Annotated in this window: 56 protein-coding genes and 1 riboswitch (1 of these 57 only partly in view); of the genes, 27 read left to right on the plus strand and 29 right to left on the minus strand. The window is 54.4% G+C overall.

Annotation, left to right across the window (positions count from 1 at the left end; all coding sequences use genetic code 11):
- Positions 1-61 carry the beginning of a degradosome RNA helicase CshA gene (locus tag SK3146_RS09845; RefSeq protein WP_249864907.1) on the minus strand. 1,511 nt of this gene lie to the left of the window's left edge, so the window shows 61 of its 1,572 coding nt (coding positions 1-61); it begins with the start codon at positions 59-61; its stop codon lies off the left edge, out of view.
- Positions 62-337: 276 nt separating this feature from the next.
- Between SK3146_RS09845 and SK3146_RS09850 the strand changes: the two genes are divergently transcribed.
- From SK3146_RS09850 to tatA, 5 genes are all read left to right on the plus strand, one after another.
- Complete coding sequence (locus SK3146_RS09850; RefSeq protein ID WP_249864908.1) at positions 338-871, plus strand: DUF4178 domain-containing protein; 534 nt, start codon at positions 338-340, stop codon at positions 869-871.
- Positions 872-941: 70 nt separating this feature from the next.
- The gene (locus SK3146_RS09855; protein WP_249864909.1) at positions 942-1,817 is read left to right on the plus strand and encodes a DUF4247 domain-containing protein; all 876 of its coding nucleotides are present in this window, start codon (positions 942-944) and stop codon (positions 1,815-1,817) included.
- Positions 1,818-1,953: 136 nt separating this feature from the next.
- Positions 1,954-2,778 (plus strand): YitT family protein, encoded by an 825-nt coding sequence (locus tag SK3146_RS09860; RefSeq protein WP_249864910.1) that lies wholly within the window; start codon positions 1,954-1,956, stop codon positions 2,776-2,778.
- A 148-nt stretch (positions 2,779-2,926) separates the two neighbouring features.
- A complete protein-coding gene (locus SK3146_RS09865) occupies positions 2,927-3,121 on the plus strand; it encodes a hypothetical protein (protein WP_249864911.1) in 195 nt (64 codons plus the stop codon).
- A 122-nt stretch (positions 3,122-3,243) separates the two neighbouring features.
- Positions 3,244-3,489, plus strand: coding sequence for a twin-arginine translocase TatA/TatE family subunit (gene tatA, locus SK3146_RS09870; RefSeq protein WP_249864912.1), 246 nt, complete (start codon positions 3,244-3,246; stop codon positions 3,487-3,489).
- Positions 3,490-3,752: 263 nt separating this feature from the next.
- Here the strand turns inward: tatA and SK3146_RS09875 are convergent, their stop codons facing one another.
- Positions 3,753-4,931 carry an MFS transporter gene (locus SK3146_RS09875; protein WP_249864913.1) on the minus strand — a complete coding sequence of 393 codons (1,179 nt, stop codon included), beginning with the start codon at positions 4,929-4,931 and terminating at the stop codon, positions 3,753-3,755.
- A 134-nt stretch (positions 4,932-5,065) separates the two neighbouring features.
- Here SK3146_RS09875 and SK3146_RS09880 point away from each other — a divergent pair, with 134 nt between their 5' ends.
- The gene (locus SK3146_RS09880) at positions 5,066-6,229 is read left to right on the plus strand and encodes a putative glycoside hydrolase (protein ID WP_249864914.1); all 1,164 of its coding nucleotides are present in this window, start codon (positions 5,066-5,068) and stop codon (positions 6,227-6,229) included.
- 125 nt (positions 6,230-6,354) lie between these two features.
- Here SK3146_RS09880 and SK3146_RS09885 read toward each other — a convergent pair whose 3' ends face one another.
- The 3 genes from SK3146_RS09885 to SK3146_RS09895 all read right to left on the minus strand — a co-directional run bounded on the left by SK3146_RS09885 (position 6,355) and on the right by SK3146_RS09895 (position 7,924).
- Entirely contained in the window at positions 6,355-7,029 is a 675-nt protein-coding gene (locus SK3146_RS09885; RefSeq protein ID WP_249864915.1) for a uracil-DNA glycosylase, read from the minus strand.
- A gap of 29 nt (positions 7,030-7,058) precedes the next feature.
- Positions 7,059-7,592: an NADPH-dependent FMN reductase gene (locus SK3146_RS09890; protein ID WP_249864916.1), complete on the minus strand. Its 534-nt coding sequence runs from the start codon at positions 7,590-7,592 to the stop codon at positions 7,059-7,061.
- A gap of 119 nt (positions 7,593-7,711) precedes the next feature.
- On the minus strand, positions 7,712-7,924 hold the full coding sequence (locus tag SK3146_RS09895) for a DUF3906 family protein (protein WP_249864917.1): 213 nt from the start codon (positions 7,922-7,924) through the stop codon (positions 7,712-7,714).
- A gap of 151 nt (positions 7,925-8,075) precedes the next feature.
- On the opposite strand from SK3146_RS09895, the gene SK3146_RS09900 reads away from it, so the two are divergent.
- The gene (locus tag SK3146_RS09900) at positions 8,076-8,516 is read left to right on the plus strand and encodes a peroxiredoxin (protein ID WP_249864918.1); all 441 of its coding nucleotides are present in this window, start codon (positions 8,076-8,078) and stop codon (positions 8,514-8,516) included.
- Between the two features lie 186 nt (positions 8,517-8,702).
- Here the strand turns inward: SK3146_RS09900 and pfkA are convergent, their stop codons facing one another.
- From pfkA to SK3146_RS09920, 4 genes are all read right to left on the minus strand, one after another.
- Positions 8,703-9,668 carry a 6-phosphofructokinase gene (gene pfkA, locus SK3146_RS09905; RefSeq protein ID WP_249864919.1) on the minus strand — a complete coding sequence of 322 codons (966 nt, stop codon included), beginning with the start codon at positions 9,666-9,668 and terminating at the stop codon, positions 8,703-8,705.
- A gap of 44 nt (positions 9,669-9,712) precedes the next feature.
- Complete coding sequence (locus SK3146_RS09910; protein WP_249866252.1) at positions 9,713-10,738, minus strand: tetraprenyl-beta-curcumene synthase family protein; 1,026 nt, start codon at positions 10,736-10,738, stop codon at positions 9,713-9,715.
- A 43-nt stretch (positions 10,739-10,781) separates the two neighbouring features.
- Positions 10,782-11,372: a hypothetical protein gene (locus tag SK3146_RS09915; protein WP_249864920.1), complete on the minus strand. Its 591-nt coding sequence runs from the start codon at positions 11,370-11,372 to the stop codon at positions 10,782-10,784.
- A 148-nt stretch (positions 11,373-11,520) separates the two neighbouring features.
- Positions 11,521-11,838 (minus strand): hypothetical protein, encoded by a 318-nt coding sequence (locus SK3146_RS09920; RefSeq protein ID WP_249864921.1) that lies wholly within the window; start codon positions 11,836-11,838, stop codon positions 11,521-11,523.
- 173 nt (positions 11,839-12,011) lie between these two features.
- On the opposite strand from SK3146_RS09920, the gene SK3146_RS09925 reads away from it, so the two are divergent.
- The 5 genes from SK3146_RS09925 to SK3146_RS09945 all read left to right on the plus strand — a co-directional run bounded on the left by SK3146_RS09925 (position 12,012) and on the right by SK3146_RS09945 (position 18,123).
- Positions 12,012-13,343, plus strand: coding sequence for a multi antimicrobial extrusion protein MatE (locus SK3146_RS09925; protein WP_249864922.1), 1,332 nt, complete (start codon positions 12,012-12,014; stop codon positions 13,341-13,343).
- Between the two features lie 19 nt (positions 13,344-13,362).
- Entirely contained in the window at positions 13,363-14,529 is a 1,167-nt protein-coding gene (locus tag SK3146_RS09930; protein WP_249864923.1) for an MFS transporter, read from the plus strand.
- A 375-nt stretch (positions 14,530-14,904) separates the two neighbouring features.
- Positions 14,905-15,597 (plus strand): ABC transporter ATP-binding protein, encoded by a 693-nt coding sequence (locus SK3146_RS09935; protein ID WP_249864924.1) that lies wholly within the window; start codon positions 14,905-14,907, stop codon positions 15,595-15,597.
- Positions 15,594-17,000, plus strand: coding sequence for an ABC transporter permease (locus tag SK3146_RS09940; protein ID WP_249864925.1), 1,407 nt, complete (start codon positions 15,594-15,596; stop codon positions 16,998-17,000). Before SK3146_RS09935 ends, SK3146_RS09940 begins: the two co-directional genes overlap by 4 nt.
- Before the next feature lie 13 nt (positions 17,001-17,013).
- Complete coding sequence (locus SK3146_RS09945) at positions 17,014-18,123, plus strand: efflux RND transporter periplasmic adaptor subunit (RefSeq protein ID WP_249864926.1); 1,110 nt, start codon at positions 17,014-17,016, stop codon at positions 18,121-18,123.
- A gap of 88 nt (positions 18,124-18,211) precedes the next feature.
- On the opposite strand, the gene SK3146_RS09950 is transcribed toward SK3146_RS09945, so the two are convergent.
- From SK3146_RS09950 to SK3146_RS09970, 5 genes are all read right to left on the minus strand, one after another.
- The gene (locus tag SK3146_RS09950) at positions 18,212-18,886 is read right to left on the minus strand and encodes an ABC transporter permease (protein WP_434006868.1); all 675 of its coding nucleotides are present in this window, start codon (positions 18,884-18,886) and stop codon (positions 18,212-18,214) included.
- Between the two features lie 71 nt (positions 18,887-18,957).
- Positions 18,958-19,848 (minus strand): glycine betaine ABC transporter substrate-binding protein, encoded by an 891-nt coding sequence (locus tag SK3146_RS09955; protein WP_249864927.1) that lies wholly within the window; start codon positions 19,846-19,848, stop codon positions 18,958-18,960.
- A 39-nt stretch (positions 19,849-19,887) separates the two neighbouring features.
- Entirely contained in the window at positions 19,888-20,571 is a 684-nt protein-coding gene (locus SK3146_RS09960) for an ABC transporter permease (RefSeq protein ID WP_249864928.1), read from the minus strand.
- On the minus strand, positions 20,558-21,718 hold the full coding sequence (locus SK3146_RS09965) for a betaine/proline/choline family ABC transporter ATP-binding protein (RefSeq protein WP_249864929.1): 1,161 nt from the start codon (positions 21,716-21,718) through the stop codon (positions 20,558-20,560). Before SK3146_RS09965 ends, SK3146_RS09960 begins: the two co-directional genes overlap by 14 nt.
- Positions 21,719-21,820: 102 nt before the next feature.
- Positions 21,821-22,681: a tyrosine-type recombinase/integrase gene (locus SK3146_RS09970; RefSeq protein ID WP_249864930.1), complete on the minus strand. Its 861-nt coding sequence runs from the start codon at positions 22,679-22,681 to the stop codon at positions 21,821-21,823.
- Between the two features lie 486 nt (positions 22,682-23,167).
- Between SK3146_RS09970 and SK3146_RS09975 the strand changes: the two genes are divergently transcribed.
- The gene (locus SK3146_RS09975; RefSeq protein WP_249866254.1) at positions 23,168-23,815 is read left to right on the plus strand and encodes a nitroreductase family protein; all 648 of its coding nucleotides are present in this window, start codon (positions 23,168-23,170) and stop codon (positions 23,813-23,815) included.
- Positions 23,816-23,897: 82 nt separating this feature from the next.
- Here the strand turns inward: SK3146_RS09975 and SK3146_RS09980 are convergent, their stop codons facing one another.
- The 3 genes from SK3146_RS09980 to SK3146_RS09990 form a co-directional block, all read right to left on the minus strand.
- Complete coding sequence (locus SK3146_RS09980) at positions 23,898-24,638, minus strand: YebC/PmpR family DNA-binding transcriptional regulator (RefSeq protein WP_249864931.1); 741 nt, start codon at positions 24,636-24,638, stop codon at positions 23,898-23,900.
- Between the two features lie 311 nt (positions 24,639-24,949).
- Complete coding sequence (locus tag SK3146_RS09985; protein ID WP_079908601.1) at positions 24,950-25,147, minus strand: cold shock domain-containing protein; 198 nt, start codon at positions 25,145-25,147, stop codon at positions 24,950-24,952.
- A gap of 109 nt (positions 25,148-25,256) precedes the next feature.
- A complete protein-coding gene (locus tag SK3146_RS09990; RefSeq protein WP_249864932.1) occupies positions 25,257-25,958 on the minus strand; it encodes a methyltransferase domain-containing protein in 702 nt (233 codons plus the stop codon).
- Between the two features lie 280 nt (positions 25,959-26,238).
- Between SK3146_RS09990 and SK3146_RS09995 the strand changes: the two genes are divergently transcribed.
- The 7 genes from SK3146_RS09995 (at position 26,239) to SK3146_RS10025 (ending at position 33,903) form a co-directional block, all read left to right on the plus strand.
- Positions 26,239-27,519, plus strand: a complete 1,281-nt coding sequence (locus SK3146_RS09995; RefSeq protein ID WP_249860577.1) for an IS110 family RNA-guided transposase — start codon at positions 26,239-26,241, stop codon at positions 27,517-27,519.
- Positions 27,520-28,239: 720 nt separating this feature from the next.
- Positions 28,240-28,473, plus strand: a complete 234-nt coding sequence (locus SK3146_RS10000; RefSeq protein ID WP_249864933.1) for a hypothetical protein — start codon at positions 28,240-28,242, stop codon at positions 28,471-28,473.
- 272 nt (positions 28,474-28,745) lie between these two features.
- Positions 28,746-29,546, plus strand: a complete 801-nt coding sequence (locus SK3146_RS10005; protein WP_249864934.1) for a YjbE family putative metal transport protein — start codon at positions 28,746-28,748, stop codon at positions 29,544-29,546.
- A 195-nt stretch (positions 29,547-29,741) separates the two neighbouring features.
- The gene (locus SK3146_RS10010; protein WP_249864935.1) at positions 29,742-29,930 is read left to right on the plus strand and encodes a hypothetical protein; all 189 of its coding nucleotides are present in this window, start codon (positions 29,742-29,744) and stop codon (positions 29,928-29,930) included.
- 269 nt (positions 29,931-30,199) lie between these two features.
- Positions 30,200-31,990, plus strand: coding sequence for an oligoendopeptidase F (gene pepF, locus SK3146_RS10015; RefSeq protein WP_249864936.1), 1,791 nt, complete (start codon positions 30,200-30,202; stop codon positions 31,988-31,990).
- 130 nt (positions 31,991-32,120) lie between these two features.
- Positions 32,121-32,471 carry a LapA family protein gene (locus tag SK3146_RS10020; protein ID WP_249864937.1) on the plus strand — a complete coding sequence of 117 codons (351 nt, stop codon included), beginning with the start codon at positions 32,121-32,123 and terminating at the stop codon, positions 32,469-32,471.
- 127 nt (positions 32,472-32,598) lie between these two features.
- A complete protein-coding gene (locus SK3146_RS10025; protein ID WP_249864938.1) occupies positions 32,599-33,903 on the plus strand; it encodes a sensor domain-containing diguanylate cyclase in 1,305 nt (434 codons plus the stop codon).
- A gap of 310 nt (positions 33,904-34,213) precedes the next feature.
- Here SK3146_RS10025 and SK3146_RS10030 read toward each other — a convergent pair whose 3' ends face one another.
- The 4 genes from SK3146_RS10030 to SK3146_RS10045 form a co-directional block, all read right to left on the minus strand.
- The gene (locus SK3146_RS10030) at positions 34,214-35,050 is read right to left on the minus strand and encodes a DUF92 domain-containing protein (RefSeq protein WP_249864939.1); all 837 of its coding nucleotides are present in this window, start codon (positions 35,048-35,050) and stop codon (positions 34,214-34,216) included.
- A gap of 72 nt (positions 35,051-35,122) precedes the next feature.
- Complete coding sequence (locus SK3146_RS10035; RefSeq protein ID WP_249864940.1) at positions 35,123-37,084, minus strand: ATP-dependent DNA helicase; 1,962 nt, start codon at positions 37,082-37,084, stop codon at positions 35,123-35,125.
- A 160-nt stretch (positions 37,085-37,244) separates the two neighbouring features.
- Positions 37,245-37,871, minus strand: a complete 627-nt coding sequence (locus tag SK3146_RS10040) for a fumarylacetoacetate hydrolase family protein (protein WP_249864941.1) — start codon at positions 37,869-37,871, stop codon at positions 37,245-37,247.
- Positions 37,872-37,956: 85 nt separating this feature from the next.
- Positions 37,957-38,772 carry an AraC family transcriptional regulator gene (locus SK3146_RS10045; protein ID WP_249864942.1) on the minus strand — a complete coding sequence of 272 codons (816 nt, stop codon included), beginning with the start codon at positions 38,770-38,772 and terminating at the stop codon, positions 37,957-37,959.
- Positions 38,773-38,965: 193 nt separating this feature from the next.
- Here SK3146_RS10045 and SK3146_RS10050 point away from each other — a divergent pair, with 193 nt between their 5' ends.
- The gene (locus tag SK3146_RS10050; RefSeq protein ID WP_249864943.1) at positions 38,966-40,693 is read left to right on the plus strand and encodes a glycoside hydrolase family 2 protein; all 1,728 of its coding nucleotides are present in this window, start codon (positions 38,966-38,968) and stop codon (positions 40,691-40,693) included.
- A 210-nt stretch (positions 40,694-40,903) separates the two neighbouring features.
- Here the strand turns inward: SK3146_RS10050 and SK3146_RS10055 are convergent, their stop codons facing one another.
- The gene (locus SK3146_RS10055; RefSeq protein ID WP_249864944.1) at positions 40,904-42,352 is read right to left on the minus strand and encodes a CapA family protein; all 1,449 of its coding nucleotides are present in this window, start codon (positions 42,350-42,352) and stop codon (positions 40,904-40,906) included.
- Positions 42,353-42,785: 433 nt separating this feature from the next.
- Here SK3146_RS10055 and SK3146_RS10060 point away from each other — a divergent pair, with 433 nt between their 5' ends.
- From SK3146_RS10060 to SK3146_RS10070, 3 genes are all read left to right on the plus strand, one after another.
- Entirely contained in the window at positions 42,786-43,547 is a 762-nt protein-coding gene (locus tag SK3146_RS10060; RefSeq protein WP_249864945.1) for a metallophosphoesterase family protein, read from the plus strand.
- A gap of 144 nt (positions 43,548-43,691) precedes the next feature.
- Entirely contained in the window at positions 43,692-44,915 is a 1,224-nt protein-coding gene (locus SK3146_RS10065; RefSeq protein WP_249864946.1) for an MFS transporter, read from the plus strand.
- Positions 44,916-44,941: 26 nt separating this feature from the next.
- A complete protein-coding gene (locus tag SK3146_RS10070; RefSeq protein WP_249864947.1) occupies positions 44,942-45,130 on the plus strand; it encodes a hypothetical protein in 189 nt (62 codons plus the stop codon).
- Positions 45,131-45,241: 111 nt separating this feature from the next.
- Here SK3146_RS10070 and SK3146_RS10075 read toward each other — a convergent pair whose 3' ends face one another.
- Positions 45,242-45,877: an O-methyltransferase gene (locus SK3146_RS10075; RefSeq protein WP_249864948.1), complete on the minus strand. Its 636-nt coding sequence runs from the start codon at positions 45,875-45,877 to the stop codon at positions 45,242-45,244.
- A gap of 165 nt (positions 45,878-46,042) precedes the next feature.
- Here SK3146_RS10075 and SK3146_RS10080 point away from each other — a divergent pair, with 165 nt between their 5' ends.
- On the plus strand, positions 46,043-47,212 hold the full coding sequence (locus SK3146_RS10080; protein ID WP_249864949.1) for a THUMP domain-containing class I SAM-dependent RNA methyltransferase: 1,170 nt from the start codon (positions 46,043-46,045) through the stop codon (positions 47,210-47,212).
- Between the two features lie 708 nt (positions 47,213-47,920).
- Here SK3146_RS10080 and SK3146_RS10085 read toward each other — a convergent pair.
- Complete coding sequence (locus tag SK3146_RS10085) at positions 47,921-49,201, minus strand: IS110 family RNA-guided transposase (protein ID WP_249860577.1); 1,281 nt, start codon at positions 49,199-49,201, stop codon at positions 47,921-47,923.
- Positions 49,202-49,977: 776 nt separating this feature from the next.
- Positions 49,978-51,264 (minus strand): adenylosuccinate synthase, encoded by a 1,287-nt coding sequence (locus SK3146_RS10090; protein ID WP_249864950.1) that lies wholly within the window; start codon positions 51,262-51,264, stop codon positions 49,978-49,980.
- A gap of 186 nt (positions 51,265-51,450) precedes the next feature.
- Between SK3146_RS10090 and SK3146_RS10095 the strand changes: the two genes are divergently transcribed.
- Positions 51,451-52,335 (plus strand): LysR family transcriptional regulator, encoded by an 885-nt coding sequence (locus tag SK3146_RS10095; protein WP_249864951.1) that lies wholly within the window; start codon positions 51,451-51,453, stop codon positions 52,333-52,335.
- Between the two features lie 443 nt (positions 52,336-52,778).
- Here the strand turns inward: SK3146_RS10095 and SK3146_RS10100 are convergent, their stop codons facing one another.
- From SK3146_RS10100 to SK3146_RS10110, 3 genes are all read right to left on the minus strand, one after another.
- Entirely contained in the window at positions 52,779-53,591 is an 813-nt protein-coding gene (locus SK3146_RS10100; RefSeq protein WP_249864952.1) for a DUF2935 domain-containing protein, read from the minus strand.
- 205 nt (positions 53,592-53,796) lie between these two features.
- The gene (locus SK3146_RS10105; protein ID WP_249864953.1) at positions 53,797-54,096 is read right to left on the minus strand and encodes a hypothetical protein; all 300 of its coding nucleotides are present in this window, start codon (positions 54,094-54,096) and stop codon (positions 53,797-53,799) included.
- A 104-nt stretch (positions 54,097-54,200) separates the two neighbouring features.
- Positions 54,201-54,291, minus strand: a riboswitch (cyclic di-GMP riboswitch).
- 425 nt (positions 54,292-54,716) lie between these two features.
- A complete protein-coding gene (locus SK3146_RS10110) occupies positions 54,717-56,204 on the minus strand; it encodes an esterase-like activity of phytase family protein (RefSeq protein WP_249864954.1) in 1,488 nt (495 codons plus the stop codon).
- Between the two features lie 224 nt (positions 56,205-56,428).
- Here SK3146_RS10110 and SK3146_RS10115 point away from each other — a divergent pair, with 224 nt between their 5' ends.
- Complete coding sequence (locus tag SK3146_RS10115; RefSeq protein ID WP_249864955.1) at positions 56,429-57,232, plus strand: VOC family protein; 804 nt, start codon at positions 56,429-56,431, stop codon at positions 57,230-57,232.
- Positions 57,233-57,415: 183 nt separating this feature from the next.
- Here the strand turns inward: SK3146_RS10115 and SK3146_RS10120 are convergent, their stop codons facing one another.
- A complete protein-coding gene (locus SK3146_RS10120) occupies positions 57,416-57,649 on the minus strand; it encodes a YuzB family protein (RefSeq protein WP_249864956.1) in 234 nt (77 codons plus the stop codon).
- Positions 57,650-57,671 lie beyond the last annotated feature (22 nt).

Below are 57,671 nucleotides of genomic sequence, written 5' to 3' on the forward strand. Positions count from 1 at the left end.
CCATCTCCGTGATAGCTCGCAGTACTTTTGGCTCTAAGCCGAATTCGTTGAAAGTTTTCAAATGATTTCAATCTCCTTTTAAATTAGGGGTTTATTTGTATTTACCCTTAAGTGCGACTCCTATATCCTTTTATTGTATCTGCAAAATGCGTCCGAAGCATTCGTATTTAAATACGCAAGGCCGTACTTAAGAATATCTTTAGTATTATACCACAAACGGAAATGATATTCCAGAAATTTCAGCAGTGAAACCTTCACTTCCGCTTTATCGTATATAATATGTATAATATGAATGAAAAGATTACGCTCCGAACATATATGCAAAGGAGAATTTGCCATGTCGATTTGGAAAAGAGTCGGTTCCATTATTAAAAGCAACAAGGAAGAGGCGCCCGTCAAGGCGACCAATCCGATCGAAGATACCCAGGTAGGCGATATCGTTAACGTCGATTTGGAAGAATACGTCGTCTCCGGCAAGCTCATTTATTTCGACAGAGGCTTCCCGCCGCACCGGTTCGCCTATTACTTGCAGAACGGCAGCTCGATCTCCTGCCTGCTTGTCGAGAAAGGCCGCACCTACGAATGCTTCCTATGCCATTTTGTCGAAGGCGCGCTGGACAGTCCGCATGACGTTCCGACCGAGCTCGACGTAGACGGCGAATTGACCTATAATCTGGAAAATCACCGCAGCGACCTGGTCCGCGCCGAAGGCAACACCGATTTCCGCGGCAATGACGACGTCATGATCTGGCGCTATTTCGGACCCGAAGGCCGCTACTTCTTCCTGCAATGGCAGGACGGCAAATTCGTTGCGATGGAGGGCGAGAAGACGCCGGCAGGGCAAATCAAGTTTATGAAAGGCAGCCGCTGATCCGGCGGCAGCTTCGTCTCTTAACAAGAAGCGAGCGCAAGCTTGCAATTCATATGGAGGTGATTGAGCGATGAGAACAACGCTTATCGGTTTCTTCTCCCGGCTGAGCGCCCGCTTGAAGCGGAAGTTCGAAACGCCGATGGAAGCACAGCCCGCCGAGTCCGGCAGCTTGCCATCGCCCCGATATTCTTATCCGGTGAAGAAGCGCTCGATGCAGCTGCTCTCCGTTATGCTCGTCGTAGCGCTGATCGCAGGCTGCGGCAACGCCAGCAATTATGTCAAAGATCATTATTCGTTAATCGACGTTCAAGGCCAAGGGAAAAATACGGCAAAAATTTATTCGGTCGAAGGCAAAGACGTGCCTGCGGTTGCCAAGGAATTGGCCTCGCAGGAGAAGCCGAAGGAAACGAGCAAGGAATCGCAGGATCAAATGTTCCTTGTGTACGACAATAAAATCATCAACGTTCAGAAAGATCCGGACAATGCCGGCAATACGCTGGTTGAGCTCGATACCGTGGAGTATGCCAAAGAGCATTACGATTCTTCGTTCTTGGAAGGCTACGTAGCCGCGTCGCTGCTGCAGTCGCTGTTCGGCGGCGGATGGTTTAACGGCAGCCGGGGCAGCTCGGATTACAAGGGGTACACGACCAGCAAGCGGTACGACGATTACGGCAAATACCAGGCGGCCCCATCTGCTTCCGGTTCCGGATCGACGAGCTCCCCTTCCACCACGGACCGCAAGGGAAGCTTCAGCACCGGCAGCAAGTCGACGCCGTCCACGGGCTCTACGTCCAATAGCGGCAGCTCGGGCAGTTCCAGCAGCTCAAGCAGCTCTAGCTCGATACGCAAAAACGACGGTTCGACTCCGACTTACAAGACGCCGAGTTCAAGCTCCAAATCGAAGCCGAGCACAAGCTCCCGCTCCGGTTCGTTCAAGCGGAAATAAACGGCGATTCGCCTCCCAAGCATTGCTCCCCTAACGGGGGGCAATGCTTTTTCAGTTATTTATTTGACTGAAATCGGACGATAATCCTCATACTGTTACTAAAATGATCCCGTACTTTTGATGGAGGAATCGTCCGATGGTCTATCAATGGGTCCGCTCCGTTATTATCGTTATTCTCGGGTCCGCTCTCGTTTCAGTCAGCTTCAATATGTTCTTAATTCCCCATCAGCTGTTAAGCGGAGGGTTATCCGGCATTTCGATGATTATCGGCTATTTTACCGGCTGGAATATCGCGTTGCTTTACTTTATCTTCAACCTGCCCGTCATCGTATGGGGCTTGATGCTAATCGGGCGCAAATTCATCGTCCTGAGCGTGGTTTCCGTCATCATGACGACATGGTTTATGGACATATTCCCGCATCGCCCCCTCGCCCAGAACGAGATTTTGGCGGCCGTCACCGGCGGCGTATTGATCGGCATCGGCACCGGTATCAGCATGCGGGCCGGAGGCTCTACCGGCGGATTTGACATTATCGGCTCGATCATTACCCAGAAACGCGACTTTCCGCTCGGGACCGCGCTGTTCGTGTTGAACGGCATCGTCATCGTTGCCCTCGGCTACTATAAGGACAATTGGGATCTTGCTCTCTTCTCGATGCTGTCCATTTTTATTACCGGCAAAGTTCTCGATACGATCCATACCCGCCATCTGAAAGTGACGGTATTCATCGTGACGCGGCATACCGAGGCGCTGCTTGAAGAGCTGCTCAAAATCCAGCGCGGCGTCACCGTCCTCTCGACGGAAGGCGCCTATACGAAGCATCCGCAAAAAATGCTGATGACGGTAACGACCCGCTACGAGCTGGAAGAGCTGCGGCATCTGATCCTCCGCACGGCGCCGGACGCCTTCGTCAACATCGTGGAAACGATAGGCATTATGGGCCAATTCCGCCGCGGATAATTGCGGCGAATCCGCAAAATATCCCATATGTTTTTTTATAAAATATGTTATAATGGTGGGAGTAATTTCATTTCATATCCTCATGCTTTACCTGTGTTACTCACGTAAGTCATGCCTGATCTTCTCTAACAGATGACGAGGAAGGGTGATGCTTGTGGAAACAGTAAAGTTATCGACGATTGTTATGAGATTGACTCCCGAGTTGTATCCTTTTCTTAAGCGGTCCGAACTCGACTTTGAGATTGTGCTGCGCAACGGGCTTGAAGCGTTGGAAGCGGAGGATGCGATGGAAATTATTCAATACAGCATTTCCGAAAACCAAAAAGACGCCTTGCTCCACTAGGGCGTCTTTATTTTTTGTGCCGATGCGGAAAAAATTTGTGGTTTCGTAATAATTTTTTGTTATTTTTGTTTTAATTAATGGTATGATAGACATAATACTAGAAAACGGAGGTGGAACCCTAAATGGGCGCCTTATCACCATGGCATATTATCCTGATCGCTCTCGTCGCTTTACTGCTGTTCGGACCGAACAAGCTGCCTGAGCTCGGACGCGGTTTCGGTAAAATGTTCCGCGAATTTAAAGACGCTACGACCGGCAACGGCTCCTCTGGCTCGAATGACGAACCTCCGGTTCAAAAGAAAGAATTGGTTTCTGCGGAAGCTCAGCCTTCCCAGCATGACAACGTAAACCAAAATGCACCGAAGTAGCCTGCGGCCTTCTCCGGTGCTTCATCGTGTATGAGAACCATCCGACGTCAAAGTCCGGATGGTTTTTTTTGACATTTTCGCAATAGCTTTAGAAGCCTGGTGAAAAAAGAGCGGAGGGGCCATTTGAATCTGGAAAAGCGTGAGCGTTCGCCTTTGAAAACGGATTCTCTCCACAGAAAAACGAAAAAACAATCCAGAGAATCCGTTTTCAACAACGATTGGAGGATCAAATGGACGCCGCGGCGGACTTTTTCACCACCCTTTTAGAGCACCGCGCCGCTTTTGGGCACTTGCTGCTTCTTGCCGCGCATATACGCATGCGTGCCGAACAGAAGAACCGCCGCTGCGGCCGTCATGACCGCTCCGAAATGGTACATTGCCTGCCCGCCCCAAGCATCCTTTATCACTCCTCCTACGAAGCCTCCCGTAATCCCGGCCAGCCCGAGGAATACCGCCGACAGCATCGCTTGCCCCGTAGAGCGCATCGATTCGGGAACCAAGCGGACGGCATACTGCACGGCAACGATCCAGAACACCGCAAAGGTCACCGAGTGCATAAGCTGCAGCGCTATCAGCGCGGCCGGATCGGAGACCCATCCGTACAGCAGCCAGCGCACCGTATACAGCACCGCTACGATACCGAGCAGCGCCAATTCATGGAAACGATGCAAGTATCTGCTGAGCAAAGCAAAGGTCGGAATTTCCCCCATCGCCGCGAGAGCCCAGGCCCAGCCTGCCATGGAATCGCTTGCACCGAGATCCTTCAAGTACAGCACGAACAGCCCGTCGTTCATCCGGTGAGGAACGGTGAGCACAAACACGAGAAATAAGAACCATAAAAAAGGACCGTTTTTGAGAACACTAGTAACAGCGGAAAAGGAAATACGCTGGCCGCTTCCCTTATCGTCCTTCAAAAATAACAAGAGCGCAAACGGCAGCACCCAGACGGACCAATACAGCCAAGGGATATGCTCTATGCCTCCGAGCAGCTTTAGCGCCAAACCCGCCGTCATCGCCATCAAAGTAAAGCCGATCGACCCCCACATGCGCACGGACCCGTAGGCGATCCCAGCTCGAAGCGTCGTCTTGATCGTTATACTGTCCAGAAGCGGTGCGGAGGACAGCATGAAAAAGTAAATGAGCAGCATAAAGAGGAACGACCACGCGTAGCCGTCGGCGGCGAATATCCCTGCGCTGGATGCCACCGTGAGCGCCCACAGCCCTCCGATAATTAGCTTGAGCGTGTTGTAGCGGTCGCTTAAATATCCCCATAGGGGCTGGGCGAATATGGCGACGAACGGCCCGAACATCATCAAGAGGCCGATCTGCGAAGAGGAGTAGCCTTTGAGGCCGAAGTAAATCGGCAAGAAGGGCATAAGAACCGCGGTTGTGGCGTAGTAGGAGAAGGTGAGCCCGCGAAGCGTCCAAATCTGTTTGTTCATAGCACCGGTCCTTTTTTTGGCATAATGACAGACTGCACCGAAAATTCAACAAAATGCGCCAAAGTTCTCTATTAACCTATCGACTCTTTTATTATAATGAAAGATATGATTCTGGCAAGGAGAGATGCGGCAACATGGAACTTTTATTAGCTTCGCTTCTGATGGTGGCTAGCCAGGTCGGAGGAGACCACCCGGACGTCAGCTTCGACCAGCTCGTTCAGGCGTCTCTCGACTCGAAAAACGCGGTCGTTCAGCAAGCCGCCGGCGACTACTTGAGACCCGCGGACAAACAAGACCCGCAGAAGGACGCTCCCAAAGTGAAAGGCGTCTATGTGACCGCCAATAGCGCAGGCGGCTCCCGCCTGAATACGCTGCTGCAGCTGATGGACGAGACGGAGCTGAATTCCATGGTCATCGACGTGAAGGACGATTGGGGCTATATCACCTACGATACCGGCAACCCGGAGCTCGCGGCCATGGACACGACGCAAAAAATCATCCGCGACATGCCCAAGCTCATCGGCACGCTGCAGGAGCATCAGGTGTATCCGATCGCGCGAATCGTCGTCTTCAAGGACACGGTGCTGGCCAAGAAGCATCCCGAGCTTTCCTTCCTTAACCCGGACGGAAGCCTCTGGGGCAACGGCAAAGCGACGCCGGACAGCTTCGTTAACCCGTATAAAAAAGAAGTGTGGGACTACAATGTAGCGATCGCCAAGGAAGCCGCCAAAGCCGGCTTCAAGGAAATTCAGTTCGACTACGTGCGCTTTCCGGAAGGCTTCGAGAAACGGGCGGATATTTTACAATATGACAAGGACGAACGTTCGAGAATTCAGGCGGTCGCCGAATTTGTGAAATATGCCCGCGAGCAGCTCGCTCCGCTCGGCGTGCGGGTGTCGGTGGACATCTTCGGTTACGCGGCTTCGGTGCCGGCGGCGGAAGGAATCGGCCAGGATTTCGAGAAAATTTCCGAAAATGTGGACGTTATTTCGCCGATGATTTATCCGAGCCATTACAGCACCGGCTGGTTCGGCGCCAAGGTTCCCGACGCGGAGCCGTACGTAACGATTAACGGAGCGGTAAAGGATACGATCAAGAAGCTCGAGCCGATCAGCGATATAAAGCCGATCGTCCGGCCGTGGATTCAAGATTTCACCGCCTCCTGGGTTCAAGGCTACATCAAATACGGCAAGCATGAGGTGGACGAGCAGATTCGCGCTCTGAAGGATAACGGCGTCGATGAGTTTCTGCTTTGGAACGCAGTCAATACGTATACGCCGAACGTCGATTACAAATAAACCTTGAGAATACCGTCTACCCCCATCGTTTCGACGATGTCCGGGCCGCGGCCAAAAACAATACCCCTGGGGAACGAACCTTCTTCCCAGGGGTATTTGCGTTAAATAACGATAAATAATGCCGATTATAAGTTCGGGATTTGCCAATCGATCGGCTCCAGACCGATGCTCGTCAGGAAACCGTTCGCCTTGGAAAACGGCTTGCTGCCGAAGAAGCCGCGATGCGCCGATAACGGGCTCGGATGCGGCGAACGAAGCACATGATGCTGCGGATTCGTAATCAGCTGCATTTTGGCCTGGGCATGGCTGCCCCACAATATGAAGACGATGGGCTGCTCTCTTAAGTTCAAATGGTAGATGACCCGGTCCGTAAACCGTTCCCAGCCTTTGCCTTTATGCGAATTCGGCGTCGCTTCCCTAACGGTCAGCACCGTGTTAAGCATGAGGACGCCCTGCTCCGCCCAGCGAACCAAATACCCGTTATTCGGAACGAAGCAGCCGAGATCGTCGCGCAGCTCCTTGAACATGTTCTGCAGCGACGGCGGCGCAGGCACGCCGGGCTTGACGGAGAAGCTGAGCCCGTGCGCCTGGCCCGCACCGTGATACGGGTCCTGACCGAGAATGACGACCTTCACGTCCGCATAAGAGGTCAGATGCAGCGCATTGAAAATGTCATGCATATTCGGATAAACCGTTCTCGTACGGTACTCTCCCTTGAGAAACTCCCGCAGTTCCTTGTAATACGGCTGTTCAAACTCTTCGGCAAGCAGGGGCTGCCAGTCGTTGTGCAAAATAGACATAACTTCCGTTCACTCCAAAGTCTTGTTAATCATTTCCGAAACGTCTTGACCATACCGACAAAATAATTCAGCGTACGCTCCGCCCGATCCTTCGTCTTCTGATCCGCAGGCGCCCCATCAGCGGTAAACGTGCGCTGTTCTCCGCTGATCGAGATCCATTCCGGGCAGTTAATGCCGTGCACGTTGCGCACGATCGTCTGAAGCTGCTGCAGCGAGCTGATGCCGACCGCGCCGCCGGACGAGCTTACGGACAGAACGACTTTGCCGTCAAAATGGTCGAAGCCTACATGGTCCAGCGCGTTTTTCAACACGCCGCTAGGCGCGCCATGGTATTCCGGCGTAGCCAATACGATGCCATCCGCCGCTTTCAGCGTCTCTTTCATATACTGCAAATTTTTATTGTCGGACTCGATATCGGGGCTGTAGAACGGAATTTGCAGCTCATTCAAATCAAGCAAGGTCACTTCGCATTCCTTCGTTTCCAGTACGCTCCCGATATAACGGCAAAGCTGCGTGCTTGTAGCTTGCTTGCGGTTGCTTCCCGCTAAAATGGCAATTTTCATCTGAGTTGGCTCCTTTTTCACTTTACATACATAGTAGTATACAATGTTTTGATAGTCAACCGATCATCAGGCCTATTTTTGCCCGGCGCCGTTTTCCGGCGCATGCCAGCTAAACGCCGCTATTGCGGCAGGATCGTTTCGATAACGTAACCGGAGCCTTTTACCGCGCGTTTCTTCTCGATAATGCTCGCCTCCACGACTTCCGGATTACGGATAAAATGACGCACTAGCTGCTCCTCCAAATAATCGAACGCTTGTGCGTCGTTCTCGGCGAGCAGCGTCACATAAACCTTCTGATCCTTCAATTCGACTTCCAGCTTGTACAAATACATAAGATAAGCCCTCCCGGAGCGCGTCGTTTTGCTTGGATAAAGGGGCAAAGCCCGCGTTTCTAATGGTAACAGAATCCGGCGCGCTTGCATACTTTTTCTGCTTTTCGTTACAATGGAGCTGCTCGACGATTCGTGAAAGGAGATGCATTCTATGCTGTCCATCGGCCAGCCGGCCCCTTCCTTCGAGGCGCAAAGCACGCTGGGTCCCATACGACTCGGCGATGTATTGGGGAAGCGCCCTATCGTTCTTATTTTCTACCCTAAGGACGAAACCCCGGTTTGCACCAAGCAATTGTGCGCGGTGCGCGATTCCAAGTCGCAATACGCCGAATACGACGCTCTTGTGCTGGGTGTCAATCCCGGGTCGCTGGAGGAGCACCGTCAATTTTCACAAAAATTTATGTATGATTTTCCGCTTGTTTCGGATGCGGACGAACGCATACGCAAGCTGTATGACGTCGGCAAAGTGCTATTTTTCATTCAGCAGCGGATCGTCTACGTCATCAGCCGCGCCGGCATCATCGTCTACGCCCAAAAAGGAAACAGGCCGACCTCGGAAATATTGGCCGCGCTGCAAGCCCATCGGGATTAAACAAAGTTTGTGAAAAAACGTCCGGCCTGCAGCGGCCGGACGTTTTCTCTCAACGGACAAGACGGCCGCGCGTCTTTCGCTTGCGGATACGGAACCCGCGGCTTATACCAAGCCGGTCCGGTCCCGCGGTCTTATGCTGTGCCCGATCGGCAATCTTGTCCGTTTCTACGAAGCCGCCTATAACGATTATTGGGACAGACGCTTGGTCAGCTCGTAAAGATCCATGTTAAATTCTTTTTTGGAATTGACGACGAGATCGATATCGGTTGTCACCAGCTCGCCTTTGATAATGCCGCAGCCCTTGCCGGATTCGCCCTCGATCAGCTTGCGAACTGCAAAGTCGCCCAGCTTGCTGGCAAGAATGCGGTCATTGTGCGTCGGCGCGCCGCCGCGTTGAATATGTCCGAGCACCGTAACGCGAGGCTCGATGCCGTTGCGCTTCATAATCTCGTTGGCGATATCCTCGCCTCTGCCTACGCCTTCGGCTACAACAACGATACTGTGGCGTTTGCCTTGGCCGAAGTTGCCCGTCATCCGCTGCGCCACTTCATCCAGATCGTACGGCACCTCCGGAACGAGAATCGTTTCGGCGCCGCTGGCAAGGCCCGCATACAGCGCGATGTCGCCGCAGTGGCGGCCCATAACTTCCACGACAGAGGAACGCTCGTGGGAGCTCATCGTGTCGCGAAGCTTGTTGATCGCGTCAACGACGATGCTGACCGCCGTATCGAAGCCGATCGTACAATCGGTGAACGGGATGTCGTTATCGATCGTGCCCGGCAGACCCATAGTCTTGATGCCGAGCTTGCTCAGCTTGTTCGCGCCTTGATAAGAGCCGTCGCCGCCGATGACGACAAGGCCGTCGATGCCTCTTTTGCGCAGATTTTCCGCACCCAGCTGCTGGCCTTCGAGCGTCGTAAATTCTTTACATCGCGCCGTCTGCAAAATCGTCCCGCCGCGCTGAATGATATCGCCTACGCTGCGCAAATCCATCTCTCTAATATCGTCGTTGATAAGGCCGGCATAGCCGCGCTGCACCCCGAATACTTCCAAACCGTGAAACAATCCGCTGCGCACGACCGCGCGAACCGCCGCATTCATTCCTTGCGAATCTCCGCCGCTTGTCAAAACGGCAATTCTTTTAATAGACATGTAAGGTTTCCTCCTAAGCTTTATGCGCTCCCCTGCTTGGGGAATTATGATGTTTTGCGAATCCAGACGCTGTTAATAAAGAAGAAAATCCGTGTCAGCGGACTGCCCTTCATCAGCTCCCGCGAAACTTGCTTCACTTGTTTTTGCTTGCTAACCTTAGGGTCGGACAAATACAGCGCGAGCAAACCTTCGATAATCATGCGATGAAACGCGGGGTGCTCCAGCAGGTTCGCTTTGTTCCTTGCTTCCAGTACGATAGCGGCTATTCGTTCCACGGTTTGATCCATGTTGCGGTAATAGCTGCAAAAATTGAGATCGCCGCCGATTTCGTCTTCCTCTTGGTCGATCAAATAGTCGAGCAATATATGCAATCCGCAAATGTACGGGAAATAAGCGTCGTGAATCGGCGCAACGGCATCCTCGTTCAGACTGGGATTCGACGCCGCCAGAAATAGCATAAATACGCCCAGGGTCGAGCCGGTCGCCGCCGCAAACTCATTCCAGCTTATGGCCTGAAACCGGGATTCGTGCCTGCTCCACCATGCAAGCAGCGCCTCCTCCCGAAGCTCGTGGCGTATATGCTTGTACACCTGTAAATCGCAATATAAGCCTACCAGCTGCCTGACGTGATCCGCTACGAGCGGATACGACGGAAGCAGCTTTAAGCTGGCTTGACACGTCTTGACGAGCCCGTTCAAGTAACCGCCGTCCTCCTGCTCTGCGCGAAGCGAATAATAATCGTGCAGAGGCTCGGCCGGATCGACGGCATCGAGCATCGACTGGTGGAGCATGCGGAAATCGTTCGGGTCCATGGATGTGCTCCGGTCACACAGATTGTCCAAATAGTCGCTGATCGTTTGAAAAGCGACGATGAGCGGTATCAGCACATGGCGCATCTCCAAATTGGCCGCGGCATAAACAGCCCCGCCCTCACAGTGAAACTGCTTGCTCGTCATGCTGTCGATAGCTTGCTTCCGAAGCTCGCGATCGGGAATCGCCTCGGCGATGGAACGCCAATAACGCAGTTGTTCGCGAACTTCGGGCAGCACGTACCGGTATACCCGCATCATCAACTGAATGGAATTGCCGGGGACTAGCGGCATCCGTCGATCCTCAAAACTCAAGCGAACTCCCTCCGGTCTGTTGAAACGAATATTGCAGCAGCAGCTTGATCTCCATCCATTGCAGCTCCGCCAGGAGAGCTTCGGCCGCTTCATCCTGATAAACGGTCACCTGCTGCTCCACCGCATCCGTGAACAGCCCCGGATTCCATACCGGACTCGTCATCAACTGGTCCAGCCGCCCTCTGAGCGCGGCGCTGCCGATGCGGTCCGGATCGTAAGAAATCTGCGCGAGCTTGCCGATCAGCAGGCCGTAGGCCGGATGAGCGCCCGCCATGCGAAACCAATATTTCGCGTTGCTGTAGTCGCCTTCCATCCGGTGCATGACGCCGTGCCAGTAGCTGCCGGTAGCATTATCGATGCTCTGTGACAGCGTGTGGGACTTGTCGAGGCTTTCATTTAACAAATGCAAGCCCGCTTTGACCGCGGAAGCATAAGGAAGCTGATCCGCATTCAATTCGCCGCAAGGCATCTTCGATATGCGAATATCGAGCAGCTCATCCCATTCTTCCATAGGATAAAGGGAAGGCTGGTGCTCCTTGAGCGCGTTCCACAGCCTGTTTACCGATTCCGTCCATGTCATAGCCTGATCACCTCATCTCTGCCGAAAACTCATAACCTTTATTATATTACAAAGCGGGTTCCATGCCCATCTATTTTGCTATTTTACCATATAAGAACGATTTTCTTCACTATGCCGACGAGATCGGCGGCATCCCGCCCGGAGCTTCTTAATGATGCGCCGCCGAAGGAGCAATATCCTGATTCACCCTAAACCACAGATGCAGCTCATTGATCGTTCCCGCGAGCTCGGCGATTTCGCTGTTTAACTGGCAGGAAATCTTGAAATTATCCTCGACGTCCAGTTGGCCCTGCTTGCGGATAATGATTTTCTCCAGCCGCTTCACCTGATCGGGGATTGTCCCCCGTATTTCCTCCCACCGAAGCAGAATTTCGGCCCGCTCCCGATCGGAATACTCTTCCCATTCTTTCTCCAGATGAGGCAGCGGGATACCAAGACGCTCGTCTTGTAAAAATGTCCATGTCATGGATCATTCCGCCTTTCTATATAGCGCTCTTTTTCATGTCTACATTACTGTACCATGAAGCCGCGATGCTCTGCCAGTAGGAGCGCAAATTTTCCGCTCTGACGGAGCAATTTGTGTGTTATACTAGGTTTCATGATTTGTTAACGTTAAACATAAAAAACTAGGAGTCTGTTATGAGTAGCCACCGAGAAACGAGAGTATCGTTCAAACAATTGTTCGCCTTTTTCATCCCGCTCGGGATTTCGGCCAGCCTTGTCACGATCTCTCACGTCATTATTAACAGCACGCTGGCCCGCTCGGCGAGCCCCGAGATCATTATCGCCAGCTACGCCCTGCCGCTCAGCATTCTCGGCATTACCGAGAGGCCGGCCGTTCTGATGCGTCAAACCTGCTCCGCCCTGGTCCGCGACCGGGTATCCTTCCGAGCCATGTCGGCGATCAGCTGGTACATACTGGCCTGCGTCATGCTGCTGGGCGCCCTGATCTGCTACACTCCCATAGGCAAATGGGTGTTTTTGCATTTTTTCGGCGTGGAAACCGCCCTCCTGCAGCCGATGATCGAAGTGTATCAAGTGCTGATGTTCGTCAGCATTTTTTCGGGACTCCGCTGCTTGTATCACGGCATTATTATTTTCAATATGCGGACGAAATGGCTGACGATCGGCATGGTCATCCGCCTCATCTCCATGTACCTGCTGTCGCTTTATTTTATTCATACCGGGGTTGAAAGCGGCCGGGTGGGCGCCATCATCTTCTTGACGGGCATGGTCGTCGAGGCGGCGGTCAGCGTATGGGAGGGGCGCTCGCTGCTGAAGCAAATTCCCGAGAAGAAGCCGGATCATCCGATCGAAAAGCCGCGGCAAATTTTTCAATTTTACCGGCCGCTGCTGTATTCTTCGGTTATCGCGGTCGTGATCGGACCTTCCGTCAACGCGTTTCTCGGCAAAACGATGGATTTTCAGCTCTCCGTCGCCGCGTTCGCGATTGCGGGCAGCCTGATGAATCTCGTGCAAAGCTTTTTCTCGTATATTCACCAGATCGTGCTGAACTTTTACCGGAAAGACGCGCGTACCGTCATGAGGTTTACGCTGACGCTCGCTTTTATTCCGACGCTGCTGATCGCGCTGCTCTCCTACACGCCGCTCGGGCCCTTGTTCATGCAAAACGTGATGGGCGTGAACGAGCGGCTGATGACGGCCAGTCTCGATACGCTGCGCGTCTTTATGATAACGACCCTCGTGTTCCCTTGGCTCGATTTCGGCAACGGCATGATTATGCTGCGGGGAGAGACGAAGGTGATGGTTTGGTCGCAGGCGGCCAACGTGTCGGTAACCTTAGTTTCCCTCGTGCTCTGCGTCTTCTGGAGCCCGGGCTGGAACGGCATGGTCGGCGCTCTTGCCCAATCGCTGGGGGTAGCCGCGGAAGCGGCCGTCGTCTGGTTCGTGCTGAGGGAAACGATGAAATCAAGCAATAAAACGCCGTTTCAGGCTACATTCAAATCATAGAATCGAGTGAGTGATCCGAGTGGAAAGTGCATCTCAGCCCCGGCAGCCGCGGTTTGCCGTGCAGCGGGGCTTTACGTTTTCGTTCTATATGACGACCGCCGTCATCGTCTCCTTCTTCCCGCTATACTTTCAATCGATCGGCTACTCGACCGTGCAGATCGGTCTGCTGTATTCGATCGGCCCGATGATCGGCATCGTCTCCAATCTGTTCTGGGGCGTCGTCAGCGACAAGCTGAGCACCGTCCGCAAAATTCTGATCGGCATCCTGGCCGGCCAGTTCCTGCTCGCGCTGCTGCTGTTCCATACGTCGCATTTCGGGCTGCTCATGCTCCTGATGGCGGTGTTCTTCTTCTTCCAATCGCCGACCAGCTCGCTAAACGACAGCTTGACGCTTCTGAGCATCAGCGGCACGAACAAAAGCTACGCTTCGTTTCGCGTCTGGGGCTCGACCGGCTTCGCCTTCGCCTCGCTCGCGTTCGGCCTGCTGCTGAAGCAGCAGGGCTCCGGCTTAACGGTGTTCTTATGCCTCGGTTCGATCGGCTTGTCCTTCCTGCTGTCGTTCTTTCTGACCGATGCCGGAAGCGGCGCCCGCAAGAAGCCGGAGCTGCGCGGCATGATCCAAGTGATCGGGTCGAGGCCGTTTCTGCTGTTTCTGCTGACCGTTATCGTCGTCTCTATCGCCCATCGGTTCAACGACGGGTTTCTGGCTCTATTCCTGCAGCGGATCGGAGCGGACCCGTCGCTGGTCGGGTGGTCCTGGATGGTGTCCGCCGTCAGCGAAATCCCTACCTTCTTTTTGCTGAGCAAGTACGGGCATCGCTATAAGGAGCTTCCGCTCCTCGCCGTATGCGGAGTCGTCTATTTCATCCGCTTCGCGCTGATGAGCCGGGTCGACAATCCGCTCTGGGTCATCGCCATTCAGGCGATGCACAGCATCTCGTTCGGCATCTTCTTCTTCACCGCCGTCCGTTATATTCAGAACGTCGTGCCTGATGAATACCGCTCCACCGGACAAGCCGTGTTCGCCGTCTGCTGGTCGGGCATAGCGGGCTTGATCAGCGGCACGCTCGGCGGCTGGCTGTTCCGCGACTTCGGGCCCCATATGATGTACGGGGTCGGCGCCTGCCTGTCCCTGCTCGCGGTGGCCGGCTTCCTGCTGCTGCATTATTGTCAAAGAAAAGCGTAAACACTTTAAAAGGGTGGTCAACACGTTCGCTGCGGTACCCATTTGATCTTCCAATCGCTCTTGTCCCCGGATTTCTTGAATAATTCACCCTTGAATGGGTTGAAATCCGGGGACAAAGGCAACCGCTGACGCTTTTCCAGATTCAATTGGCCCCTCCGCTCGGTTTTTCACCGGGCTTCTGCCAAATTTTCACCGAGCTTCTACAAAAAAAATTGCGTAAAGTGCAAGAATTTGTCCGAATCCGTCGTCTATATAGTATAGGCGTCGTGTGAGTCAGCTTAAGAGTCCTGCCGCATGAATATGCCGCAGGACTTTTTGGCGTCGGCTTCACCGTCTTGAAGCAGACAGCAGTACCAAGGATAACGGAGGGGTCATGTGCTTGCAGTTAAACATTTATCGCACCGGTTTCGCAACGGAGATGAAGAGACGCCGGTCCTTCACGACATCGATTTCGTCGTCGACAAAGGAGAGATGGTCGCCCTGCTCGGCAGCTCGGGATCGGGCAAATCCACTTTGCTCAATTTGATGGCCGGCTTGATGAAGCCGACGCAGGGCAGCATCCTGATCAGCGGCGAGTCCATCGAACGGATGAGTGAGAACCAGCTGGCGGAATTCCGCCGCACGCATATCGGATTTATTTTCCAATCTTACGAATTGATTCCCCACCTGACTGTGCGGGAGAACGTGGAGCTTCCCCTCGTGTTCCAGGGGATGAAAGCCAAGGCTCGCAAGGACAAGGCCGTCGCCTTGCTGACCAAGGTCGGTCTCGGAGAGAAGACCGAGATGTTCCCGTCGCAGCTGTCCGGCGGCCAGCAGCAGCGGGTCAGCATCGCGCGCTCACTGGTGACCGAGCCTGCGATCGTCTTCGCCGACGAGCCGACGGGAAACCTCGATACGAAAACGGAGAAAGAAATTATCGACCTGCTCATCGAGCTTAACGAATCGCTTCAGATCACCTTCGTCATCGTCACCCACGAGCTGGAGGTAGCGAGGCGGACCCGCCGGGTCATTCAGCTCAGAGACGGCTTTCTGGTCGAAGACGAGCTGTGGGCAGGTGAAGAACAGTGAAGCTGTCCGATTATTTAAAGCTCGGCTGGGAGCAGCTGCGGCGAAGAGTCGTCGTCACCGCGCTCTGCTGTATGGGAATCGCTATCGGGTCGGCTTCCATCATCGTCGCGCTTTCCTTCGGGGAATCGATCAATCATTACAGCAAAGAGCAGATGAGCTATTACATCAAGTCCGACGAGATTACGGTGCGCAGCGGGCAAGCCCCCGAAGCAAGCAGCGGCGACGCGGGCGCCTTGAAGCCCTATGAGCTCAGCAAAGCCAAGATCGATATGATGCGCACGCTGCCCCATGTCAAAGCGCTGGCGACTTATCAGACGTTGGATCAGTTCCAGTTCGAGATCGATAACAAGCGCGGCTATCTTAACAACTTATATGCGACCGAGCTGGACTCGCTGGAAGCGTTCGGTTCCGAATTCGCGCAGGGCGGGTCGTCCGATATGGACAACAGTATCATTCTAAGCTACGGAGCGACGATGGGGCTGATCGACGAGCAATTGTCCCGGGCGTCCCGCAGCCGGGAGCTTCAGAACCAGTTGAGCGAGCGCGAAGCTTCCGACAGCTGGCGCAATCAGATGATGATCCCCTACCCCGTGTACCAAAAGCAGATTATACTGAAGCCGCAGCTGTATTTGTCGAACGGGACGGAAATCGCCAGTCTGCAATTTCCGCTGCGCGTCGTCGGTATTTTGAAAAAGCCCGAAGGGGTGCCCGACGATGTCGTCATGAATATGAAGACCGCCTATATTTCCCCGGCGCTCGGTCATAAGCTGAGAGATGCGATCGCGGAGGAAACGTCGAACGTCGGCAAGAAATCGTCCGGTTCCTCTTCGCAGACGCAGAGCGCGGAGCCTGAATACGGCGAGGTCAAAATCAAGGTGGACGACAGCTCCCGCGTCCGGGAAGTCGAAGAGCTGGTCAAAAAGCTGAAGCTGTCCACCGAAACGAATCTGTACCGCGAAGAGCAGATGCAAGGGGAGCTCGTTATTTTACGCCTTGTATTCGGCGGCGTCGGCCTGTTCATTCTGTTCGTCGCCTCGATCTCCATTATCGTGGCGATGACGATGTCCACCTACCAGCGGCGCCGGCAAATCGGCATTATGAAGGTGCTCGGGGCGAACCTGCGGCAAATCCGCAACATGTTTATGGTCGAATCGGCTCTGCTCGGGGTGCTCGGCGGGATGTGCGGCATTTTATTATCGTACTGGGTCATTTGGGGCATCAACATCGCCGTGCTGCGCTTCTCTCCGCCGAGGTCCGGAGCGCAGCAGGAAATTTTGTTCATCAGCCCGTGGATACTGCCTGTCGGTTTATTTTTCGCCGTGCTGACCGGCGTATTATCCGGCATTTATCCGGCAGTCAAAGCATCCCGCACCGACGCGTTAACCGCAATCAAACGAGATTAGGAGATTTAAGCTCATGAAAAGAAAAACATGGATCACCGCCGCGGCCGCTCTTCTCGTGGTCGGCATTTCTGCGGTCTTATACGTACAGAGCCATTCCAAGCCTGCCAAACAGCAGACCGGCAATCAAGGCGCGCCGTCGCTCACCTTCAAGGTGACCCGCGAGGATCTGATCAATTCGGTCGAGGTCAAAGGCAAAACCTCCTACCAAAACGAAACGTATGTGAATGCTCCGTTCACCGCGGATGTCAAGTCTTGGGCGGTCACCGACGGCGCTCAAGTCAAACGAGGCGACACCCTCTTCGTCCTCGATACGACCACGCTCGACGATGAGATCGCCCAGCTTCAGGCTAGCGAGAAGAAGCAGGAGCTGGAGCTGAACCTCTCCGAATTTCAGCGGGAAACGCCGGCCGAGCAGGAAGCCGCCGCCGCGGGCGGCGGGCTTACGGAGCGCGAAGCCAAGCAGCGCTATGCCGATGCGAAGAGCCGCGACGTTCAGGAAGAGATCGGCAGGCTGAATCTGCAGCATATGCGGTCGCAGCTCTCCCAGAAAAGCGAAAAGCGCAAAGCCGCCCAATTCGCCGCTCCCGAGGACGGCATCTTCCTGTTCGACGGCACCAAGCAGCCGCAATCCGTCAAGGAAAGCGAGCGGATCGGCAAAATCGTCGATCTGACGAAGCTGGAGCTCGTCTGCTACGTCGGGGAATACGACTTGTTTCATTTGAAGGTAGACATGCCGGTCGATGTGCGGGTCGATGCGCTCAAAAATACGAAGCTGCAGGGTAAAGTCGAGTATATATCCAAATTTGCCAAAAATACCGACGACAACAGCGACGGAAGCGTCAATACCGCCGCGGCGCAATTCCAAGTACGGATTTCCCTGGAGCCGAACGAGCAGCTGATCGCCGGGCTCAGCCTTACCGCAACGATTATGACGGACAAGAAGCCGGATACGCTCGTCGTCTCTACGCTGGCGATTCAGCGGGACAAAGAGCAGTATTACGTGATGGTGCCGGGCGAGCAAGGCAACCTGGAGAAACGGGAAGTGAAGATCGGGCTGGAGACGCCGGAGAATACGGAAATCGTCAGCGGCTTAAACGAAGGCGACACCGTCATACTTCAGTAATCATTACATTCGGCCGGTGCCGAAAAAAAACGGAGACAGCCGCGAAGGGCTGTCTCCTAGTTTGAACGCTACCGGCGGCGCCGTCCGTTCAGGCCGTCGGTTGAACCGGCTTGCTCGCATCGGCAGCGCGATTCCTTCTCGTTTTCAGCTTTTCCTGCAGCCTTCCGAGCGCATAATCGGCAAGGAGCGCCAGCAGCGCAGCCGGGATCGCCCCGGCGTAAACACGAACGTCGTTGCGAAGGGTCAAGCCGGAATAAATTTCGCGGCCCAGACCTTCCCCGCCAATCAACGGGGCGAGCGTCGCCACCCCGACGGCGATGACCGCAGCTACCCGCAGCCCGGCCATCACGACCGGCAGCGCCAACGGCAGCTGTACTTTCCACAACAGCTGGAACGGGCTCATGCCTACGCCGCGCCCGGCCTCGACGACGCTTCTGTCAACTTGCTTCAGACCGACGTACGTGTTGCGGATAATCGGCAGCAGCGAGTACAGGAACAAGCCGATGACGACCGTGTTGAAGCCGAGCCCGAACACGAGCATCAGCATGGCCAGAAGCGCCAGACTGGGAAACACCTGGATGACGTTGGCCAAGGCCAAAACCGGCCTGGCCAGCCTTTCTTTACGGGCGCTCGCAATTCCGAGCGGTATACCTACGACAAGCGCCAAAGCGATGCCGCATACAACCATAAAAATATGGTCGAGCAACTGAGCCGCAAGATCTCCGGCATGGTCGCCGAAATAAGCAAACAGCCGCATGATCATGTGTCGTCCCCCCTGTTTATGATCAATCCGTTTCTAATGGAAACGGCGAAACTTCGCAATCATCAACCGCATCATTGAAGCAGACCTTGCTCCTTCAAAAAGGCGATAGCGACGTCTTTCGGCGTCTGTTGATCGACGTCCACCTTGTAATTCAAGGCCACGATCGTATCCACGTCAATTTTGCCAACCAGCGCCTTCGCGACCTCTTCCAGCTCCGGATGCTCTTTAAGCAAGCTCTCGTTCATAACCGGGCAAGCGTCGTAAGGCGGGAAGAAATGCTTGTCGTCCTCAAGCGTCACCAAATCGAACTGCTTGATGCGCGGATCGGTCGAATAAGCGAGCACGATGTCCACATCCTTATTGGCAACTGCCGAATAAACCAGGTTAATATCCATCGGATGCGGATCTTTGAACGACATGTCGTACATTTTCTGGAAGGCCGGATATCCGTCGTCCGCTCGTTCCAGCCATGTCGTATCTACGCCAAATTTAAGGTCCTTGGCATACGGCTTGACATCGGATACTTTTGACAGCTTCTTCTCTTCCTTTATATCCTTGCGTACGGTAAAAATATAAGTGTTTTCGAATCCGTAAGGATCGAACCACTTGATGTTGTATTTGTCATGAAACCCGTCCTTCGCCTGCTGAAGCACTTCTTGGCGGTCATGAGACGGTTTGACTTCGAAATGATTGTTGAAAATTTCCCCCGTATACAGGGTGGCCATTTGAATATCGTTGTTTTTCAGCCCGTCGATGACGACCTGGCTGGCGGCCAAATCGGGCTTCACCTTCGCAGTGAGACTGGTGCGGTCTTCAATGAGCGCCTTGTACATCTCCGCCAATATTTTCGTTTCCGTATACGTTTGTGTCCCTATGACCACATCCGTTTTTCCACAGCCCGACAATATAATGGACAGCAACGCGACAACAGTCAATCCGATACCGAAATGTATTTTTTTCATGACTCCTCCTTTGGTTTGAACACGATTTTTCTCAATCGCTTATGAAACGGTCCGGGCCGCGCCTACGGGCTTTGCCTTGCGGGTAACCCGCTTCTCCACGGCGCCGAGCAGCCAATCCGCAAGCAGCGCCAAAATAATGGCAACCGCCGCACCGGAAAAAATAAGCTCCTTCTTGTTGACACCGATCCCGGCGACAATCAGATCGCCGAGACCCCCGGCTCCGATTAAAGTCGCAAGCGTAGTCCAGCTAATGACATACACGGTCGTCATCCGCAGTCCTGACATCACATACGGCATGGCCAGAGGGAGCTGAACGTGCATAATGCGCTGCATTCGCCCGTAGCCCATGCCGCGCGCCGATTCCAGCACCGACGGATCGACGGAGTGAAAGCCGGTGTACGTGTTGCGCAGTATCGGCAGCAGCGAGTACAGAAACAAAGCGAACACCGCCGGCTTCGTTCCGATTCCGAGCAGCGGGATCAGCAAGGCGAGAAGCGCCAGACTCGGAATCGTTTGGAATATGTTGGCGATCGTAAACACAACCGACTGTATCCACTTGATCTTGCTTTGCGACAAATAAATGCCGAGCGGAACGGCAACGGCGGCGCCGGCAATGACGGCAATGGCGGAAATCATTACATGCTCGCCGGCAGCGGCCAACACGTCGGTGTGCCTATCCCGTAAAAAATCCGCATACTGCGTCCAGATGTTATGTCCCGTCATAGACCGGTTCCTCCTTCTCTGCCGGCGCGTACACTTCCGCCATATGGCGGACGACGCTCCCTCTCGTAAGAAGACCGACCAGCTGATTGCCGTCGCGAACGACGGCCAGGTTGGACAGCTGATGCTCGCTCATGACGCCCAGAGCGACGGACAGCGGCGTCCCGCTCTGCACGACATGCTGCACCGGCTTCATCACATCGGCTACCGTCATACCTTCTTCCCCGAACTTATCGAGTACTTGATAAATGGAGACCGCCCCTTGCAGGCGACTGTCCCGTCCGACGATCAGCAAGGAATCGACGCGACGCTTCTCCATCATCTTCAGCGCCTCGGCCAGTCCGCGCGACGGATAAGCGGTTGCCGGCTGTTCGACCATCACCTCGTCGACAATTGGCAGCGCTTCCAAATCGTTGTCCGAATGCAACCGCTTTTTGCCGATGAAGCTTTTGACGAAATCGTTCGCCGGATGACGCAAAATCTGCTCGGGCGTCCCGGTCTGCACGACCTCTCCGTCCTTCATCAGAACGATCGTGTCGGCAATTTTGATCGCCTCATCCATATCGTGCGTTACGAACACGATCGTTTTCCTAAGCTCCTGCTGCAGCCGAATGAGCTCATCCTGCAGCTGCTCCCGGCTGATCGGATCGAGCGCGCTGAACGGTTCATCCATCAAAATGATTTCCGGATCGGCGGCCAAAGCCCTGATCACACCGATGCGCTGCTGCTGACCGCCGCTCAGCTCCGATGGGAAGCGGTTGCGGTACGTATCCGGCTCCATCCCTACGAGCGACAGCAACTCGTCGACCCGTTCCTCGATTTTGCGTTTGTCCCACTTCAGCAGCCGGGGCACAACACCGACATTTTTGGCAATGGACATGTGCGGGAACAGACCGATATTTTGGATCACATAGCCGATCTGCCTGCGCAGCTCGACCGGGTCCATGGCGGTGATGTTCTGGCCGCGAATCTCAATCGTTCCAGCGGAAGGATTGTTCAGCCGGTTGATCAGCTTCATCGTCGTCGTCTTCCCGCAGCCGCTTGGGCCGATCAACACGCTGATCTCGCCTTCCTTGAACTCCAGATCGACGTGCTTCAATGCTTGAAAGCCGTCATCATAAACTTTGCGAACCCCCTGCAATCGAATCATGCGTTCTACCACCTTTTCTCTGAAATCGGGGCAAAAGCTCATGACTTACTGCCGTCTCCGGCACATTCCCCCTTTGTAGTTCCTGAAATGCGAAACGACCGCTTATTTCAAGCCGGCGAAATATCTCCAGGTGGTCAGTGTCGCTTTATGCCCCGCCTGTTGCTTAATGCGCTCGAGCGGCACTCCGCGTTCCGCCAGCCGGCGGCAATAGGTATGCCGCAAATACTGGCACAGTATGGGAAAACCGAGCCGCTCGCTGAAGCCTTCGATTACGAACTGAATGGCCCGCGGCTGCATTTTCCCGGATCGTTCCGTGACGAACAGAAACGGGCTTTCGGCATACTCCCTTTTACCCGCCTGCATTCTTTCGGCCAACCACGCCTGAAGTTTTTGCCGCGTCGTTTCATCTATTGGCACTCTCCGGGCTTCGGCATCGTCTTCATACACGATAAGCGCCTCATTCCGAAGAGATTCCAATCTTAGCTGGGACACTTCGTCTACCCGCAGTCCCGCGTACAGCATTACGGCGACCAGCGCCTCATTGCGCGTTCGTTTGAACGTATTGCGCTCTTTGACCGCAACCTGTACAAGCCGCGCTTCCTCTTCCTCGCTCAACCATCTGGGCGGCTCCGCTTTGTCCTGCGTCAGCAGCCGGATGTGCTCCGCCGGGTTGGAGGCAACTCTGCCTCGCTCCTTCGCCCATTTGAAAAAAGAGCTTACGATCGAAATCGACTTGTTGATCGTCGCATAGCTCGCGTTTTGCTCGTGCAACGCGTAGCTTGCGGAAATGACGTCTTCCGGGCGGATCTGGGACAGCTCCTTGCTCTGCTGCTGCATCCATTCGAGAAAGCGCCGAATTTCGCACGCATATATTTTGACCGTGCTTGCTTCTTTGTTTCGTTCGTGCAAATACATCTTGAATTGTTGCAGATCGGCTTCGAGTCCGCTATCCAGCTGTCCCATTGTTAGCACACCATTTCTATCGGCGGTTTAAATTCTTGCGATGAAAATAATTCTATGATGAATATTGTACATGAACAAATTTGGAACTGACAACCAGGGTAGTTCCGCTTACAGGAGCAGATTTCCGGGTAATCCGCGATGAGCCGACCTCAGTACTGGCGATGTTTACATATGCTCCCCTATAGTCCCGAATCCGGCCTAATACCGTTGTTATATGGAAATTTCATCCACGAGCGCTTCTTGTTCATAAGCCATTACGAAACCGATGCGGCCCATCGCTGCGATAAATGCTTTCGGATCGACCGCCGGAATCGTCCGGTACAGGTTGTTCTGGTTTTTCCTTTTGTCCAGCTGAAGCGCCGCTTTATTTCCAAGACCCGAAAAATCCGAAGGTTGTCAATCCCCGGTAAACCCGATATAATAACCGTAGCTCTTAGTACCAAGTCATAAGGCATGCTTAAACGAGCTTGAAGGGATGAAGCCATGATGCAATTTGAAGATTTTAAAAATGTCGTGCTCGAAAGACGAAGCATCCGCCGGTTTACCGAACAGGAAGTAGCCGTCGAAGATATAAAGGAACTGATCGATTGCGCCCGCTACGCGCCGAGCGATACGAACTCCCAAACCTGGGAATTCATCGCGGTCATGAACCGGGAGAAGATTAAAGAGATCGAGCGGATGACCTGGGAGCAGCTTCATAAAAAAGCAGCCGAAGCGGAAGCTCGCGGATTGAATAAGGAAGCTCGCCTGCTGGTCAAATCGTTCGGCCCTTACGCCACGGCGTTCGCCGACGCTCCCGTGCTGATCGTCTGCCTGGCTACTCCGTATGCATCCAAATTCAGAGACCGGATCTTCGATCCCGTCGCTCTGGTCGACGACTCCGTCTGGGCCGAGGAAGGCATCAAGAGCAGCTGCCTGGCTGCGCAAAACCTGATGCTGGCCGCTCACGCCCGCGGACTGGCGACTTGCCCGATGACCGGTCCGGTGCTGCTCGCTTCCGAGCAGCTTCGCGAATATTTGGATATTCCTGCGCAGTGCCAGATCAATATGGTCATCTCGCTAGGATACCCTGCCGAGCGTCCGGGCAGACTGGCGCGCAAGGAAGTAGACGACATTCTGCGTATTGTGAACTAAGACCCGGATCGGCCGATATGAAAAAGCCGTGCCTCCATTACGGAGCGCACGGCTTCTTCATGTTCCGAAGATAACCTGCATGTTAGCCGATGCGGGCCATCTCCTCGTCTTCGATTTCATAATTCGAAAATACGTCCTGAACATCGTCCAAATCGTCGAACGAATCCATCATTTTCATCAGCTTCTCGGCGTTCTCGCCTTCCACTTTAATCGTATTTTGCGGAACCCAGCTGACGTTGGCTTCGGCGAATTCCAGCCCTTGCCCTTCCAGCGCCGTCTTCACCTTCTCGAACTCGTGCGGATGCGTCGTGATCTCGAAGTGGTCTTCGCTTACCGTCACATCCTCGGCTCCCGCTTCCAGCGCCTGCATCATCAGCTCGTCCTCATCCAGAGGATGCGTTTCGCGGTCGATCGTCAGAATGCCCTTCTCGTCGAACATATACGAGACGCAGCCGGACTCGCCCATATTGCCTCCGCGTTTGTTGAACACGGCGCGTACGTCAGCGGCGGTACGATTGCGGTTATCCGTGAGGCATTTCACCATGATGGCGATCCCGCCGGGGCCGTAGCCTTCGTACATAATTTCTTCGTACTCGACGTTGTCTCCTTCGCCGGTCGCCTTCTTGATAGCCCGTTCAATGTTATCCTTCGGCATGTTAATGCGGCGGGCGCTTTCCATAGCCACTTTCAACGCAAAGTTGGCGTCCGGATTCGGACCGCCTTTACGCGCCGCTACAAAAATTTCGCGCCCCAGTTTTACGAACTGGTTGTTTTTCGCTTGGTCCGCCTTGCCTTTACGGTCTTTAAACAATTTAAACTTCATATCAATAACGCTCCCTATCGATAAGTGTCACCCATTAGTTTACCACCTAGTGAGGTTTCCGGTCAAAGTAACATCCGAATTGAAGCCCTTCCGCGCAAAAGGAGCCCCCGGATATCCACAGGATATTGCTGCGCATCATTTCCTAAACAACGAAAAAAAAGCGCCGCTCGAAAGTAAACCTTCGAGAGCCGCTTCTTCTGTTTGCTATGGCACTAATATATAAGAAAAACATGAATCGGCGCATCGCCAAGATGTAGAACCATCTGCAGCAGATGGAAATTATTCGTGTCTTACGCCGTCGTTTTTAGATCTTATAACTTAATGACGTTAGCTGCTTGAGGACCACGGTTTCCTTGAGTGATTTCGAACTCAACGGATTGGCCTTCTTCAAGAGTTTTGAAACCTTCGCCTTGGATTGCGGAGAAGTGAACGAATACGTCGTCGCCGCCTTCTACTTGAATGAATCCGTAGCCTTTTTCTGCGTTAAACCATTTAACTGTACCTTTCAATGAAAACAACCTCCTAGAAGTATCGCCATCTGAGAGCGAATACGTTAATTATATCATCAGAGTCATTATAAATCAACCTGCAAAAAAGAATCAAGCCGCTTGTTTTCGCTCATTTTCGCAGTGTCAACCGCTCCGTCGAGCCGGGGATAAAAGCCAGGCCGGACAACGATAAATGCGCTTTCACTCCATCTTGTTCCACATCGGAAATTAAGCGGTCCAGCGAAGCGTACCTCTGCTGATTCAGCGAGTACAGCGGGTACACCATTACCGCGCCTCCTTGCCGGCAAACGCGCAGCAGCTCGCGCACCGCCTCCAGATGGAAAGCGTAATCAAACTGCTCCGAATACAAAAATAGAAAATGGCTGCACAGCACCAGCGAAAACGACTCGTCGGCGAAGGGCAGCTTAGGCAGCGCCGCCGCCGTATAGACCGAAGTCCCTTGCGTTTGCGAGTAATGCCCGGCAAATCGCTCCAACGACTGCTCGCGGATAGATCTATGGTTATCCAAACTGCCGTAATACGACCAGTCATACACATGCTTCAGCTTCTCCAGCTTGGCGGTCGAGCTCTCTATCTCCCGCCTTCCGCGGCTCCTGATGTCCTCCGGCTCCATCGCATACAACGGATCGGCCGCTTGCGCCGCGACGCCCCTGGAGCATGCTTCCGCCACGAAGGACGAAGCGCCTCCCGCCACATCCAAAACCGGCCCTTCGCGGAGCAATTCCCCGGTTAACGCGAACATCCGCTCATACTCGTCGAAAGATCTGCATGTCATAGCCACTCCGCTTTGCTCGTAAACCTTCTCTTGCATTCTCATCTCTCCTCTTCTCTTCTCGGCTCATACTTTTCTCGGCTCAGGGAAATTTTAACATGCATTTCAGCCGCAGGGCAATCTTTTTCATGCACCGCGCCTGCGGTCGATCGAAGCTTCCATTCGCTCTTGCGTCTGCAAAGGCGAGCACTAACGCGCAGTACACTCGCAAACATTCCTGTAGAGGCTAATATTTGGCCTTGGACAAAAACAGGGACGCCTCGTATGATGGGGGTGTCACGGGTCAAGGCCCTAAAAACCCATCAGGAGGCGTCTTATTATGAAGTTTAACCGAAATGCCACTATAAATCAACGAATCGACCGTATAACCCCACACCATGCGGTGGTGGGAGTCGACATCGCGAAAGATAGCCACGTAGCCCAATTGACGGATTTTCGCGGTCGCTCTCTGACTTCACGTCACCTGTCGTTTCCCAACTCACGGGAGGGGTTTAAACGATTTCTCCGGTGGATTCAAGAAGCACAAGCTAAACACGGCTTGTCTTCGCTTCTCGTCGGCATGGAGCCCACGGGGCACTATTGGTTCAATCTTGCCAACTGGCTGCTCGAGCAGAGCGTTGACGTCGTGCTGGTCAACCCCGTCACGACGCACCGCAACAAGGAAAATCGGGACAACAGTCCTTCCAAAAACGATCCAAAAGATGCACTCACCATTGCTGATGTGGTGAGCCGGGGCTTCTACACGGACTACCTTCCCCGAGGGACTGCCTTTGAACGGATCAAAACCATCATGAGCGACCGCGAGTTCTGGTCGAAGGATGCCACACGTTTAGGTAACCGCATCGTCCGGTGGATCGATTTGTACTTCCCTGAGTTCAGACTGGTATTCAAAGATTGGACCGTCCCTCGTGCGCTGGCGACGCTCGGCGCGTTTGCGCTACCTGGTGACCTTCAAGGGCTAACGGTAGAGCAGGTCATTGCAGGCTGGAAAGAACAAGGCATGAAACGGGCCTCAGGCGTTAGCGGGAGAGCGAAGGCGCTGGAGCTGTTATCTTTGGCCGCACGCAGCATCGGTGACAAGCGAGTGCCGGAAGAAGCGCGTCGAGATATCAAGCGGTTGTTGGATGCGTATAAACAGTCCCTTCAGAGACTCGATGAAATCCAGCGGGAAATAGAGGCCCTCGTGGGTGACATGCCGTTGGCGCAGCAATTGCAAAGTATTCGCGGGCTGGGGACGATTACCCTTGCAGCCCTCCTGGGTTGTGCAGGCGACCTTCGCTTGTACTCGCATGGTCGGCAGTTGCTCAGGCGGGCCGGTCTGAATCTGGCAGAGTGCACCTCCGGCAAGTTCAAAGGACAAATCAAGCTTTCCAAGCGCGGAGACAGCATGCTGCGTAAATATTTGTTCCTGGGCGTGCTCAATCTCGTTCGATACAATGAAGATTTCAAGCGATGGCATGAACACAACGTAGCGAAGGGGATGAAGAAGCAGGCATCAATCTTTAAGTTAATTGGAAAATGGGCACGCATCACGATCGGTATGGTTCAAAGAGGAGAAGAATACCGTTCCGCACACGAAGCGGCCATCCCTGCAGCCTAAAGTCTCCTAGCAGAAACGAGTATTGACTCATTTGCAGGATTTCAAATCATGGATGCACAGTGAACCGAATTCTGTGTCCGTCAGGGCAATGACCCGTCAAGTAAACGCTATCGGTCTCCACACCTTTGGACAGGTGTAACGAAGGAATGTAAGGGCGAAGACCCGTTGAGTCATGGGAGGGTGAACCTCCAGAGGCAAAGTGGAGTAGTGCACAATAGGGTAAAACTGGAAGCGTTATGAACGCTGCCTCTGTTCCTGCATGCCTATTAGCCAATGAGATGGGCCAGAATCCCTACATTCCAAACTTCACCGACATCCAATACAATAGAAATCCTGCGAATGAGTGAGCATTCGTGAGATTATCCCCTAATTACGAGGGACGGACACAGATGCAGCTATTTATTGACTAAGCTGCCTTCGAAAGCAATTCGGAGCTATGTAAGCGCCATGGCGTCCGTTACGTTTAAAAAGCATCTGTTTGCGACGAATTTAGCTCCCTCGTGTCCGTTAAAATTAGAAACGGTTCGATGCCCGGTTCCGGGGGCTGCATGAAAGAGTCAATTTTGGATAAATATTCATGATCCAAATTGGATTCAAATGGCCCCTTCGCCCGTTTTTCACTGCGCTTCCAGGGTTCTCGGGCCGTCAACACTCTTGATTTCCTCCCCTTGTTGCGGTATGATTCACCCGATACCTGCTGAAGAAATGGAGTAAACGGCGATGATTAAAAAGCACTTAATTTATAAAAAAGACAAATGGAACATGTTGACGGTCGAGGTCAACGGCAAGACGCTGATTTTGCGCGAAATCTCCGATCAATGGGGCGAAGAATGCCATACGTTCCTGAGCAGACCGGCGATGATGCATTGGGTCGAGGAGCGTTTTCCGAAGGAGCAATTCGAAGGCAGCGAAGAAGAATGGACCGCTATCATGCAGGCTTTCAAGGAAGTCTAACGCTTTTTCGCATGAGAGGGCTTGACTACCGGCTCGTCCTCCCCCTATAATTAAGTCAATTACATAAGATGTCCTCCAAAGGGGAGTAGCTGTCACAGTAAAGTCGTCAGTTCGGGTTAACAACCCCGGCTTTATTGGCAACGATTCGTTGTTAGCAAGACCTTTGCCGCTTAACGGTAGAGGTCTTTTGTGTTTACATGAGACCTTTACCGATTTACGGTAGAGGTCTTTTTTATGTAAACCAATGAACCTGACAAAGGAGTGGAACGAGCATGGAATGGTTGGACCCTACATTTTTCACTGCACTACTCAGCATTATTTTGATCGATCTGGTGCTTGCCGGCGACAATGCGATTGTGATCGGACTGGCCGCAAGAAACTTGCCGAAGGAGAATCAGAAGAAAGCCATCGTTTGGGGCACGGTCGGAGCTATCGCCATTCGCGCGTCGGCAACACTGGTCGTCGTATGGCTGCTCAAGCTTCCCGCACTGCTGCTGATCGGCGGCTTGATCCTTATCTGGATCGCCTACAAGCTGCTCGTCGACAAGAAGGATCACGACAACATTCAAGCGAAAAACCGGCTGTGGCCCGCTATTCAGACGATTATAGTGGCGGATGCGGTAATGGGCTTCGACAATGTCGTCGCCGTGGCAGGCGCTTCTCACGGAAGCTTCCTGCTAGTCATCGTCGGCCTCTTGATCAGCGTTCCGATTATGGTATGGGGCAGCACCCTGTTCATCCGCTGGATGGAGAAGTTTCCCTGGATCATGTATATCGGCGCGGGCGTGCTTGCTTTGACGGCCGGCAAAATGCTGACGGAAGACCCGCTCGTCCACGGCTGGTTTGCAGCCAATCCCGTCGTGAAATGGATTCTTGTGCTGCTGGTCGTCGCCGGTGTGCTGGCAGCCGGTTTATGGCGGAAGCTGTTCGGTTCGCTCGTCTCCATCAATGACAAAGGCCAGCTGACGATCCCGCAGGAGCTGGTCGAAGAGGCGAACATCCGCATCGACGACAGCTTCCAGGCGCAGCGCGACGAGAAAGGCCGGCTCGTTCTGGTCAAATCGGGCGGATAATCGCGCCGCATAGCCCTTCGCCCCTCTCCGTGACGGATGCCGGAAGCGTCCACGGGAGCGGACTGCGAAGGGCTTTTTAAATTGAAAAATAAACCTCTGACCGCCCGAACTTGGTCTCTCAGTCAAAAGGAATTCAGAGCGGCTGCGTCGAATTGGTTCATACAAGTTTCAGTCCGATGAGGTGGTGAGTCCAACTTGAGCAATTCCGCGTCTATCCTTACGTTTATTATCGTATCGTTCTGCTTCGCCTTAATTTTGATCATGAAAAAAGATACGCTGCCGAGCGGCTTCAAACGCCCCCTCGCCATTCTGGCGATCGTGATGGTCGTATTTTCGTTCACGCTCATCGTCTACAGCTTCTTCTCGCTTGGCACGGGGACATGATGAGGACCGTGCTTCCCGAAATACATCCGTTCGTCAGCAAGGAAATTTACCTCTAACGCGCAGCCATTCATCTTTGTTTTACTTCGACCGGTAATTTCCTTATAATAAATCTACAATCCGGTCATACTAGGAAAAAAATTGCAGGGAGCGTGAGCGCTATGCGTTTTTTTCCGTTAGTTATGACGGGCGTGCTGTTTGCCGGTACAGTGCTTGCAGCCCCCATGGCGGCCGACGGCATATCCAAACCGAAGAATACGAGGAGGGTTCCGATGAATCAAGTACTGAAACGAAACGACGTTCCTGCAGAGCACAGCTGGAAGCTGGAGGATTTGTTCCCTAACCAGGAGGCGTGGGACCGGGAATATCAAGAGGTCAAGGAAGCTCTGCAAAAAGTAGGCGCCTTCCACGGCAAGCTGAAGGATGCCGCCTCCATCAAGCAATGCTTCGAGCTCGAAGACACCATCTCCTTACATATGGAACGACTGTACGTCTATGCCAACATGAAGCATCATGAGGATACGGCGGAACCTACATATCAAGCATTATCCGACAAAGCGAGCAAATTGAGCGTGGAAACCGGCGAGGCCTTATCCTTTATCTCTCCCGAAATTTTGAGCTTATCCGACGACGCCCTTCACAAGCTGATTAACGATCCCGAGCTCAGCTTCTACAAGCGTACGCTGGAGGAGATGCTCCGCGAGAAGCAGCATGTGCTCTCCAAATCGGAGGAAGCGCTGCTGGCGCAAGTCGGCAACCTCTCCCAAGCGCCGGGCACGATCTTCAGCATGCTGAACAACGCCGATTTGAAATTTCCGAAGGTGAAGAATGAGCAAGGCGAAGAGGTCGAGCTGACGCACGGCCGCTACATTCAATTTTTGGAGAGCCGCAACCGCGAGGTTCGCAAAGAGGCGTTTCAAGCGATGTACGCGACGTATTCCAAAAACAAAAATACGATCGGCGCTACGCTGGCGGCGAATGTAACGAAAAACATTTTTTACTCCAAAGTCCGCAAGTACCCTTCCACTCTGGAAATGTCCTTATACGGAGACAATATCGACAAAGCGGTCTACACCAATTTGATCGACACGATTCACGAGGCGCTGCCGCTGATGCACCGTTACATGGAGCTGCGCAAAAAGCTGCTTAAAGTCGACGAGCTGCATATGTACGATTTGTTCGCGCCTTTGGTGGACGAATTCAAGATGGACATCACTTACGAGCAAGCCCAGGCTACGGTGAAGGAAAGCTTGAAGCCGCTCGGCCAAGATTATTTGAACATTTTGCAGGAAGGCTTCGATAACCGCTGGATCGACATTTACGAGAACGAAGGCAAACGCAACGGCGCTTACAGCTGGGGCGCCTACGGCACGCATCCTTATGTGCTGTTGAACCATAAAGACAATTTGAACAGCATGTTCACGCTCACCCACGAAATCGGCCATGCGATTCATTCTTATTTGTCCGACGAGAGCCAAAAATACCGTTATGCCCAGTATACGATCTTCCTGGCTGAGGTGGCCTCCACGCTGAACGAAGCGCTGCTGATGGACTACATGCTGAAAAAATCGACCGACCCGAAAGAAAAAATGTACCTGCTCACCTACTACATGGATCAATTCCGCACGACGGTGTTCCGCCAGACGATGTTCGCCGAGTTTGAGAAAATCATCCATGAAAAAGCCGAGCAGGGCGAGTCGCTGACGCCGCAGGAATTCAGCAAAATTTATTACGATCTGAACGTCCTGTATTACGGCAAAGGGATGGTTGTCGATAAAGACATCGAAATGGAATGGGCGCGCATCCCGCATTTCTACAACAGCTTCTATGTATACAAATACGCGACCGGCTTCTCCGCGGCGACCAGCTTCGCCAAGCAAATTCTCGAGGAAGGCCAGCCGGCGGTGGAACGCTACCTCGGCTTCCTGAAAAGCGGCGGAAGCGATTATTCCATCAACATATTGAAACGCGCCGGCGTGGATATGTCGACTCCGGAGCCGATCAAGCAGGCTATGGACGTATTCAAAGGCTTGCTTGAGCAAATGGAGCAACTCGCCAAGTAATCCTCGCTGCAAGGCTCAAGGCTGCACGCATGCTACATGTCTGCAGCCTTGTTTTGTTATACGGCCTACGGCCCAAAATGACGAGGGCTCGATCCTCTCCCACATGTCGCCCTACAGGAGGTGTTACATCATGAAAGCCCAGTGGACTATCATTTTCATTTTGCTGTTTGCCCTTATTACCGCTATTTTCGCCGTTATTAATGTAGAACCCGTTAAGGTTCAGTTTCTGTTCACCGAAGCCAACCTTCCGCTCATTCTTGTCATTCTCGGCTCGACGCTGCTTGGCGGACTGATCGTCGGCTTAATCGGCATAACGCGCCAGTTCAAGCTGTCGCGAACCGTCAAGCTGCTGGAAAAGCAGCTTGCTGAGGCGAAGTCTCTGCAAGCCGAGACTTCGGTCGTCGCGCCGCTTACTGCGGTTCAGTCTCCGTCCGATCCCGATACGCAGACGGACCGTCTTGCCGATGCCGAGCGGGGCTAGAAACCGCGGTCGGTCAAAAATAGTCCGTTTTTTTCCAATTTTGCATTGAACATTGAAACGGCATTCATTACAATAAAGTCAGATGTATTCAATATTAAGCAATTATGTCCAGGAAGGATTCCTCCCTATGGCCGATCCGTTGAAGGAAGCAGATGCGCTTAACGGTAACTGCGCAGATTTATCCGCTGTACTTGAGAATATTACAGACGGGATTATGAACCTAGATGCACTCGGCCGTTTCACTTATGTGAACAGCGCGGCCGAAAGGATGCTCGAACGGAGCCGAAGCGAACTGCTCGGCACCTTCGTATGGACAAGCTTTCCCGCTGCCGTCGGGACGGCGATCTACGATAATTATTTGGCGGCCATGGCTACCCAAATCCCGGCTTCGTTTGAATTTTTCATTCCGACGCTGAACCGATGGCTTGACGTCCGCGTGTATCCCGGCCGGCATAATTATACGGCATATTTCCGGGATATTACGGCCGTCAAAACCAAGGAGAAGTCGCTGCGCGAAAGCGAGGCCATGTATCGGATGATCGCCGACAATTCGACCGACATGATCGCCAGAATTTCCATGGACGGTACGTATTTATACGTCTCTCCCGCCTGCAGGACGCTGCTCGGCTACGAACCTGAGGAACTGATAGGCCGCTGCCTCTACGACCTGCTTCACCCGGATTACAGCCAAGTCCCGCTGGCCGACTTGATAGCGGAGACGGCGAAATGCGGTATGAACCTAAGGGAATCGCTCGCCCGCAAAAAAGACGGCACCTACATATGGTTCGAAACGACAGCCAGAACGATTCTCGATAATTTAGGTTTACATAAAGAGCTGATCACCATATCGAGGGATATATCCGCCCGCAAACACATTGAGAAGCAATTGCTGGAAACCAACGAACTGCTGCAAAAAATATCTACCGTCGACGCTTTGACCGGAGTCGCCAACCGCCGGGGATTCGACGAATGCTTGCAAAGGGAATGGAAGCAGGGCAGAAGAATAGGCGCTCCCCTCTCCCTGATCATCGTCGACATCGACTATTTCAAACGATTTAACGACACCTACGGCCATGCGGAGGGAGATCAATGCCTCAAGCTTGTGGCCGAATCGTTGAAAAAGGCCGCCAGACGCCCCGTCGACTTCATCGCGCGGTACGGCGGCGAGGAATTCGTGATCATTTTGCCCTGTACGGATGCCGCAGGAGCACAGACCGTGGCCGAGCAGTTGGGCGAGCAAGTAGAAGAGCTGCAAATTCCGCACAGCCGCTCGGAAAGCTCGCCGTATATTACGATCAGCTCGGGCACGGCCACGATGATTCCTTCCCAGGACGTCGATCCCAAGGAGCTGTTCCTCCGCGCGGACAAAGCGTTATACCAAGCGAAACAGGACGGGCGCAACCGGGTCAGACTATACCAAGTGTCCGAATAAACGCCGAGCCGTAGGCTTCTCAGCTTGCGGCTCGGCGTGTTGGATTTCCGGCAAATCATCCTGCCGGAGTGTTGAAAAAAGCGAACGTTTCCCGTATCTGTGACAGATCAGGAGCGTTTTTTGTTTTTCCTATACAATGATGTACAATGGATTTGGAACTATATGTAAATCCGGAGGGAAACTCAACATGATTATTACTGTCGTGCAAGTCGTCGTTTTTATCGCCGCCTTCGCCGTGATCGGCCTGCTGATCCGCGGGCTCGTCAAAGCAAACTCCCGCAGAGGAAGCAAATAGCTCCCTCTGCGGACGTCAAACGAGCGCAAAGAGCAGCAGGTACAGCAGCATGCAGAGAGCTCCCGCCGTCAGCGAGCTTATCATATTTACCGCATCGTTCGTCATGAACGATGCTCCTCTGATACGCACCGCCTGCGAATCGCAATGGCGGTCTTTCTCGATGTCTTTGCCGCAGACCGGACAACGGTACATCACTTGCCATACCGCTCCGATCCAAGAATCGATCAGCGAGCCCGCCAGACCGCCGCAAGCGGCGAGCAGCACCATACCTCCAAGCGAAGCCCATTCTCCCTCTGCTGCCGCACCTTGCGGCTGCAGCATAAGGAGCAGCCATGCCGCTAGACCGATGACGATCCCCCCGGCTAGCGATGCGACAAGCCCCAGGCTCGTAATCCCGCCGGACGTGCCGGCGGGAACGATGCGCCCGGTGACGATGGAGCGCGGCTGTGTGCGGCTGAGCCCGCCGATTTCCGTAGCCCATGTGTCGGCGTTCACGGCGGCCATCACCCCGAGATAAGCCGCCCACCAGAGCGGATGAGGCCACAGGCTGTGCCCTATACAGAGCAGAACGCCGATTCCGCCGTTGGCGGCGACTTGTCCCGCATCTCTGCGCCCCGTCTTGGCATAGCCGCTTTCCACGGCCGCCTTGCGCTTGTGCTTCCACTTGGAAAGCAGTGAGGATGTTACGAAAAATACGATTAACGTCCCGAACCAGGCCAGGCTGCCGTAAGCGTACAGCAGAGTTCCTACAATGACGGCCGCGGCTGCGCCGGAGGCGGACAGCGATTTTTTCGCATAAGCTCCCGCTGCGATCAGAAGACTGCAAGCCAAGCCGATTCCCCAATCCAACATATGCGTCTCCCCCCTTATGCAATCCGTGATTAGCGCAGATTTAGTCATCATAAGTCAATGATCGGACCGTTTTCATCCGGATACGGGCGTTCCCTCTCGAAGCTGCACTCCTTCCGGCAGCAGCCCGGCGATACGTTCTCGCAGCGCGGAATCGTGAGGCAATTCCTCGCTGAAAATCGCAATGATGCCGCTGTCGTCGCGGGAGCGGATCAACCGCCCCATCCCCTGCTTGAGCCGCAGCAGCATATAAGGCAAATCGACCTCCTCGTACGGGAATGCCGCCAGCTGCCGTTTGGCCATAAATACCGGGTCTTGCGGCGGAAAAGGCAGCGACCATATGATCACATTGGACAAGGACGGTCCCGGCACGTCGAGTCCTTCCCACAGACTGACGGCGCATAGAACGCTCGGCTCATCCCGCTGAAAGGCGGCGATCAGATCGCTGATCTCCCGGTCGCCCTCGAATAAGAAACTCATGCCCGCGCATTCCGCATAGTTCGAAATCTCCCGTTTGAATCCGCGCAGCTCCTCCTTATCCTTGAACAGCAGGAGCGCCCTGCCTCCCGTTCTTTGCAGCAATCGCACGGCCGTTTTCATTTTCTCCGAAAAGGTGCCGTTATGCGACCATTGCGGAACGACGACTTCCATTTGGCGCTCGTAATCGTAAGACGAGTCGACGGAGAACGATAAATAACGCTCGATCCCGAGACTCTCCGCCATGTAATCGAAGGCTCCGTCCACCGACAGCGTAGCCGACGAGAATACGATCGGCATGTCGGCGCTGAACACCCGCTCCCGCAGCACTTCCTTCACGGTCCGCGGCATGATGACGAGCGACGGTCCCGTTACGCTATCAGTCACCCAGCAGATGAGATTATCGGAGCTCTGAAATAAACTCAATGCTTTTTGCAGCATCTCCAGGTGTTCCTCGACAATCCGCAGCTGATATTCGTTCAAGGTGAACAAGGCGCTCTCAAAGACCAATTCCTCCTCGATGTCCGCCAGCAGCTTCTGGAACGAGCCGACTTCCCTCAGCAGTTCCCCGCTCAGTACGACTTGCTTGCGGTCCGACCCGGGAATCGCTCTGCTCTGCCCTTCGAATACGGCAAACATCGCTTCGCTCTGCACGATCGCTTCGTCGATTAGCACCGCCAAGCTTTCGCGCACCTCGCCTTTGAGCAGACGGGTGATCAGTTCCTCGAACACGATATGCTTCAGCTTGTACGTGAGCGCCTTCTGGGCGGCCGATTCGAGCAAATGCCCTTCGTCGAACACGACGGCGCAATGCTCCGGCAGCAGCGGCAGCTGCCCTTCCCGCTTCCGCCCCTCGTAAGTCCATACATGCTCCATATAAAAATCATGGGAGCAAATGATCAGATCGCCCGATTTTCTGTAATGGTCGCGCGACAGCGTTTGTCCGCAGCGGTGGCGCTGGCCGCAGGCGAAGCAGTCCTGGAACGAGTCCCAGTTCATTCGGCTCCACTGCCGATCGTCCAGCTGCGGATACTGCTTCCGGTCCCCGTAGGCGTAAAAAGACTGCAGGCCTTCGCGGAAGCGGACAAATTCGGGGAGCCCGTCGTAAATGTCCTGGTACAGCTCTTCTTCTTCATGTCCCAATCTCGCTTCGTCGAGCTTGGCCAGACATACGTATTGATCGGGCGATTTGCCCAGGCGGGCGTCGATCTCCATGCCCAAGTAGCGGGCAAGCTTGGCGATGTCCCCTTCCGGCTTGACAAGCTGCTCGATTAACGATTCGTCGGCGCAGGCAATAACGGCCGGCTTGCGCATATAGCGCGCGTAGCAGACGGCGTACAGCAAATAAACGAGCGTCTTGCCGGTACCGACCCCCGCTTCGGCGAAAATCGTCCGGTTCTCGGCAAAAGCTTTTTCAAGCTGAAAGGCCATATAAATTTGTTCGTCCCGAATCTCGAAACCGGACTCGGGCAGTATGTCGTAAAAAACGTCCGCGATCCAGCTCCCGACCTGCTGAATGAACGGCCGGGAATGATCATAAGTGAAAGGATACCGCTCCAATGGTTATGTGCCTCCGTCATGAAGTGAAATTTGCGCCGCAGCACGGGCATTCGGAATGCGAAATTCACGCTCCTCCGCATCTCCCCCTGCCCGAACGACGATAAAAAGGATACTGGATTATACATCCGGTACCCTTGACTATGTTCTCCGATCGAGTTGTTTATAGCTGCGCCGTAAACGTCCCTACGACTTCTTCGCCCCACAACAGCTCCATCCGGTCGCCCGATTGCAGCGCCCCTACGCCGGCCGGCGTGCCCGTGTAAATAATATCTCCTTTGCCGAGCCCGTAATGCCGAGCGATGTAATCGACGATCGTCTGCAGATTAAAAATCATATCGTTAACGTTGCCCCGCTGAACCTCCGCTCCGTTTTTACGCAAAGAAAACTCCGTACGCTTCACGGCTTCTTCCCCCGGAAAAGGCCGGAATCCGGCAATCGCGGCCGAGTTCAGAAAACCTTTGGCCGGCAGCCACGGCTGGCCCTTCTTCTTAATGACCGATTGCACGTCCCGCAGCGTAAAATCGATCCCCAGAGCCATGGCGTCAATCAATTGATCGACGGAGGCGCCCGGCTTGTAAGCTTCGGCTATATGCACGACAAGCTCGGTCTCGTAATGCACCTCGCCGCGGTCTCCCGGCAGCAAAATCGGCTGCCCTTGAATCGCAACCAGCGCATGAGTCGGCTTGGTAAAAATCATCGGCTCTTCCGGAACCTCGTTGCCGAGCTCCGCGGCATGCAGACCGTAGTTGCGCCCGACGCAATAAATGTTACGGATCGATTGCATCATAAATCATCCCTTTGCTCCCATAATGATTGCTCATCTTAGCATAATCGAACGGCAGCGAAATCTCAATGCCCCGTCCCGACATGTTTCAATTGAAATCCAAGCGGTGCGTTTCGCGGAATTTGCTCGGCGGCAGGCCGTTCAGCTTCTTGAACGACTTGCTGAAATGATATTCCTCCAAATAGCCGCAAGCTTTGGCGATCTCCTTGACGGGCAAATCCGAATACATCAAATAATGCTTCGCGTGCTCGTTGCGGATATGATTGTGATAATGCTTCGGGCTCATGCCGACATGCTGCAGAAACATTTTGCGCAAATACGATACCGAGATGCCGAAGCGGTCCGCCAACTGCCCGATCGTAAATTCGCTGTAATAGGACGTTTCCAAATAGTCCTTGACCATGTCCATCTTGGACGCCGCCGAATCGCGGACAGCCGCTCCGTTATCGCTCGTCGCATGCAGCTCGTGAATCAGCGCCAGCAGGGCCCCTCCCTGGGCTCCCGGCACCCAGCAGCGGTATATATCGCGAAATTGGCCGCTCAGCCGCATGCTGCTCTCCAGGCCGAACGACCTTAGGAAGGGCAGCTCCAACCGCCCTACCGGAGCGACGCAGGTCCACTCCTTGTCGTATCCGACCGCGGCGCAGTCAAACAAAATCATTGTCATCCGCAGCGGAAACCGACCGTCCGACTCCATGGACATCGCAAGGCCGGGAGGCATATAGGCAAGCATGCCTCCCTCAACCGGATACGTCTGCTCCGTATGAAACGTTCCTTTGCCTTCGTGAATCCAATACAGCGTATGCGCTCCGATATTGTTGCGCTTGTCCGTCCACCCGGGAGCCGTCGGCTTATCCAGCACCCAGTGAATATGCAGATGCAGCTCGTTCAGATCATACGCCACCCGTGCTCCAGCTCCCTTCGGAAAAACGAATTTTCTTGGCTAACTATACCGAACCGGAAGCGATTTGTACAAGTCCCGTTCTCCTTTTACCCATTTTCCCGGCCTGCGGCCTTTTGTTACAATGCAGCTGTAACCGTAAGCAGCGGCAAGTATCGAACCGCCATATTATTGAAATGCCCAGGAGGTATAAAAAATGATCAGAACTTTTACGGAGCATCGAATCAGACAAACCCGGGAGCTTGGCGGACAATGGGAATTCATTACCGATCCGGCGGATCGGGGAATTCGCGATCAATGGTATGCGCAGTTCCCCGCCGCACAAACGAATGTGTTCGTCCCGGCCTGTTGGAACAATGAATTCGGTTTGTACGATTACGAAGGCGTCGCTTGGTACCGCACGACGTTCGAGCTCGCGTCCATAGAACATATCCGGCTGCTGTTTCACGCCGTATTGGGACATGCCGACGTCTATCTGGACGGACAGCATCTCGGCTACCATTACGGGGGTTACACGCCTTTCGATTTTGTCGTCCCTTCCGCGTCGGCGGGCAAGCATGAGCTGATCGTACGCACCGACAGCACGCTAACCCGGCAGACGATCCCGATTGACGCAGTCGACTGGTATCATTACGGAGGCATTATTCGCCCCGTCGAGCTGCAGCTGCTATCCGGCGTCTACATCGATCATCTCGGCATCGGGTACAGCCTGGACTCCGGGAACCGGGCCGACGTCACCGTCTCGGTGCGCCTGCGCTCCCTCTCGGCGGAAGAGCAGGACGTGCCGCTCGTTCTGTCGGCGGAGAATCATGTATTTCACGAAGAAGAAGTACGCGTTCCCGCAGGGCAAACCGTGACCGTAGAGGTGCGCCAAACTTGGGACGATGTCCGCTTATGGAACGTCGGCCGGGCCGAGCTGTACCTGATTACGGCTTCTACAGGCTATGACGACAAGACCGACCGGATCGGCTTCCGCCGGATTGAGGTCAAGGACCGGCAAATCTGCATTAACGGCCGGCCCGTCTACTTGCAGGGCGTGAACCGGCATGACGAGCATCCCGAATGGGGCTTCGCCTTCCCTCCCAAGCTGATGAAAAAAGATCTCGATCTGATCCTGGAGCTCGGCTGCAATTCGGTGCGCGGCTCGCACTATCCGCAAAGCCCTTATTGGATCGATCTGCTGGACGAGCACGGCATCGTCTATTGGAGCGAAATTCCGATGTGGGGCGCGTTCCTGCCCAAGGAAGTAACGACCGATCCGGTCTTCCGGCAGCGGGCGATGCGGATGCTCGAAGAAATGATCGAGCGGGATATTCATCATCCGAGCGTCGTGTTCTGGTCGATCCACAATGAGATCGATACGACATGCCAGGAAGCGATCGATTTGTCCGTCCCGATGATCGAGCGCGTTCGCAGTATGGACAGCTCCAGACTGGTCGCGTACGCGACGATGCATCCTCTGAAGGATGTGCTGCTGCCGCTCGTGGACGTCATCGGCATCAACAAATACCACGGCTGGTATGAGGGCAACGTCGAAGGATTCCAAGGAATGCTGGACGAATTTCACGCCTATGCCGAAGCGATGGGAGCCGGAGACAAGCCCGTGCTGATGACGGAATTCGGAGCGGCCGGCATTTACGGGGACACGGGCTGGGAGCCCCGCCTGTTCAGCGAGGATTACCAGGCTCATGTGATTCGGGAGGCGCTGCGCATTTTCCGCAGCGATGCCAAGGTAGGAGGAACGTATATATGGCAGTTTGCCGATATACGGGCCGACCTGAAGAGCGACCGCGGCTACTTCCGCGACCGGGCGCGAAGCTTCAACAACAAAGGGCTGCTGAACGAATACCGTAAGCCTAAGCAGGCTTACCGCGTCGTCCGCGATATATACCGCTCGGCGGCGGATAGCCCGGCGAAGCCGTGAACGCGGACCGGCACGTTCGGGCTAACGAAGCGGCTGCCTATTCGCCTGGAGAATAACGGGTCAGCCGCCGCCTTGGCCTAACCGCATCGGCCTATAGAGCACGTACTTCCAACAAAAGAAAGGAGCCCGGGGCGCTTCCCGGGCTCCTCGCTATATGTGCCGCCACGCGGGCGGAGTTTGCCAAGCGGTCGGCCGGCCGGGCCGCCGCCGTCAGTCGCCGTCCTTCGCCGGGGTCGGCGAAGGCTTAGGCGACGATTTGGCCGTCGGCGTCGGTGTGGGCTTGGCAGCCGGTTTGGATGACGGCTTCGGCGTCGGCTTGGTCGATGGAGTCGGCGTCGGAGACGGTTTCGTCGACGGCTTCGGCGAAACCTTCGGCTTGTCCGTCTGCTGCGGTTTGGCGGAGCCTCCGCTTCCCGCCGTAATGCCTGAGGACGGCGAGCCGCCGGATTCTTTCTTCGGCTCCGTCTGTTTCTTCGCCGCGGGCGTCGGGGTCGGCGCTGGCTTGACGGGCTCCGCTTCCGTGACGACGCCATCTTTATCGACGCTGGCATTGATCGAGATGCGCCCCATTCTCTCGAACAGATTGGCGCCGTCCTCATCCGTCATCCGTACAGGCTGCGCCCATTTGGTCAAGATCGGCACCATTTGCAGGCTGCAGCTTCCTTCCTTCGTGCATTCCGCATCGAGCACCATGCTCTCCCATGTCTCGGGAACTTCGTTGGTGGTGAAGATGAAATTGCCCAGACTATAGGCAATCCATTTGCCCTTATACCGTTCGAAGCCCTGAAGCACATGCGGATGGCCCCCGATCACAAGATCCGCACCCGCGTCGATATACTTGTGGGCAAGATCGGTCTGCTCCTTAACCGGGCGGTCCTTGCGTTCGATTCCCCAATGCGCAATGACAACGACAAGATCGGCCTGCTCGCGCGCTTTTGCAACCGCCTCGAGCGGCAGCTTGGCGTTGTACGTCTCGGCCACGCCCGGTTTGTCATTGCCCGCATACCAATCGGCGTTCTCCGCTACCCGGCTGAAGCCGAGAAAAGCGATCTTAATGCCGCTGCGCTCCATGATGACGGATTGATACGCCTCATCGCTGTTGCGGCCCGTGCCGACGCGCTTCATGCCAGCCTTGTCCAATTCGTCCAGCGTATCGAGCAGCCCTTCGGGGCCGTAATCCATAATATGATTGTTCGCCGTGTTGACCAGATCGATGCCTGCGGCTTGCATCACGGGCAGCGCCTGGGGCGAAGAACGGTACACGTAATCCTTGGACTCGGCGGTGCCTCTCTCGGTCAGCGGCGTCTCCAAATTCGCTACGGTAATATCGGCCGGGGTCAAGAAGTCCTTCACATAACGGAACGGATAATCCCAGCCGTTCTTCTTGAGCAAATCCTCGACCTTGCCGGCGAACATCACATCGCCGATAAACGTCAGCTTGACGCCGGATTTGATCTCGGACTCCTGCTTGGACGCGTCGGGCTGTACCGCCTCCGTCGGCGGCTGACCGCCTTCTTGAACGTTCGTCGCGGCCGGAGAAGGTGCGGAGCTTGTTCCCGAGGGCTGCTGCTGAACGGGGGGAGCCGCCCCCTCAGGCAAATCGTCGCGGGATAGCCAGTTCATTAAATAACTGAAGGAAACGAGAGTAATAACGGCCAAAATGGCCAGCGTAATCCAAGTTTTCTTATTGTTTTTGTCTTCATCCCGATGCTTTTGCGAACGCGTTTCTATGATGATCTACCCCTTTGTAACCAATGCGATCCAGCGGTTTTCCACCGTCGCCGGCATGGATCTCCCGGCTTAAAGCTTGCCTAAAATTGATTCGAAGCAAAATAGCTTCTAGACATTATACCAAATATTGCTGCCCCGGTCATCGAACGAAAGTACGAGCCTTGGTTTATAAGAAATGTCCGGCCTGTGCAAAAACGGGAATATGGCCCCCGCCGTGCGCACTCCCCGGCACAAGGAGCAAACAACAAGGGAAAGCTGTTTTTTACCGCAGCAGGGTGTCTCTTTGGCGCAAAAATCCTTATAATGGAAAGATGGAGAGCTTTCAAGCTCGCAAGTCGAGACAGAATAGGAGTGCTTACCGATGGAAAAAATAGCGGTCATCTCGGATATTCACGGCAATTTGCCCGCGCTCGAAGCCGTCGTGAAGGACATCCGCAGACGGCGGATCAAACGTATCTTATGCCTCGGTGATCTGGTCGGCAAAGGTCCTCAACCCGCCGAAACGGTAGACCGGGTCCGCGAAATATGCGAGCAGACCGTGCAGGGCAACTGGGATCTCGGCATCAATCGCCCGCAGGACAAAGCCGCCGGCATCTGGCAGCAGGAGAAGCTCGGAGCGGAGCGGCTCGATTATTTGCGCAGCCTGCCCTACTGCATCGATCTGCAGCTTAGCGGCAAATGGCTCCGCCTATTCCACGCGTCCGCGCTAAGCGTCGATCATCGTGTCCCCCGCAAAGCGCCCAAAAAGGATAAGCTGGCGCTGTTTCAGCATACGGCCATGACGGGTATGCCGCTTGGTTCGGATTCGGAGCCGGACCGCATTCCGGATATCGTCGGCTATGGGGATATCCATATTCCTTATTTGCAAACGATCAAGACGAAACAAAAAAAAGGGCTTATCGTGTTCAATACGGGCAGTGTCGGAGCTCCCTACGACGGGATTCCGGCGGCTTGCTATACGATTGTCGAAGGGATTCCCGAATCCGCAGCCGCAGGGCCTTACTCCATTCAAACGGTGAGGGTGCCGTACGATATCGACAAGGCGATAGCGATCGCCGAAGAGACGGGAATGCCGGGAATCGAGCGGTTTCGCTACGAAATGAAGCACGGCGTGGAAATGTAGCCGGTCACTATCACTATCCGGTTTACATAATCCTAAAATGTGAGGTTTTCTCCTGCCTATGATACAATAAAGAGAACGCTCACATGCGAGATTCGTTTCTGCTCCAACGCAGCCCATACACAGCAGGAAAAGAGGAGAACCCTTGTGGCCAGATGGAAAATCAACTTGATCGTGCTTTGGATCGGACAGTTTCTTGTAATGAGCGGCATGACGATGATCACGCCTTTTTTGCCGCTGTACATACAAGATTTGGGCGTGCATGACGCCCATCAGGTAGCGATGTGGTCGGGCATTATTTTCGCCGGCAACTTCGTCACCTCGTTTTTGTTTCAACCGCTTTGGGGCGGATTATCCGATCGCTACGGCCGCAAAGTCATGCTGCTGCGCTCCGGCTTCGGCATGGCGATCGTCATGACGCTGATGGGCTTTGCGACGAGCCCGTGGCAGCTGCTCGCGCTGCGCATCGTGAACGGCGTCATTTCCGGTTTCATGCCGGCCGCCGTCGCCCTGATGTCCACGAATACGCCGAAGGAGCGGATCGGCTTTGCGCTCGGCACGCTCCAATCCGGCGGGGTGGCGGGCTCGATCCTCGGGCCGTTCATCGGCGGCTTGTTGGCGGAGTGGGTCGGCTTCCGGCCGATCTTCTACATTACCGGCCCTCTGCTGTTCTGCGCTTCGCTCTTGGCGCTCTTTCTGATCAAAGAGAACTTCGACGCCGCGGCGGCCAAAAAAAAGCCTGCCATTTCCACTATGGAAGGCTTCAAGGAATTAAAAAAGACAAAGCAGCTGCCCGCGCTGTACGCCGTAACGTTCGTCATTCAGTTTTCAATGCTGAGTTCGATGACGCTGGTCCCGCTCTTTGTACAAGAGCTCCACGGCAACGGGTCGATGCTCGCCTTCTATGCAGGCCTGGTCAGCTCGATCACCGGCTTCTCGAACATGATCGCCTCCCCGCTGCTCGGCCGATTGAGCGACCGGATCGGTTCGGTCAAAATATTGGCGATTTGCCTGGTCGGCGCCGCCGTCTCCTTCGTGCCGCAAGCGCTGGTTACGAACATATGGCAGCTGTTTGCCGCCCGCTTCATGCTGGGCGTCTTTATGGGAGGAATGCTCCCTTCCGTACAAACTCTAATCAGCAAGTTCGCTCCTAAAGGAATGGAAAGCCGAGCCTACAGCTTCAATACGAGCGCCACCAGTCTCGGCAACATGCTCGGGCCGATCGTCGGGGGCGTCCTGTCCGGCTGGATTCACATTCAAGGTTTGTTTATTATGGCGGCCGTGTTTCTGTTCGCCAATGCGATCTGGGTACGCAAAGCGTTGTTTCCCGGCCGTTCAGGCACAGAGGAAAACGCGGGCGGGACCGGATAGACGATTTTTATTTCGGAGGTGCTTGGATGAAAGTGAACGTGAAAAAGGTTCTGTTAATTATCGTCTGCGCAGAGCTGATGATATGGTATTGGGCCCAGCTCGACAGCATCGAGCAAAACGGGCAAGTCGTGTACCATCATCAAACTAACCGCGACACGGAAGCACCTCAGAAAGCGGCCGTCGATCCCGCCGAAGCGGTCAAGAAAGCGTCTTAACGATTATGAATTCAATTTTATGGAAAAACGCGCCAAAAAAACCGCCGAAGCCCGACTTCTTCCCGATGGCAAGAAGCAAAGCTTCGGCGGCTTTTTCGTTTGCGACGCCGTTTAACGGACCCGGGCGATTGCCAGCCCGTCGTACGCAGGCAGGATGACGCCTTCCAGCCGCGGGTCGCGCACCATCCGCTCGTTGAATTCGCGCATCTTGACTACGCGGTTTCCCTTCGCCTCCGGATTCATGCTGTCGCCGTGCAGCAGCGTATTGTCTCCTACAATGACCGCTCCCGGATTGGCCAGCTTGATCGCCCATTCGAGATAGTTCGGATAATTGCCTTTATCGGCGTCGATGAAATACAGGTCGAACCGGTATCCTTCTTCTTCCAGCCGCCGTAGGCTGTCCAGCGCTTCGCCGGTCCGGTATTCCACCTTATCGCCCAAACCTGCTGCGGTCAAATTCCGCCGGGCGACCTCCGCATATTGCTGCTTAAGCTCCAGCGAGACCAGCTTGCCCCGCTCTCCGAGACCGCGGGCCAGACAAATGCCGCTGTATCCTCCCAGCGCGCCGATCTCCAGAATCCGCTCGGCTCCGGTCATCTGCACAAGCAGCGTCAGCAGCTTGCCGTACCCTCTGGCGATCGAAATTTCCGGCATGCCTTCGGCCCGGATCGTTTCGGCCACCTTATCCAATTGCTCGTCCGCTTCGAGCAGCGACTCGACGTATTCCTCCGCACTAAGCTGCGCCATGATCCATTTCCTCCCGCCTCATTGTATAAACGCATCGTTTATCCTATACTAGACTATTGTATGGCTTTTCCAAAGCGAGTTCAACTTCAAGAACAGCCGTCGCTAACGATTATATTTCCGGCGTCCGCAAACCGGGCGCCGGCTTAAGAATACGGAGTGAAGTTCATGTCAGAGATTCATTTAATCGCCACCGCCCCGATGGGGCTGGAGGCCGTCGTAGCCCGCGAAGTCCGCGATCTGGGTTATGACCGGGTGACGGTCGAGAACGGCCGCGTCCATTTTATCGCAGACGAGCTGGCTATCGCCCGGGCAAACCTGTGGCTGCGTACGGCCGACCGGGTTTTGGTAGTGATGGGCCAATTCGAGGCCCGTACCTTCGACGAGCTGTTCGAAGGGACCAAAGCGCTGCCGTGGCCGGACTGGATTCCGGAGCATGCCGAGTTCCCTGTCGAAGGCCGCTCCCATAAATCGCAGCTGTCGAGCGTGCCCGCCTGCCAAGGAATCGTTAAGAAGGCGATCGTAGAGAGCATGAAGCAGCGCTATCATACGGAATGGTTCGGCGAGACCGGACCCAGATACGTGATCGAGATTGCGCTGCTGAACGATGTCGCTACGCTCACGCTCGACACGACAGGCGCCGGGCTGCATAAGCGCGGCTACCGCAAGCTCGTCACCGAAGCGCCGCTGAAGGAGACGATGGCGGCGGCGCTCGTGCTGCTGAGCCGCTGGCAGCCGGAGCGCCCGCTCTACGACCCGTTCTGCGGGTCGGGGACGATCCCGATCGAGGCGGCGATGATCGGGTGGAACCTGGCGCCGGGGCTGCGGCGCAGCTTCGCCGCCGAGGCATGGCCCGTCGTGCCCGAGGACCTGTGGTCCGAGGCGCGGGAGGAAGCCTACGATCTCGTGCGGGACGATATCCCGCTGGAGATCGCGGGCTCGGACATCGATAGCGCGGCGATCGATGTGGCTTTGGCCGCCGCCAAGGCGGCAGGGCTCGCGAAGGAGCTGAGCCTGAAGGTGCTGCCGGTGGCGAAGGCGCAGCCTCGCGGCGACTACGGCTGCGTGATCACCAATCCGCCGTACGGCGAGCGGCTCGGTGACCGCGGCGAGGTCGAGAAGGTAATCCGCCAGCTCGGCGGCATGGCGTCGCAGCTGCCGACATGGTCGTTCTTCATCCTCAATCCGAACAAACAGATCGAGCATTACATGGGCCGGACGGCCAGCAAAAAGCGCAAGCTGTTCAACGGCCGGATCGAATGCCATCTCTATCAATACTTTGCATCCGGCGGACTGTACGGCTGGCGCAAAGAGAAACAAGACAACCCCGGAACGTAAAGTCCGGGGCTTTTGCCTTATATTTTATTTCCTGATTTCCGCCCGCCCGTCCCTTCTCAGGAATCGGTACGCGGCTCGAACGGCCTGGAAGGGAGCTACAGTACAGGAGGTGTAGCCCCGGAACCGGGCATCGAATAGCTTCTAAGTGTAACGGACACAGGGGAGCTAAAGTCGTCGCATACAGACGCTTTTTAAACGTAACGGACGCCATTGCGCTTACTTAGCTCCGAATCGCTTTCTATGGAGGCTTTGCCAACCAATAGCTGCATCTGTGTCCGTTAGAAATCCAACATGGCCGATAGGGTTGATATAGCGGCCGCTGTGTCCGTCCCTCGTAATTAGGGGATAATCTCACGAATGCTCACTCATTCGCAGGATTTCTATTGTATTGGATGTCGGTGAAGTTTGGAATGTAGGGATTCTGGCCCATCTCATTGGCTAATAGGCATGCAGGAACAGAGGCAGCGTTCATAACGCTTCCAGTTTTACCCTATTGTGCACTACTCCACTTTGCCTCTGGAGGTTCACCCTCCCATGACTCAACGGGTCTTCGCCCTTACATTCCTTCGTTACACCTGTCCAAAGGTGTGGAGACCGATAGCGTTTACTTGACGGGTCATTGCCCTGACGGACACAGAATTCGGTTCACTGTGCATCCATGATTTGAAATCCTGCAAATGAGTCAATACTCGTTTCTGCTAGGAGACTTTAGGCTGCAGGGATGGCCGCTTCGTGTGCGGAACGGTATTCTTCTCCTCTTTGAACCATACCGATCGTGATGCGTGCCCATTTTCCAATTAACTTAAAGATTGATGCCTGCTTCTTCATCCCCTTCGCTACGTTGTGTTCATGCCATCGCTTGAAATCTTCATTGTATCGAACGAGATTGAGCACGCCCAGGAACAAATATTTACGCAGCATGCTGTCTCCGCGCTTGGAAAGCTTGATTTGTCCTTTGAACTTGCCGGAGGTGCACTCTGCCAGATTCAGACCGGCCCGCCTGAGCAACTGCCGACCATGCGAGTACAAGCGAAGGTCGCCTGCACAACCCAGGAGGGCTGCAAGGGTAATCGTCCCCAGCCCGCGAATACTTTGCAATTGCTGCGCCAACGGCATGTCACCCACGAGGGCCTCTATTTCCCGCTGGATTTCATCGAGTCTCTGAAGGGACTGTTTATACGCATCCAACAACCGCTTGATATCTCGACGCGCTTCTTCCGGCACTCGCTTGTCACCGATGCTGCGTGCGGCCAAAGATAACAGCTCCAGCGCCTTCGCTCTCCCGCTAACGCCTGAGGCCCGTTTCATGCCTTGTTCTTTCCAGCCTGCAATGACCTGCTCTACCGTTAGCCCTTGAAGGTCACCAGGTAGCGCAAACGCGCCGAGCGTCGCCAGCGCACGAGGGACGGTCCAATCTTTGAATACCAGTCTGAACTCAGGGAAGTACAAATCGATCCACCGGACGATGCGGTTACCTAAACGTGTGGCATCCTTCGACCAGAACTCGCGGTCGCTCATGATGGTTTTGATCCGTTCAAAGGCAGTCCCTCGGGGAAGGTAGTCCGTGTAGAAGCCCCGGCTCACCACATCAGCAATGGTGAGTGCATCTTTTGGATCGTTTTTGGAAGGACTGTTGTCCCGATTTTCCTTGTTGCGGTGCGTCGTGACGGGGTTGACCAGCACGACGTCAACGCTCTGCTCGAGCAGCCAGTTGGCAAGATTGAACCAATAGTGCCCCGTGGGCTCCATGCCGACGAGAAGCGAAGACAAGCCGTGTTTAGCTTGTGCTTCTTGAATCCACCGGAGAAATCGTTTAAACCCCTCCCGTGAGTTGGGAAACGACAGGTGACGTGAAGTCAGAGAGCGACCGCGAAAATCCGTCAATTGGGCTACGTGGCTATCTTTCGCGATGTCGACTCCCACCACCGCATGGTGTGGGGTTATACGGTCGATTCGTTGATTTATAGTGGCATTTCGGTTAAACTTCATAATAAGACGCCTCCTGATGGGTTTTTAGGGCCTTGACCCGTGACACCCCCATCATACGAGGCGTCCCTGTTTTTGTCCAAGGCCAAATATTAGCCTCTACAGGAATGTTTGCGGGTGTACGGCGCCACTGAAGGGGTCGCCCACTGCGCATGCGAAAGCCTCTTCGATCGCTGCCCGTCCCGGATTTTTTGAATAGGTAGGCCCGTGAAAACGGGGGAAATCCGCGAACAAAGGCGCACGCTTCGCTTCTCCAGATGGCTCTCGCTTAGCGAAGTCTGCTTTGTCGCCACGCTTCTAAAAGTGCGGTGAGAAACGCCCACTGCGCATGCGAAAGCCTCTTCGATCGCTGCCCGTCCCGGATTTCTTGAATAGGTAAGCCCGTGAAAACGAGGAAAATCCGCGAACAAAGGCGAACGCTTCGCTTCTACAGATTGCTCTCGCTTGCTTCGCTCACTTTTTCACCGGGCTTCTAAGAGTCTGTCCGATGAAGTTACATTTGTGCATACTGAATGAATAATGACTGCATATTTCTCCGCTAGCGCTGCATCATTGCTGTCATTTTGCATATATATACCTTCTACGTCGTTCATCGGACAGACTCCAAAAAAGGTGGTAAAAAATCCGCCGCGGCGCCCATTTGATCTTCCCATCGCTGTTGAAACCGGATTTTGGGGATGGTTATTTCCCTTTTTCTATGGAGAAAATCCGTCAGTAAAGGCGAACGCTATCGCTTTTCCAGATTCAAATGGCCCCACCGCTCGTTTATCACCGCCATTCTATCGCCGCTCGATAAAATGCTCCCGGCGCGGGCCGGTAGAGATCGACCGGATCGGCACGCCGATTCGCCGCTCCAGGAAATCGACGTAACGCTTCGCAGGCTCCGGCAGCTTATCGTAATCCGTAATGCCGGTAATATCGCATTTCCAGCCGGGCAAATACTCGTATACGGGCACGGCCTTCTCCAGAAGCGCCCCGGCGGGAAACCGCTCCGTCCTCTGGCCGTCCACCTCATAGGCGGTGCATACCGGAATGCGGTCCAAATACCCGAGCACGTCAAGCAGCGACAAAGTGACCTCGGTAGCTCCCTGCGCCATGCAGCCGTACCTCGTGGCGACGGCGTCGAACCAGCCGACCCGGCGCGGTCGCCCGGTCTTGGAGCCGAACTCGCCCCCGTCTCCTCCCCGCCGGCGCAGCTCGTCTCCTTCCGGCCCGTGCAGCTCGGTAACGAACGGCCCGGCTCCGACGCAGCTGGAGTACGCCTTGGCTACGGCAATAATGCGCCGGATGGCATGAGGCGGAACTCCCGCTCCGACGGCGGCGTATCCGGCGAGCGTAGACGAGGAGGTCGAGTACGGATAAATGCCGTGATCCGGGTCCCGCAGCGCGCCCAGCTGGCCTTCGACCAAAATCGTCTTCCCTTCCTGCAGCGCCTCATGCAGCAGCTCCGTCGTATCGCAAACGAGCGGGCGTATCGCCTCCCCGTCCTGCAGCAGCCGCTCGGCCAGCGGTTCGGCTTGCAGCGGCTCTTGCCCGTACAGATGCTCCAGCAGCACATTTTTGCTCTCCAGGGCATGGCCAAGCTTCGCCAGAAGCGTAGAGCGGTCGTACAAATCGGCGACCTGAATGCCGATCTTCAAATATTTATCCGCATAAAACGGCGCGATCCCGGACCGGGTCGATCCGAACTGCCGGCTGCCGAGCCGCTCTTCCTCGAGCGAGTCGAACAGCTCATGATAAGGCAGCACCACTTGACTGCGCTCCGAGATGCGCAGGATCGGCTCCGGCACGTTCCGCGCCTGCAATTTCTCGTATTCCTCCAGCAGTCCGCGGACATTCAGCGCCGTTCCCGGTCCGATGACATTGACGATCCGGCGGTGAAATACGCCGGACGGCAGCATATGCAGCACGAATTTGCCGTAATCGTTAATAATCGTATGCCCCGCGTTGTTCCCCCCTTGAAACCGCACGACGACATCCGCCTGCGCAGCCAGCAAATCCGTAACCTTGCCTTTTCCTTCATCTCCCCAATTGGCCCCTACTACAGCCGTAACCGAACCTTTCACATGCATCGCTCCCTTATTCCGGATGATTAAAGGCTATCCGAACATGAACGAGGACCGGCGTACATACTCCGTCCGTCGTACAAACGCGTTTCGGCAGCCGAATGAACTTACCTTGTCATTATATTCTGTGATAAGATATAAATATAATGAATAATATGTATATCTAATATAACTGGAGATTATAGCATGGATTATAACCTCGATTTATACCGCGTGTTCCTGGCGGTCGCGAAGGCGGGAAGCTTCTCCCGGGCGGCGGAAGCGCTGTTCATTACGCAGCCCGCCGTCAGCCATTCGATCAGACAGCTCGAGGAGAAGCTTGGCGGGCCGTTGTTTTTTCGCACTTCGCGGGGCGCGAAGCTAACCGTCGAAGGGGAAGTGCTGCTCCGTTACATCGGGCAAGCGTTCCAGCTGATCGCAGAGGCGGAGCACAGACTGACCGAAATGCATCAGATGCTGAGCGGGGTCGTTCATATCGGAGCTAACGATACGCTGTGCAAGCATGTGCTGCTGCCTTATCTGGAAGCGTTTCACAAGGAGTACCCGGACGTGAAGCTGCATGTCACGAACCGCACCTCGCAGGAGACGATCAAGCTGCTTAAGGAAGGCGCCATCGATTTCGGCATCGTCAATCTTCCCGTCGACGACGCGCAGCTCAGCATCCGCCGGTGGAAGCCGCTCCACGATATTTTTGTCGCCGGGGCCAGATACAGCCATTTGCAGGGGCAAACGATGACCCCGGCGGAGCTGGCGGCCTACCCGATCATCTTGCTGGAGAGAGACAGCAGCATGCGCAAATATGCGGACCGCTATTTTCAGGCTCATCAGGTTCGCATTACCCCGGAATTCGAGCTGGGCAGTCTCGATCTGCTTATCCAATTCGCCAAGACCGGGCTCGGCATCTCCTGCGTCACCGGGCAGTTCGCCGCCGAGGAGCTGGCTTCCGGAGAGCTGTTCGAGCTGCGGTTGGAGCCGGCTATACCGCCTCGTCATATCGGCATCGTCACTTTGAAGGACGTTCCGCTGTCTTTCGCGGCGCAGACGATGCTGGAGCTGTGCCTTCAGTCCTAGCAGCGGCTCCAACTGTTTGCCGTTGCCCCTCCTCTCGCGTCGGCATCTGCGCTAATCCGCCCTCATGCGCTTGGGCCACGGCGCCCGTTAGCAGGAATCGCTTCATGCTGCGCCCTGCCGCTTTGCCCGCACTGGGACAGAGCGCAGCATGAACAAATCCCCCAAAAGTGACGTGAAGCTCTGAAGCTTATTCCGTCCGCATCCAGCCTAAGCTGGATCGGTGTCTAACCCTTCCTCTGGGATCGTTCTATGGGTAGACTTTACTTTCGGGGGAGACCCCGGATTTCCACAGGATATTGCTGCGCATCATTTCCTAAACAAAAAAAGCGTCCCCTGCCGCATCCCATATGCAGCAAAGCACGCTTATTCGTTTGTAATCAGCCGCAGTCCCCGCAAATATCCGGCGGCGGTTGACGGCGCAGCTGCGTCAGAGCTGACAAGCTCTAGCCTTCCACCCTGGGCTTCGCCGGATCGCAATTCGGCGGGCGGGTATTAGAGAGGCTCGCCAGCTTAATCAGATAGTAGCATTCTTCCCGCGCCATATGGTCGGGCATCAAGGGGCTGAGCGTTCCCAGCACTTCCTTCGAGAGCGCCAGCTCCTCCAGCTCCCTCAGAAACTCCCGGAACAGCGCCATCTCCAGCTCCACTTCCTTCTGGAAGCGCGCCAGGGCCGGGAACTGCTTCAGCCTGGTCCGCATGTATCCCGCAACTTCGATCGCCTTCAAATAAAAGTCCGTGAAATGCGTTTCGAACGTGCGGCTCAGCTCGAGCAGACGCCGTTCCGTCATATCCAGGTCGGCCGCTATGGAGCCGGCATGGCCCGCCGCATCGGCAAGCCATACCAAGTGATGATGGATTTCGTCAAACACCGGGGCCGGCTCCCCGATTCTCAGAAAGGCGAGCACCCGGATATATTCCTCCGCCTCGTTAACCATATGATTTATGAACGTAGGCGGAAGCGAAATGACCACGCGGCCGTCAAGCGACCGCTCCAGCAGATGCAGCTTAAAGGCCCGCAGCTCCTGCACCCGCCGGAAAGCCGCCTCGCTCAGCTGAACCCACGAAGCTCCGTTCAGCGGACGTCGCGAATCGTTAAGCAACGCGTCGAACGTGCGGATGAAACAAACGGCCCGGCCGATCTCTTCTTCTTCAGAAGGAGCGAGCGCATCTCTGATAAAGCGGGCGTGATCGCCGCAAACCTGCAGCCAGAACGGATGCTCGAATGAAGCGGACGATACGTAAGCAGATGGTTCCACGGAGCTTTCCTCCTTCAGGCGGCTTCGCTCCTTCCGAGCCCGCCTTCGCAGCAATGGTGGCAACGCTGGGCGAATGCCCAGGTCGTTCTTGATAAGCATAGTATGCTTACGCCTCCCGCTTGGTGTCACGTACGGGCAAAAAAAACGCTCCGCAGCCCATCCCTCATTGTCGCCGCACCCGGCTCCCGGCTCGATTGCCCGCCGCTTAAGCCAGTCTTCTCGTTTCCAATCTACAGCTCAAATAATCGTACAGGCTCAAGAACAAATCATTGACAAAGCCGCAGCGAAACGAGAACTTCACTTCGCCGTACCAGTAAAAGCTCAGCAAATGGCTGTTTTTCCCCATGACCATCTCCACGTCCCAACATGGGTAACGCAGGTCGAACACTTCCTGATTCATAAACATTTTCGGGCCTTCGCTCGATAAATAAACGCCGATCATCTTCCCTTCGATAACCGTAAAAAAACCTTCCTTCGTCATAAACTCCCGCTCTTCGTTAGACATCGTCTTTCAACCCTCCGCATTACTTGAATGACGTATCCCACAAACATCGAAAAGACTCCTCTTAGCCTCGGCGGGAGTCCGCTGCATATGCGTATCACCGATCCTTCGGCAGCTGGCTGGCAGAACGGACCGATCCGTTCGATAGCCCCTATAGCTTTGCGTCACAGGCTTTCGCCTGCTTTGCCATTATCGAGTTCGAAATTTGTCAATTCGTGTAACAAAATACGACAACAATAGCATATAAGATACGCATAGCGGAATGCATGTTGCTAATTGACTATTTTTCGCCTGTCTACATGGACTTTAGACTCATTTCTGGCTCGTAATGCCGCGACGATCAAACTATTTTCCCGCAAACGCAACATAGGCTCCGGTCGCAAACGGCGGCTGCCGTCATAATCCGCAAGCAGGATATCTCGCGGACAATGGACCTAGGAGTCTGTCCGATGAACCACGTACTCCTTCGGACAGACTTCTACAGTATGGGAGATAATGTATATCGGACACTGTCTACCAGATGTCCGCGCTCCGTTCGGCGGCAGTTAATATCGTCAAAGACTTGTTCTACGGCAAAAAAAACTCCCTGCCTACTGGCAAGGAGATTTCGGCGATTAGCCGTTTTACTTTAATTCCTCGTTCACCGTGATAACATACATTTGCGTCGGATTCTGATTGACCTGCAGCTGGCCTTGCTCGTCGTAGCCGTCCACGCCGAAATCATTGTCGTTGACAACCGCGATCGTATGTTCGTTGACGACAGCGAGTCCTTCCAGCTTCTCATGCGGATAACCGAGCTTGGCTACATCTACGACCAATTCCTTGCTCACAGGCGCGATGCCCTTCGCCTTCAGCTGCTCGATGCTCAGCGCTTCCACTTGCTCGCTGTCGGCAGTTCCTAACAGATTCGTCGCTTTGGAAAAGTCCGCTTTATAAATTCGCTTCAGCTGCGCTTCGTCGCCGGCGTTTTTATCGCGCTCGTCAACCAGCACCGTATCTTGGCTCAGCGCCGACAGGTCGCTGATGACAATATCTTTTTGCTTCACATTCCGGAACATCGAGGCGTCCTCGGCAATATACAAGTATTCTCCGACGACCGTTTTGCTGCTTAAATCCATTTTGAGAATACGCAGGTTGCGCGATTTTTCCCCGGTTTTCTGATCGGGAACGGCCATCGGGCTTTGAATCGAGGTGTACAAATACCGGCCGTCCGGAGAAATCGTCACGCCCTCGAAGCCGCGGTTGGCGATGCGGTTGTTGTACGCCGCAGGCAAAATATCATAAATATCCGTCTGCGCTCCGGCAGCCAGCAGCTTGTCCTTGGCTCCTTGCGGCACATAACGGCCCAAGATCGTTCCGTCTCGCTTCACCTGCAAAATCGAAGGGCGGTATTCGTCGGACAGCCAGAATGTGTCGTCGCTCGGGCTGTAGGCAATGCCTTCAAGGTCCAAGCCGTCCGGGTCATAGCCCAGCTTCTTCGTTCCCGTACCGTCGTAAGGCACCTCGTCGCCTTCTTGTAAATTCGGCATGCCTGTGACATCGGATGTACCGGTATATACGTCCTTCCTGCCGTCGGGCAAATGCAGCTTGATCGTCTCCAGCACCTCGATCGTGCCGTTGGCCGCCTTGATCTTGTACATTCTCGGAACGTACGTGTCGTCCGGGAAGGTGCGAAGCTTGTCCTTGCCGAATTCGCCGTTCGGCCCGCGGTCTGCCATCGTGTAGAAGACGTCCTCCGGATCGCTGGGCATATGCAGCAATCCTGAGAATCCCCCTTCCTTGATGCTTCCTGTCAGCTCGGGCGGATTTTTCCATTCATGTACTGCGGCAACCTTCGGCTGGTCTTTCAGACGGATCGATTGAGTCCATTCGTTCCATTCCACCTGCTTGCCGAGCGCCTCGCCGATCGCGCGCAGCGGCACATACGTGCTGCCGTCGATCACGACAGGCTCCTTATCCATCGAAACGGCTTGTCCGTTCGAAAACACATTGAATTTCACGGCTTGCGCCTCCAGCTGCGACTGCGCCGCCTGAACCGACGACGCGCCCGCCAACGCGCAAAGCGCAAGTGTCGCGATCATCCATTTTCTTTTTTTCATCCTATTTTTCATCGATTCGTTCCCCCCAGTGAAATAACGACTGTATCCTCTTTCAGCATAAGAGAGGAACGTTTGCGGAATGTCATCGGAATTTTAAAAAATGGTAAAGCAACCTGTGAAATGATTGATATATAGATATAACCTATAAATAGGATACATATCATATATTAGACCTATATCATTTTGTTGGATACAATCATCTCACCCATTTAATTCCGGAAAGGAGTGCACCTTCCATGATAACTCACTTCTCCCAGCTTCAATTACAAACAGTTTCGATTCGAGGCGTTAAACAATTTTATCACGAACAGCTGCATTTCCCTGTCGTTTACGAGTCCGACCATGAGATCCTTCTCCAACCGGCCGAATACTTTACATTATCTTTTAAGGAGGCTGCAGAACCGTTGGCTCCGGCCCATTTTGCATTCGAGGTCCCTTACTCTGACTTTAACAACGTAGTCGACTGGCTGCAACGTACGGGGAATGTTACCCTTCTAAAATGGCCGAACGGCAGGATCATTGACGATTTTGAAACCGGGCTGAATGTTTACTTTCGAGATGGCGACGGCAATTTATTGGAAATCATTGCTCATAATTACATTACGGAAGGAATACTGCCTCCTAGCGGAGAGCTGAAAATATTGTATCTCAGAGAGATCGGGTTTCCGGTGGATAGTGTGGCCGATTTTAGATCGTTGTTAGTCGATCTTTTTAATTTCAGTCTCGCCAAAGTATACGATAATTTTACTTTTGCAATCGGGGGGACGGCGCATGCGGTTATTGCTTCGAAGCAGCGAAAATGGATTCCTATAGCCATGACCGCTTTACCGCCGGCGATGAACGTAAGCTTTGGGATCAGCAGTCTCGATTTTATTGAAAAGGTCAAAACCAATTTAACCGCAAAAGGTATTCCCTATGAAAGCAACGAACATGCTCAGCTTCATTTTCAGTTCAACGAATACAGCTTCTGCTTAGGCCTTACCGATTTTCCCGATAAAGCCCCCGCGCTTTTAAATTTACCTTATTCGAGATTGGGTTAGAACCCCTGGGATTTTTAGATCGCTGGAGCCTGCCGTTCCCGCAAAAAAAGCGTTTAGTCCGCAGACTAAACGCTTCTTAACATGTCCGGTCATTTTATGCATGGCGTGCAGCCTCTTGCTCAACGGGACTCGGGGATTCCTGCCCGCCCGCGGCATTCCGCCTCAGCTTCCAAGCACAGCGGCCTATCCGGATACTTTCTTCACGTATTTCTTCGCCTTCTCGATCGCTTCGTCCTCCGTAGCTCCCGTCACATAACGCCCGTTAATAAAAATAAAGGCGAACCGCGAACAAGGCCCGCAGTAGGATTTGCATCCCACTTTAATGTCGGCGTCGGGGGCCAGCTTTTGAAGCTTCGATACGGCGGTTTTCATTTTCATATGCTTGCATTTATCGCAAACGCGTATATCGTTAGCCATTGCCCAAAACCAGATCCTTTCG

This window comes from Paenibacillus konkukensis, assembly GCF_023523925.1.
Classification (GTDB): Bacteria; Bacillota; Bacilli; order Paenibacillales; family NBRC-103111; genus Paenibacillus_S; species Paenibacillus_S doosanensis.

Bases quoted from the DNA above. Each gene is read 5' to 3' on its own strand.
- SK3146_RS09880 (WP_249864914.1), top strand. From the start codon at position 5,066: ATGGAACTTTTATTAGCTTCGCTTCTGATGGTGGCTAGCCAGGTCGGA.
- SK3146_RS09885 (WP_249864915.1), bottom strand. From the start codon at position 7,029: ATGTCTATTTTGCACAACGACTGGCAGCCCCTGCTTGCCGAAGAGTTT.
- SK3146_RS09895 (WP_249864917.1), bottom strand. From the start codon at position 7,924: ATGTATTTGTACAAGCTGGAAGTCGAATTGAAGGATCAGAAGGTTTAT.
- SK3146_RS10115 (WP_249864955.1), top strand. From the start codon at position 56,429: ATGATAACTCACTTCTCCCAGCTTCAATTACAAACAGTTTCGATTCGA.
- SK3146_RS09955 (WP_249864927.1), bottom strand. From the start codon at position 19,848: ATGAAAAAAATACATTTCGGTATCGGATTGACTGTTGTCGCGTTGCTG.
- SK3146_RS10085 (WP_249860577.1), bottom strand. From the start codon at position 49,201: ATGAAGTTTAACCGAAATGCCACTATAAATCAACGAATCGACCGTATA.
- SK3146_RS10095 (WP_249864951.1), top strand. From the start codon at position 51,451: ATGGATTATAACCTCGATTTATACCGCGTGTTCCTGGCGGTCGCGAAG.
- pepF (WP_249864936.1), top strand. From the start codon at position 30,200: ATGAATCAAGTACTGAAACGAAACGACGTTCCTGCAGAGCACAGCTGG.
- SK3146_RS09980 (WP_249864931.1), bottom strand. From the start codon at position 24,638: ATGAAGTTTAAATTGTTTAAAGACCGTAAAGGCAAGGCGGACCAAGCG.
- SK3146_RS10110 (WP_249864954.1), bottom strand. From the start codon at position 56,204: ATGAAAAATAGGATGAAAAAAAGAAAATGGATGATCGCGACACTTGCG.
- SK3146_RS09855 (WP_249864909.1), top strand. From the start codon at position 942: ATGAGAACAACGCTTATCGGTTTCTTCTCCCGGCTGAGCGCCCGCTTG.
- SK3146_RS09860 (WP_249864910.1), top strand. From the start codon at position 1,954: ATGGTCTATCAATGGGTCCGCTCCGTTATTATCGTTATTCTCGGGTCC.
- SK3146_RS09965 (WP_249864929.1), bottom strand. From the start codon at position 21,718: ATGATTCGATTGCAGGGGGTTCGCAAAGTTTATGATGACGGCTTTCAA.
- SK3146_RS09915 (WP_249864920.1), bottom strand. From the start codon at position 11,372: ATGACATGGACGGAATCGGTAAACAGGCTGTGGAACGCGCTCAAGGAG.
- SK3146_RS10120 (WP_249864956.1), bottom strand. From the start codon at position 57,649: ATGGCTAACGATATACGCGTTTGCGATAAATGCAAGCATATGAAAATG.
- SK3146_RS10080 (WP_249864949.1), top strand. From the start codon at position 46,043: ATGTCAGAGATTCATTTAATCGCCACCGCCCCGATGGGGCTGGAGGCC.
- SK3146_RS10025 (WP_249864938.1), top strand. From the start codon at position 32,599: ATGGCCGATCCGTTGAAGGAAGCAGATGCGCTTAACGGTAACTGCGCA.
- SK3146_RS10040 (WP_249864941.1), bottom strand. From the start codon at position 37,871: ATGATGCAATCGATCCGTAACATTTATTGCGTCGGGCGCAACTACGGT.
- SK3146_RS10020 (WP_249864937.1), top strand. From the start codon at position 32,121: ATGAAAGCCCAGTGGACTATCATTTTCATTTTGCTGTTTGCCCTTATT.
- SK3146_RS09890 (WP_249864916.1), bottom strand. From the start codon at position 7,592: ATGAAAATTGCCATTTTAGCGGGAAGCAACCGCAAGCAAGCTACAAGC.
- SK3146_RS10005 (WP_249864934.1), top strand. From the start codon at position 28,746: ATGGAATGGTTGGACCCTACATTTTTCACTGCACTACTCAGCATTATT.
- SK3146_RS10030 (WP_249864939.1), bottom strand. From the start codon at position 35,050: ATGTTGGATTGGGGAATCGGCTTGGCTTGCAGTCTTCTGATCGCAGCG.
- SK3146_RS09920 (WP_249864921.1), bottom strand. From the start codon at position 11,838: ATGACATGGACATTTTTACAAGACGAGCGTCTTGGTATCCCGCTGCCT.
- SK3146_RS09975 (WP_249866254.1), top strand. From the start codon at position 23,168: ATGCAATTTGAAGATTTTAAAAATGTCGTGCTCGAAAGACGAAGCATC.
- pfkA (WP_249864919.1), bottom strand. From the start codon at position 9,668: ATGTCTATTAAAAGAATTGCCGTTTTGACAAGCGGCGGAGATTCGCAA.
- SK3146_RS09945 (WP_249864926.1), top strand. From the start codon at position 17,014: ATGAAAAGAAAAACATGGATCACCGCCGCGGCCGCTCTTCTCGTGGTC.
- SK3146_RS09925 (WP_249864922.1), top strand. From the start codon at position 12,012: ATGAGTAGCCACCGAGAAACGAGAGTATCGTTCAAACAATTGTTCGCC.
- SK3146_RS10060 (WP_249864945.1), top strand. From the start codon at position 42,786: ATGGAAAAAATAGCGGTCATCTCGGATATTCACGGCAATTTGCCCGCG.
- SK3146_RS09910 (WP_249866252.1), bottom strand. From the start codon at position 10,738: ATGATGCGGGTATACCGGTACGTGCTGCCCGAAGTTCGCGAACAACTG.
- SK3146_RS09960 (WP_249864928.1), bottom strand. From the start codon at position 20,571: ATGACGGGACATAACATCTGGACGCAGTATGCGGATTTTTTACGGGAT.
- SK3146_RS10070 (WP_249864947.1), top strand. From the start codon at position 44,942: ATGAAAGTGAACGTGAAAAAGGTTCTGTTAATTATCGTCTGCGCAGAG.
- SK3146_RS09900 (WP_249864918.1), top strand. From the start codon at position 8,076: ATGCTGTCCATCGGCCAGCCGGCCCCTTCCTTCGAGGCGCAAAGCACG.
- SK3146_RS09875 (WP_249864913.1), bottom strand. From the start codon at position 4,931: ATGAACAAACAGATTTGGACGCTTCGCGGGCTCACCTTCTCCTACTAC.
- SK3146_RS09950 (WP_434006868.1), bottom strand. From the start codon at position 18,886: ATGATCATGCGGCTGTTTGCTTATTTCGGCGACCATGCCGGAGATCTT.
- tatA (WP_249864912.1), top strand. From the start codon at position 3,244: ATGGGCGCCTTATCACCATGGCATATTATCCTGATCGCTCTCGTCGCT.
- SK3146_RS10000 (WP_249864933.1), top strand. From the start codon at position 28,240: ATGATTAAAAAGCACTTAATTTATAAAAAAGACAAATGGAACATGTTG.
- SK3146_RS10105 (WP_249864953.1), bottom strand. From the start codon at position 54,096: ATGTCTAACGAAGAGCGGGAGTTTATGACGAAGGAAGGTTTTTTTACG.
- SK3146_RS09995 (WP_249860577.1), top strand. From the start codon at position 26,239: ATGAAGTTTAACCGAAATGCCACTATAAATCAACGAATCGACCGTATA.
- SK3146_RS10050 (WP_249864943.1), top strand. From the start codon at position 38,966: ATGATCAGAACTTTTACGGAGCATCGAATCAGACAAACCCGGGAGCTT.
- SK3146_RS09850 (WP_249864908.1), top strand. From the start codon at position 338: ATGTCGATTTGGAAAAGAGTCGGTTCCATTATTAAAAGCAACAAGGAA.
- SK3146_RS09990 (WP_249864932.1), bottom strand. From the start codon at position 25,958: ATGCAAGAGAAGGTTTACGAGCAAAGCGGAGTGGCTATGACATGCAGA.
- SK3146_RS09865 (WP_249864911.1), top strand. From the start codon at position 2,927: ATGCTTGTGGAAACAGTAAAGTTATCGACGATTGTTATGAGATTGACT.
- SK3146_RS09970 (WP_249864930.1), bottom strand. From the start codon at position 22,681: ATGGGACAGCTGGATAGCGGACTCGAAGCCGATCTGCAACAATTCAAG.
- SK3146_RS10075 (WP_249864948.1), bottom strand. From the start codon at position 45,877: ATGGCGCAGCTTAGTGCGGAGGAATACGTCGAGTCGCTGCTCGAAGCG.